Raw genomic sequence first — 56,555 nt, 5'->3', positions numbered from 1 at the left:
CATCATGGCGATAATGAGCGCGCTCGACTCGGGCTTTTGGATCGTCTCCCACGTCTTGAACCGCAGGTCGTCGGGCGTAATGCCGCCGAAGCCCTTGACGCCCTTCGTCGCGTTGCGCTTCAAGTTTTCGAGCAGCGTCCGCTTGCGGTCGATGTTGGACATCATGCCCTTCTTGCGCACGTCGGTGAAGCGGGTATGCTCGGTTTGCACGATCTGCTTCTCCTTGCGCCTCAGATCGGGCAGCTCCCAGTCCTCGAAGAGGACGTTTTCCAGCTCTTCCATGTCGACTTCGGCCTCGTACAAGTCTTCGCCCGCCTTATCGCCCGCGCCTTCGCCCTTGCCCGGCTGCTGCGCCGGCTGCGGGTCGCGGCCGAGCACGTCGCCGACCTGGCTGTCGCCGTCGCCCTGCCCGACGTGCTTGCTCTTGCTGAAATTGTAGCGGAATCGGAATTCGTCGAGGCTCTTGATCGGCACCCGCACCTGCTTGCGGCCGTCCGACAGCACGATGCTCTCGTCCGAGACGATATCCGAGAGGTTGCGCTTCAGCGCGTCCTTCACGCGCTGCTGATGCCGGGATTGGTCCTCGTAGCCTTTGCGGTGCAGCGACCAATCCTCCCGGGAAACGATAAACAACGGCTCCGTCATGTAAGGGTGCACCCCCGTCGATTGGGTCTTGTAATCATCTATATGCAGGGGGGACGGGGGGCATGTCGGCGGTTGCTTCGCGGCGATGCATGAAGTATGATACTACTTACAAATAGTAACTAAGGGGGGGCGTCGTATTGACGCATGCGCAACCGATTCATCCCGACGCCGACGTCGGTCTTGTGAAATTAAAAGTGAGCGAATTAGCGAGGTCGATCGATTTCTATCGCGAGGTCGTCGGGCTGACGCTGCTGTCGCGGTCGGAGACCGAGGCGGAGCTGGGGGCGGTAGAAGGCGGCGCGCCGCTGCTCGCGCTCGAGGAGCTGGCGAAGGCGGTCATGCCGCGCCGCCGGACGGCGGGCTTGTACCACTTCGCGATCCTTGTGCCGGATCGGCGTGCGCTCGGACTGGCGCTCAAGCGGCTGATCCGCGCCGGTATACGCATCGGGCAAGCGGATCACCTCGTCAGCGAGGCGCTCTATATCGACGATCCCGACGGCAACGGGATTGAAATTTACAGGGATCGCCCGCGAAGCGAATGGCCTCGCGACAGCGACGGCGGCATTCGTATGGCGACCGATCCGATCGATTGGGAAGGCTTGCTCGCGGAAGCGGGCGGCGACGAGTCCGACGCCCTGCCGGCCGGCACGAAGATGGGGCATGTCCATCTGCATGTGTCGAGCCTGGAGGAAGCGCATCGGTTTTATTGCGAGGGGCTCGGCTTCGAGCTCGTGCTGAACTTCGGCGGGTCGGCGTTGTTCGTGTCCGCTGGGGGCTATCATCACCACCTTGGGCTCAACACATGGGCCGGCGTCGGGGCGCCGCCGACGCCGGCGAACGCGCCGGGGTTGTCGTATTATACGCTTGCGTTTCCGGACGCGGCGGCCCGGGAAGACGCCGCGGCCGGGTTGCGCGCCGTCGGGGCATCGGTCCAGACGGAGCGGGACGCTTGGTTCGCGACCGATCCGTCCGGCAACCGCATTCGGCTCGTCGTCGCATAACAACAACCGAATAGCCGCTTCGAACAGGCCCTCGGCTCCGACCGTTACGATCGGTGGAGCGAGGGCCTTGACTTGTTACGGCGCGGACTTGCGCAGCGCTAAAATGTGCCGGGCAGCGCCGGGCCGAGAAGCATGCCGGCGATCAGCAGGATGCCGACGAAGGCGACGAGGACGGCATTGAAGACGAGTCCGAGGATCGAGAACAGCTTCAACCTATCCTTCTGGAAGAGGCCGACGAGGCCGAGCACGGCGCCGACGAGCGCCGTGACGATGAAGAAGAACATCAAGCCCGTCGCCGCCAGAATGCCGCCGACCCCTTCCGGCATCGCGCCGGACTCGATTGCGCTCGTCAAGGCCGGGTCCTCCGCCAGCCTTGCGGCCATCGAACCGGCAACCGCCGCGGAACCGATCAGACCGATGACGGAGACGATCGCTAAAATAAAGGAAGCGATTCCGATTTTCGAATGTTTCATGCTTCGCTTGTCCCCTTTTTCTAAATATTTTTTTTACGCGTGAAAATAAGTTCCCTTTTTTCATAGGATGCATTATCATTTTAACCAACGAGTCATTCGATTAGAAGGGAGAATTTACTTGTCCTATCGAGCTTGGGTGGCGGCGGGCGCCGTCAGCGCGTTCCTGAGCGTCGCCGTCGGCGCGTTCGGCGCGCACGGACTTCAGCTGGAAGCTCCGTACGCGGATACGTACGATACGGCCGTTCAATATCACATGCTGCACGCGATCGGGATGTTGGCCGTCGGCCTGGCGGGAGCGAGCTTGGAGCGACCGTCGCTGCTGAAGTGGGCCGGATGGGCGTTCGCGGCGGGCACGCTGTTGTTTTCCGGCAGTTTATATCTTTATAGCGTTACCGAACTATCATGGCTAGGGGCGATAACGCCGCTTGGAGGCCTCGCGTTCCTTGCGGGTTGGGCGTCGTTCGCCGCCGCCGCGCGGTCCGCGCCGAAACGCCGTTAGTTTATTTTTCAATATCGGAAGGAATCTCCCCCTTCGCGACAAATACATACTTGATTCGACCGAACTTCGCGAGATGCAATCAAGTCGATCCGGCACAGCCTTAACGCGAAAGGATTTCTACGATGCGCATACTTCGAGAATTACTATGGATTCCGTATTTCCTCGCCGTTGGGGCGGTACATCTCGCGGCGTTCCTCTTCTGGCTCGCGACGGGCGACCTCTCGTCCGGCGACGCCGCGTTCGCCTGGACGACGGCGATCTGCTTCGGCGCCGCGCTCGTCGGCGCGGCCTTCCGGCTTCGCAGCGCGCGGCGCGCCGAAACGGAGATCGAGCGGCGCCTCCAACAGAAGGAGGAGGTATTCTCCTCGCTGTTCGATTCGATTCCCGTCGCGATCTCGCTGCTCGATCGTACCGGCGCGTTCGTCCGCACGAATCCGGCGTCCGAGCAAATAACCGGGTACTCGATCGGCGACGTCGCGGGGAAGTCCTTTTCCGAATTCGTGCATGTCAATCATATGAACGAGACGATGCGGCGGTTTCGGCAGACGCTGGACGGCGAGGTGCAGACGTTCCATTCCGTGCTCGTCCTCAATAGCGGATACCCCGCCGACGTGCAGGTGACGGCGCTGCCGATTAAAGACGATAAGCAGCATATTACGGGCATCATCGCAATCTATGAAGATATTACGAAGAAGCGGCAAACCGAAGAGCGGATTAAGCACATGGCTTATTACGACGACTTGACGGGGCTGCCGAACCGGAGACTGTTCCGGGATCTGGTCGCGGAATATTTGCTTTCCGCAGGCGACCGGACGCGCATCTACGTCATGCTGCTGAACGTCGACCGCTTCAAGGTCGTCAACGGCTCGCTTGGGCAAGATATCGGGGATATGCTGCTGCTGCAATTGGCGGATCGGCTGCATCGCGCCGTCGCCGATCACGGCGCAGCCGCGCGCATGGAAGGGGACGAATTCGGCATCTTGTACCGGGACAGCGGCGGCTCCGTCCTGCCGGGCGAGCTGGCGCGGCGCATTACGAAGGAGCTGGACGAGCCGTTCCTCATCCAGGAATATACGCTGCACATCTCCACGAGCATGGGCATCGCCGCCGGCTACGGCGGCGGGGACGAATCGCTGCTGCTGAAGAACGCGGGCGTCGCCCTTTCGAAGGCGAAGGAGAAGGGAAAGAACAGCTTCGAGCTGTACACCCCCGAGATGGAGGAACAGTACCTGTCGAAGTTTACGTTGGAGAACGATCTTCGCAAGGCGATTCAGGAGGGCGAATTCCTCCTCTTGTATCAGCCGCAATATCATATCGTCACCGGGGACATCGTCGGCACGGAGGCGCTGATCCGTTGGAAGCATCCGGAGCGCGGCATCGTCTCCCCGGCCGAATTTATCCCGATCGCCGAGGAAACCGGATTAATCGTGCCGCTGAGCGAGTGGGTATTCCGAGAGGCGTGCCAGCAAAACCGCGCTTGGCAGCGCGAAGGGCTTCCGCCGATCCCGGTGTCGGTCAACCTGTCCGTTCGCCAATTTTTGCATCCGAATTTGATCGAGCGCGTCGCGAGCATCTTGAAGGAAAGCGAGCTGTCGGCGGAATACCTCGAGCTGGAAATTACCGAAAGCATGACGATGGACGTGGAATTCGCTACGGCGGCGCTGCTTCGCTTGAAGGAGCTGGGCCTGCGCATCTCGATCGACGACTTCGGCACCGGGTACAGCTCCCTGAATTATTTAAAGAGCTTCCCTGTCGACAAGCTGAAGATCGATCGGTCGTTCGTGCGGGACATTATGGTCGATCCGAACGATGCGGCCATCGTGCGTACGATCATCACGATGGCGCATCATCTGAATCAAACCGTCATCGCGGAAGGCGTCGAGACGGAGGAGCAGCTCTCGTACTTGCGGACGTACGGCTGCGACGAGATGCAAGGTTATCTATACAGCCCGCCGGTGCCGCCGGAGCGGCTGCGCGAGCTGCTTCGCGAACGGCAGTTAAAGTCCGGGTGACGGATTGCGCAACGAAAACCGAAACCGAGGGCTGCCCATCGTCATGCAGATGACGACCGGGCAGCCCTCGGTTTCGTATTCGCGCGTTACAACCAGAAGCCGCCGGGAACGCCGTAGCCGTAGCCATAACCGTAAGGGCCGTAAGCGCCGGCGTAGCCGTGCGGGACGCCTCCGTAGCCGTACCCATAGGTGTAAGGCGAAGCCGCGGCCGCGCCGAGCGCGGCGACGTCGTACAACAGCAGCGGCAACAGCGCCTTCGTGGCGACGGGCTTGCCTTTGGCGCCGGCCGCCGGCCGGATATATAAGCGGCCGCCTTGGATGCGGACGAGCTTGCCGGACGCCGTCTTGCCGTCCTTCAGCCGGACCGCGACGTCGCGCCCGAGCAGCGATTTCGCCTGCGAAGCGAGCTTGGTTCGGGTCATCAGTCATCTCCTCCTTTGCTTTCAGCGTATGCGCCCCGCCGTCCGCCGCATGGACAGGTGGCAGGCGGGATTCGCCCCTTTTCCCCCTTTCGCCTTGCGCCTTCACGCCGCGGCGTTCCGCGCATATGATGGGAGAAGGAGAGCAGGAAGGGAGACGAGGCGAATGATGCGCATGGTACCGATGCAAATCGGAGGTCATACGTTCGTGGGGGTCGAGGTGAAGCTGCCGAAGACGAACCTGATCGCAGTGACGACGGAGCGCGGCTACATCATGTGCGGGGCGTTGGACGTCGCGCTGCTGAACGAGCGGCTGAAGGACCGCGGCATCGTCGCCGGCCGCGCCGTCGGCGTACGAACGCTCGAGGAGCTCGTGGAGGCGCCGTTGGAGTCGGTCACGCTCGAGGCGGAGCGGCTCGGCGTGAAGGTCGGCATGAAAGGGGCGGACGCTCTGCTGAAGATGCTCTGACCGGCGCCGCGCAGGCCCGTCGCATCCGGGAACGAGAAGAGGGGCTGTCCTTGAATGGACAGCCCCTCTTCTCGCGATACGCTTACGCTTCGAACAGCCGGCGCAAGTTTTCGGCGTACGGCGCGCGAACGACGCCCTTCTCGGTGATGATCGCGGTGACGCATTCCGCCGGCGTCACGTCGAACGCGGGGTTGTACACCTTTACGCCTTGCGGCGCGGTGCGCTTGCCGAACCCGATCGTCACCTCGTCCTCGTGCCGCTCCTCGATCGGTATGTCGGCGCCCGTCGGCGTGTCGAGGTCGATCGTCGACATCGGACAGGCGACGTAGAACGGGATGCCGTGGGCTTTCGCCAGCACCGCGACGCCGTACGTGCCGATCTTGTTCGCCACGTCGCCGTTCGCCGCCACTCGATCCGTACCCACGATGACGGCCTGGATCCAGCCCTTGGACATGACCATCGCGGCCATGTTGTCGGTAATGAGCGTCACGTCGACGCCGGCCCGCATGAGCTCGAACGCCGTCAGCCGGGCGCCCTGCAGCACCGGGCGCGTCTCGTCGGCGAATACGCGCAAATTCCAGCCCTTCTCCTTGGCAAGGTACATCGGCGCCGTCGCCGTGCCGTACCGCGCCGTCGCGAGGCCGCCGGCGTTGCAATGCGTCAGCACGCCGTAGCCGTCTTCGAACAGCGTCAGCGCGTGCTCGCCGATCGCGCGGTTCGTCGCCTCGTCCTCGGACTGAATGGCGACCGCCTCCCGCAGGAGGCCTTCCTTGATCGTCGCTGCGTCCGAGCCGCCCGCCGCGAGCTCGGACGCCTTGCGGACGAGCCGGTCCAGCGCCCAAAACAAGTTCACGGCCGTCGGGCGGGACGTCGCCAAGTAATCGCGCTCGCGCTTCACGGCGTCGAGGAGCGCGGGCACGCCGCCGTCCGTCTCCCGCACCCCGAGGTACAAGCCGTACGCCGCCGCGATGCCGATCGCGGGCGCGCCGCGCACCTTCAGCTCCTTGATCGCGTCCCAGACGTCCTTCGAGTTCGTCAAATCCAAGTAGACGACTTCCTCCGGGAGGAGCCGTTGATCGAGCAGTTCCAGATGGTCCGCGTTCCAGCGGACCGATTGCAGCCAGTTTTCTTGATTCACGTCTCGTTAGCCTTCCTTCGCAGCGAATTCCCGTGCGGCGATCGCGCGCATCTCCTCGATGGACGCCGCGGTACGGTGTTGTTTAATAAGCGTCGTGCCGACGGCGAGCGCGACGCGGCGGGCGCGGTTGCGCAGCGCTTCGTCCGGGATGCCGTCGATGTCCGCCACGTGGGCGAGCCCGACGATGCGACGCACCATCTTGCAGCCGGCGTAGCCGAACGTATCCTGCAGCAGCTCGGCGAGGAACACGTTCAAATAACCGGATTCCCGAAGCAGCCGGTCGACCGCGTGCTCCGCCCACAGCGCGCGAAAACGCGTCTCGAATTCGGCCCATACTTGGACGACCGTATCGAGCAGGTACGCGCGGAAATCGGCGAGCGCGGCGGCATCGCTCATGCGCCCGCCCTGCGCCGCCGCGTTCAGCAGCAGGTTCGCCATCACCGCGCCGATATCGAAGCCCATCGGGCCGTAATAGGCGAATTCCGGATCGATCACCTTCGTCGACGTCTTGGTGACGAAGATCGAGCCGGTGTGCAGGTCGCCGTGAAGGAGCGCTTGTCCCTTCGTCAGGAAGCCGTAGCGCAGCCGCGCGACTTCGGCGTGCAGCTCGGCGTCCTCGCGCAGCGCCGCCGCTTCGGCCTCGATCGCCGGGTCGTAATTGTTGTTCGGCGACTTCGTGTACGGGTCGTCGAAAATCAAATCCTCGGTAATTTTACACAGCTCCGGGTTAATGAACCGGCCGGTCTGCAGCTTCTTGTCCTGCTGATTCATGCCGAAGTCCGACGTGAAAAACAGCGTCCGCGCCAGAAACTCGCCGATATGCCCGGGGAACAACGGGTACGTATTGCCCTCGATCAGCCCGCGGCGCATGATGACGTGATCGCTTAAATCCTCCATGATCGTCAGCGCGAGCTCCGGCTCGAAGGCGTATACCTTCGGCGCGAGGCCCGGCGCGAGCCGCCCCTGGATGATCAGCGCTTCGCTCTCGATGCGAGCGCGGTCGAGCGTCAGCGGCCACGACTCGCCGACGACCTTCGCATACGGCAGCGCCTGCTTCAAAATCAAACCTTTGCCGCGCCCCGCCTCCTGAATATGAAAGACGAGGTTGAGGTTGCCGTCGCCGATTTCGCGGCTCGTCAGTTCCGCGCCGGGAGCGAAGACGCCCGGAACGGCCCGCGCGCGCTCGATCGCTTCGGCTTCGGTTAACGGATGATATGCGCTCATAATGTCGATCCCTGCCTTTTCGATGAAAAAACATTTCCTCTTAGTATAAGACAAGCGGGCGCCGGAAGAAACTATAATTCGAAAAGGAGGGGCTCATTCATGACGAGCAATACGCTGGAATGGTCGAAGACCGGCCAAGGCGCGGCGATGACCCAAAACGTCGTCGCGGTGCTCAATAAACAAATCGCGAATTGGAACGTGCTGTTCGTGAAGCTGCACAACTATCACTGGTTCGTGAAAGGACCGGTGTTCTTTACGCTGCACGCGAAATTCGAGGAGCTGTATAACGAAGCCGCGCTGCATATCGACGAGCTGGCCGAACGGGTGCTGGCGATCGGCGGCCGTCCGCTCGCCGCCATGAAGGACTATTTGGAGCATGCCTCGATTCGAGAAGCGACGGGGAAGGAAAGCTCCGTCGACATGGTCCGGCAAATCGAGCAGGATTTCCGGGTCGTCATCGCCGAGCTCGTGCAGGGCATGGAGCTGGCGCAGACGGCGGGCGACGAGGCGACGTCGGACCTGCTGCTCGGCATCCATTCCTCGCTCGAGAAGCACGCGTGGATGCTGGCGTCGTTTAACGAATAGCGGGAAGTCATGTATAATGAAAACACCTGCTCCGCAAGGAAGCAGGTGTTGTTCATTTTCCGCAATGGACGCCGTTTAGCGGTGTTCGATCAGGTCGATGGCGCCGAGCACGAGATGGGCGAGCCCGAAGCCGAGGATGCCGTAGCCGACCGCCGGGTTTTTCTTCAGCAGCGCGGCGCCCGTCGTCGCTACCGCGGTGCCGAGAATCGCGGGAACCAATCCTTCGCGCATGATGCGTCACTCCTTTGGCGAAATAATGACTGCGATATTAGCATGGGGCAAGGGCGCCTTTTCGATACGGAACAGGGGTTGCATGGTTTTACCGGAGAGGGGAATGTATAGATGTCTATAGAAAATGTACCGGCGCTCAAGGAATGGGCGTCCGCGATCGAGGCGTTCCTCGCGGGCGAGACGATCCTCGCGCTGCGCAAGGGCGGGATTCGCGAAGAGACGCGCGATTTCGTATTGAAGAGCGAGGCGTTCGTCTTCTTCCCGACGTACGAGCACCAGAAGGAGCATCTGCTGAAGGAGCCGTATCGCCCTTTCGTGGCGGAGACGAAGGCGGTCTGGCTGCCGGAGGCGCGGACGGTTCCGATTCGGGCGTGGGCCGAGGTGGAAGAGGATATTTTGGTCGAGGACGAGGCGCGCCTCTCCGCGCTGTCCCCTTATCATATATGGAGCGATGCCTACGCGGAGGAGCGTCTGCATTGGAAGCGGACGAAGCCGCTGCATTGCCTGCTTTTGCGCGTGTACCGGTTCGAGGAGCCGCTCGCCGCGGCGAACGACCCCGCGCTCGCCGGCTGCAAATCGTGGCTCTCGATGCCGCTGGACGTGTCCGGCGCCGTTAAGCGGCCCGTGCTGACGGACGAGGCGTTCGCGCGGACGGCGGCCGACATCCGTCGGGCGCTGGGGGGATAAACCGGCGTCTTGCCACGAATTTCGACACGAACTTGCGAATTGGAATTATTCTATATTAAAATTAACAGTTGAGAATCATTGAGAATCAGTTTAGAATAATTCTAAATAAACACGATAAGATGATGGAGGGAAACAGTCGTTATGGCACAAGCACCGGTATTAAAGATAGAGGATCTTCGATCGTCGATCGAAGGGAAACAAATATTGAAAGGACTCAGTCTCGAGATCAAAGGCGGGGAAATTCACGCGATCATGGGTCCGAACGGAACGGGCAAGTCGACGCTCGCTTCGACGCTGATGGGCCATCCGAAATACGAAGTCGAAGGCGGGTCGGTGACGCTCGACGGCGAAGACGTTCTGGAGATGGGCGTCGACGAGCGCGCGCTGGCGGGGCTGTTCCTCGCGATGCAGTACCCGAGCGAAATTTCCGGCGTCACGAACGCCGACTTCCTCCGCAGCGCGATCAACGCGCGCCGCGGCGAAGGCAACGAAATTTCGTTGATTAAATTCATCCGCCAGATGGAAGCGAAGATGAAGGAGCTCGACATGGACCCGCAGTTCATGCACCGCTACCTGAACGAAGGCTTCTCGGGCGGCGAGAAGAAACGGAACGAAATTCTTCAGATGATGGTGCTCGAGCCGCGCGTCGTCATTCTCGACGAGATCGACTCCGGCCTCGACATCGACGCGCTCAAGATCGTCGCGGCGGGCGTCAACGCGATGCGTTCGCCGGAGCGGACGTTCCTGATCATTACGCACTACCAGCGTTTGCTGAACTACGTGAAGCCGGACTTCGTCCACGTCATGATGCAGGGTCGCATCGTCAAGTCCGGCGGGCCGGAGCTGGCGGAGCGCCTCGAGGCCGAAGGCTACGACTGGGTGAAGGAAGAGCTTGGAATCGAAGACGAGACGGTAGGCAACGAGACGAAGGAATTCGTCGTGCCGAAGAACACCACCGCTCCGAAATTTTCGTAAGGGGGGCGGCTACATTGACGACTGATACGCTTGTTCTCGATCAACAGACGTTCGCTTCGATCGCCGCGGCGAAGAACGAGCCGGCTTGGCTCGCCCAATCGCGCGCCGAGGCGTTCGCCTTGGCGGCGCAGCTGCCGCTTCCGAAGCTGGAGAAGACGCGCATCGACCGCTGGGCGCTGGGCGGTACGGGCGCGTACCGCGCGGCGAAGCTTGCCGCGAACGTCGACGACTTGCCCGGGGAGCTCGCCGGCCTCATCGGCGACAACCCGAGCCCGAACCTGCTCGTGCAGCACGATTCCGGCGTCGTCTTCGTCCGGATTTCCCCGGAGCTGGAACGCCAGGGCGTCATTTTGAAAAGCCTCGAGCAGGCGGCGTCCGATCATCCGGAGCTCGTGCAGAAGCACCTGATGCAGGCGATCAAAGCCGACGAGCATCGGCTGACGGCGCTGCACGCGGCGCTTTGGAACGGCGGGCTGTTCCTGTACGTGCCGAAGAACGTCGAAGTGAAGGAACCGATTCAAGCGATTTTTTATTCCGAATCGCCGGAGGCGACGTTCGCGCCGCACGTGCTGATTATCGCGGATACGCACAGCTCGGTGACGTACGTCGACAACTATTTGTCCGCCGCTTCCGAGACGGCGATGCTGCACAACGGCGCGCTCGAGGTGTTCGCGAAGCCGGGCGCCAGCGTTCGCGTGGCGACCGTCCACGATCTCGGCGCCCACGTGACGGACGTCAACTACCGCCGGGCGATTCTCGAGAACGACGCCAAGATCGAATGGATCGTCGGGGAGCTGAGCCACGGCAACGGCGTCGCCGACACGTATTCGATCTTGAAGGGCAACGGCTCGAACTCCGACATGAAGGTCATTTCCGTCGGCGTCGGCGCGCAAAAGCTGAACTACACGACGCGGGCCGTCCACTTCGGCAAGTCGTCGGCGAGCGATATGATTACGCGCGCCGTCATGCGGGACGAGGCGACCGCGATCATTAACGGCATTACGAAAATCGAGCACGGCGCGACGAAGTCCGACGGGCAGCAAACCGAGCGCGTGCTCATGCTGAGCCCGAAGGCGCGAGGCGACGCGAATCCGATTCTGTTGATCGACGAGGACGACGTGACCGCAGGCCATGCGGCTTCCGTCGGGCAAGTCAATCCGGAGCAGGTATACTACCTCATGTCCCGCGGCATTCCGAAGCGCGAGGCGGAGCGGCTCATTATTTACGGCTTCCTGTACCCGGTGATCGAGGAGATCCCGCTGGAGGCGCTGCGCGAGAAGTTGAGCGCGCTTGTCGAGAGGAAGCTCGGACGATGAGCGGCCTGCTGAGCGCATCGGAGCTGAAGTCGCAATTTCCGATCCTGCAGCAAGAAGTGAACGGCCACCCTCTCGTATACTTGGACAGCGCGGCGACGTCGCAGAAGCCGCGGCGGGTCATCGAGGCGGTGCAGCGATACTACGAGCGCGACAACGCGAACGTGCACCGCGGCGTGCATACGCTCGGCACGCGGGCGACGGACGCGTACGAGGGCGCCCGGGAGAAGGTCGCGCGATTCATTAACGCCCGATCCGCGTCCGAGATTATCTTTACGCGCGGCACGACGACGGCGATAAACACGGTCGCTTCCAGTTACGCGCGCGCGGTATGCAAGCCGGGCGACGAAATCGTCATCTCGCCGATCGAGCACCACGCGAATCTCATTCCGTGGCAGCAGGCGGCGAAGGCGACCGGCGCGACGCTCAAGCACCTTCCGGTGAACGACGACGGCTCCTTCGATCTCGAAGGCGCGGCGAAGACGATTACGCCGAACACGAAGATCGTCGCGTTCACGCATCTCTCCAACGTGCTCGGCGTCGTCAATCCGGCGAAGGAGCTTGTCGCGATGGCGCATGCGGTCGGCGCGAAGGCGCTGATTGACGGCGCGCAAAGCGCGCCGCATCTGAAGGTCGACGTGCAGGAGCTCGATTGCGACTTCTTCGCCTTTTCCGGTCATAAGATGTGCGGTCCGACGGGGATCGGGGCACTCTATGGCAAGAGGGAAATTCTCGAGAAGATGGAGCCGATCGAGTTCGGCGGCGAGATGATCGATTTCGTCGACCTGTTCGATGCGACGTGGAAAGAAATTCCGTGGCGGTTCGAGGCGGGCACGCCGATCATCGCCGGCGCGGTCGGGCTCGGCGCCGCGATCGACTTCTTGACCGAAATCGGCATGGCGAACATCGAGGCGCACGACCGGAAGCTGGCGGCGTACGCTTACGACCGGCTGTCCGCGATGGACGGCGTCACGGTATACGGACCGTCCTCCGGCCGCACGTCGCTTGCGACGTTCAACCTGGACGACGTGCATCCGCATGACGTGGCGACCGTGCTGGACGCCGAGGGCGTCGCGGTGCGAGCGGGCCATCATTGCGCGCAGCCGCTGATGCGGTGGCTGCAGGTGACGGCGACGGCGCGGGCGAGCTTTTACCTGTACAACGACGAAGCGGATATCGATCGTCTTGTCGCTTCCCTACAACGGGCAAAGGAGTACTTCGGCCATGCAATTGGATGATCTGTACCGCAGAGTCATTATGGATCATTATAAGACGCCTCGAAACCAAGGCGAGCTCGAGGCCGGCACCGTCGCGGTAGAGCTCAGCAACCCGACGTGCGGCGATCGCATTACGCTGCAACTCGCGATCGAGGACGGCGTCGTGAAGGCTGCGAAGTTCAAGGGCGAAGGCTGCTCGATCTCGATGGCGTCCGCGTCGATGATGACGGACGCGGTCAAGGGCCGCACGCTGGAGGAGGCGCTTAGCCTGGCGGAGCGGTTCTCGGGGCTGATGAAGGGCGAAGCGGTCGAATTCGAGGAGTACGAGGACATCGAGGCGCTAAGCGGCGTCAATAAGTTCCCGGCGCGCATTAAGTGTGCTACACTTGCATGGAACGCGTTGCGTAAAGGCGTAGAGTCGGAACAGAACCGTTAAGATAGAAAGTTTGCGCCGGCTTGGCCGGCGGAGGATCATTTTCCGGAAAGAGGAGGGTTTCATGATGGCGAAGCAAATGCCCGAAATCGGCGAGTATAAATATGGATTTCGCGACGAGCACAAGGCGATTTTTCAAAGCGGCAAGGGCCTGAACGCGGACATCGTCCGCAGCATCTCCGAGATGAAGGGCGAGCCCGAGTGGATGCTCGAGTTCCGCCTGAGGTCGCTCGAGCAGTTCCACAAGATGGAGATGCCGAAGTGGGGCGGCAACATGGACGATCTGGATTTCGAGGACATCCAGTATTACGTCAAGCCGTCCGAGAAGCAAGGCAAGACGTGGGAAGAGGTTCCTACGGAGATTAAGGAGACGTTCGACAAGCTCGGGATCCCGGAGGCGGAGCAGAAGTTTCTCGCCGGCGTGTCCGCGCAGTACGAATCCGAGGTCGTCTACCACAGCATGCAGAAGGAGCTCGAGGACCAAGGCGTCATCTTCACGGATACGGATACGGCGCTCCGCGAGCATCCGGAAATTTTCCGGAAGTATTTCGGTACGATCGTCCCTCCGGCCGATAATAAGTTCGCGGCGCTGAACAGCGCGGTATGGTCGGGCGGCAGCTTTATCTACGTCCCTCCGGGCGTGAAGTGCGAAATTCCGCTGCAGGCGTATTTCCGGATCAACTCCGAAAATATGGGCCAGTTCGAGCGGACGCTCATCATCGTCGACGAGGACGCGTTCGTCCACTACGTCGAGGGCTGCACGGCGCCGATCTACAGCACGAACTCGCTGCACAGCGCGGTCGTCGAGATCATCTGCCTGAAAAACTCTCGCGCGCGGTACACGACGATCCAAAACTGGGCGCCGAACATCTACAACTTGGTGACGAAGCGCGCGGTGGCGGAAGAGAACGCGACGATGGAATGGGTCGACGGCAACATCGGCTCGAAGCTGACGATGAAGTACCCGGCCGTCATCCTGAAGGGCCGCGGCGCGAAGGGCAGCGTGCTGTCGATCGCGGTCGCCGGCAAGGGCCAGCACCAGGACGCGGGCGCGAAGATGATTCACCTCGCGCCGGACACGACGTCGACGATCGTTTCGAAGTCGATCTCGAAGCACGGCGGCAAGGTGACGTACCGCGGTCTCGCTTCCTTCGGGCGCAATTCCGAGGGCGCGAAGGCGAACATCAAGTGCGACACGCTCATTATGGATAACGAGTCGACGTCGGACACGATTCCCTATAACGAGATCATGAACGACAACATCACACTCGAGCACGAAGCGACGGTGTCGAAGGTGTCCGAGGATCAGCTGTTCTACTTGATGAGCCGCGGGTTGTCCGAGGCCGAAGCGACGCAGATGATCGTTATGGGCTTCATCGAGCCGTTCACGAAGGAGCTGCCGATGGAGTACGCGGTCGAGATGAACCGCTTGATCAAGTTCGAGATGGAAGGGTCGATCGGGTAATCGATTGATCGGTGGGAACGCCGGAAGTCCGCGCGGCAAGCGCGGACGCCGGCGTTTTTTTATTTGCGGGTCCGCGCGGGGAGCGCTCGGCGGGGCGGTGCGGACGCACGCGTAGCAGGACGAGGGGGGTCTCGCCTACAGCAGCGTCGGGTCGAGGACGAAGATCGAAGCGATCGTCATCGCCCAGATCGCCGCGATGAGGAAGGAGACGCCGGACAGCGCCAACGCGGGCGCGTAGGCGCCGTGCGCGCGCGCGGAGCCGGTCAAGCCGAGGACGAGCGCGACGAGGCCGAGCACGAGCCCGACCGGCGCGAAGAGGATGGTCAGATTGCAGATGCATGCGGCTAGGCCGAGCCCCCATGCGGTCGAGGGCGAGCCGGAACGCGATTGCATGGTTACGTGCCTCCTTTTCTCCCGAATCGTGCGGGCGAACGAATGGTTTCGTCCATTGTATCATAATCCAACGTTTCCCATAACACGCCTTCCCGGTCGTTGCATATTTTGCCCGGGCGAATCTCACCCTAATCCCGAAGCGTTCGCTTACAATACTGCTGAATTTAAGGGAGATGGGTGCGATGAAGGCACGCCTATGGAAGACAACGGCGACCGTGTTGACGGTTGCGTTGACGGTCACCGCCTGCGGCGCCGGCGCGGGAGGCGGCAACGTCGGCACGCGGTCCGCCGAGCAGCCTAGGACGGGCGATCAATCGCTGGTGGAGCGCGCCCGGCAATGGGGAACGGTCGGCGACGTCGGGCATAATCATATTCCCGACGCGATGCACCGGGCCGCGGGAGACGGGGAATCCGGAACGGCGGGCGCCGTTGCGGCGAGAGGAGAGGACGGCCGGCTGCTGATCGGCGCGGACGGAAGCTTGCCGTTCCCGTGGGATGCGGTGCGTCCGCTGGACGAGCGGCCTGCCGCCGGCGGCGGGACGGGCCGGGGCATGGGCATGCTGCAGCAGCGTTCGGCGCAGCAGGAGCCCATTAAGGTGCCTTACGTCATGGAAGGCGGAGAGCGCTACGTTCCGGTGGATACGCTCGTCGATGTGCTGCAATACGAGCATTACGTGACCGAATCGGAGGCCGTCCGGGAGATTGGGGATAAGGATGTGATCTTCCGTCTTGTCGCGGGCTCCGTAGAAGCCGAGAAGGAAGGGAACCCGTTCAAGCTCGCCAGCGCGCCGAAGCTGATCGGCGGCAAGCTGATGCTCACGGCGACCGCCGCGGCCGACCTGTTCGCCGAGGAGATGGTGTTCGACGCGGGGGAAGACGGGCTGCTGCTGTATCCGACGGATACCGATGTGCAAGGCCGGGATACGGACGGCGGCGCCGACGAGCGCGTCGACCCGTCGCTCGACTTCGGAGACGATCCGAACGATCCGTTCAAGGGAGACGACGCCGAGGGCGCGTTCGGCAGCGCGGAGGAGGCCGATGCGGCGATCGAGGCGCTCGAAGCGATGGCGGCCGATCCGGAGGCGGTGCCCGCGTTGAAAAATATCAATATCAACGCGATGATTCGCACGGCGAAGAAATATATCGGCGTGAAATACAGGTTCGGCGCAGGGCCGTATCCGCGGACGAACCGCTTCGACTGTTCGTCGTATACAAGATACGTGTTTGACAAATACGGCATCGATCTGCCGCGTACGGCGCGGGCGCAGGCGAGGGTCGGGAAGACGGTGTCGCGCAAGAGCCTGAGGAAGGGCGATCTACTGTTTTTCTATGTGCCGGGCCGTTTCAAATCGAACAAGACGATCGGTCATGTCGGTATTTATATCGGCAACCGGATGATGATTCACGCGAACACGGAACCGAAGAACGGCGTGCAGCTGCGCAGCATCGACACGTCGTACTGGAAGAAGACGTTCATCAAAGCGAAGCGTATCGCCTACTAACGACAAGAAGACGCGCCTGCTCGACCGGAAAGACTCCGGACAAGCAGGCGCGTCTTATGTGCGTGCGGTATTACGAACGCGGCTGCAAGGGAGCGTTGAGCAACTGCTCGAATGCCCCGGATTCGACCGGTCGGCTCAAGTAATACCCTTGGGCCTCGTCGCAATCGGATTGTTCCAGAATGCGGAGATGCTCCGCCGTCTCGACGCCTTCGGCGACGACCCGCTTGCCCATCAAGTGAGCGATGTCGATCACCGAACGAACGATAGAGGTGTTGATCGCGTCTCCATGCATATGTTGCACGAACGACTTGTCGATCTTTAGATAGTCGAAGGGCAGTCGACGGATGTAATTCAAAGAGGAATAGCCTGTCCCGAAATCATCGAGCGAAATCGTGACCCCGAGCGCCCTCACCTGGGTCAGCTTCGCGACGGCTGCCTGGAAATCGAGCAGCGGCACGCTTTCCGTGATCTCTAAATTTAAATACCGCGGCTCCAGACCGGTTTCTTTCAGAACCGCCTTGATTTGCTCGATGAACGAATGCTGCAGAAACTGACGAACGGACAAGTTGACCGAAATCGCGATGCGATGTCCCGCGTTATGCCAGCTCTTCGCCTCGCTTAACGCCGAACGCAGCACCCACTCCCCGATCGGCAAGATGAGTCCCGTCTCCTCGGCGAACGGGATGAAGGCGTCGGGCGAAATGAGGCCGCGCTCCTTATGCATCCAGCGGATCAGCGCTTCCGCGCCGACGATACGCCCGTTCGAGATGTCGTATTTCGGCTGATAGTACAAGAGGAGCTCCCCATTAGCTAACGCCTTGCGCAGATCATTGCCGAGCGTCAGCTTCAAAATGTTGCTCTTCTCGGTTTCCGTGCTGAAGAACGTGAAGGCGTTCCCTCCGACGTCTTTCGCTTCGTACAAAGCGGCATCCGCTTGCTGAACCAGCGTATCTACGTTGTCGCTGTCGCTCGGATACAAGCTTATGCCGATGCTAGGGGTGACGTAGAGCTCATGTCCGTCGATGTGGTAAGGCTCGGAAAGCAGGGCGAGGATCGAAAGCGCCGCTCGTTCGGCCTCGCGGCGGTCCGCCCCCGGGAAGTAAGCGGTGAACTCGTCTCCTCCCTGTCTGGAGACGAAGGCGTGCTCCATCCTCTTCAGCCGCGCGCTCACCTCGGTGAGCAGCTGATCGCCGGTGCGATGCCCGAGCGTATCGTTGATCAGCTTGAACCGATCCAAGTCGATGAACAGCATCGCGCCGATCCCTTCATGGAGCCGAGCTGCCACCAGCTTGTAGAACTGCAGACGATTCGGCAGCCCGGTAAGCGCGTCATGGTACGCCATATATTCGACCAACTGCTCCGATTTTTTGCGCTTGCTGACGTCCCGAGCGATAATCAGCGAGGCGGGGCTAGCGTCGTATTGGAGGCGGGTTCCCACGATTTCCGCATGGAACGTCGTTCCGTCCAGCCGCTTCAGCTGCAGCTCGACGGGCTCGCGCAATTCGCCTCCGTCTCGCAGCAGGCGTTCTCCTTCCGGCACGACCGCTCCGTCGTCCGGGCCGATCAAATCCGAAACGGCGACGTCGGCGAAGCTGCGCGCGTCGGTCGCGCGGAAGCATCGGGCCGCAGCGCAATTCCAGAACAACAACCGACCTTCCCGATGCACGAGAATCGGGTCCGGAGACAGCTCGATGAGCTGCCGGTGGCGTTCTTCGCTGTCGATCAGCGCTTGCTGCGTTCGTTTCCAATCCGTGATATCCTTCGCGATGCCGAAGACGCCGGTAATGTCGCCGTTAATATATATCGGCAAATTTTTGATGGTGTATGTGTTATATTGATTCGAGTCGTGGCGCATGGCCCGAATCTCGTATTGCTGGACCTCCCCTTGGAGCGCTGCGGCGAAGTGCTCCATCGTCGCCGGCAAGTCGTCGGGATGGATGAAGGGGACGAACGACATGTCGTGCAAATCCTCCGCTTCGAAGCCCAGGATGCTGGGAACCGCTGTGTTGAAGCTTTTGAAATTGCCCTCGCGGTCGAGCGTATAGACGCCGTCCGGGTTGTGGTCGAACAGCGATTTATAGAGCTGTTGGCTCTCTCGAAGCTCGCGCTCCGCTTCCCGCAGCGGCGTGACGTCTTTCGCGATCGCATAGACGCCGACGATCTCGCCGTTCACGACGATCGGCAAGTTGGTGACCTGCATGATGAAATACTCCCGCGTCACGTCATGCAGGATGCGCACTTCGTACGTGACGGCTTCCCCGGTCAACGCGCGGCGAGCGTGAGCGACGGTGTGCGGCACGTCCTCCGGATGGCAGAACGGGAAGATCGATCGGCCCGCTAAGCGATCGGGGGGATATCCGGAAATTTCGGAGGTTCTCTCGTTGAACGTCACGATGGTGCCTTCGCGGTCGAACGAAAACACCGCATCCGGATGCCGTTCGAACAGCGATTTGTATCGCTTTTCGCTTTCCTCCAGCTCCCGCTGGGCTTTCGCGATTTCGGTAATATCCTTCGCGACGCCGTACAGCCCGACGATGGAGTCGTTGACGAACATCGGCATCGTCGTAATTTTCATGTTTAAATAACCGGAGGACGCTAGTTCGCTCGCGATCCGAAGCTCCATATCGCTTCGCTCGCCGGCCAATACGGCGTGAAATCGTTCGAACGCAAGCGGCATATCTTCGGGATGGATGAGCGGTGCGAATTCCATGCCTTCCAATTCGGCGGCGGCGTATCCCGTCACTTCCACCGTTCTCGGATTGACGCTCACGAAACGGCCGGCGCGGTCGATGGCGAATACGGCGTCCGGGTTTTGATCGAATAGCGACTTGAATTGCTGTTCGCTTTCCTCGAGGAGACGTTCCCGAACCTTCTGCTCGGTAATGTCGCGGTAGATGCCGGCCAGCGCAACGAGTTCTCCGCTCCCGTCCCGAATGAGCGAGAACGAGACGGACACGTCGACGTACGAGCCGTTCTTCCGGAGACGCCGGGTTACGTGATTCGCGACGTTCTCGCCGGCTCTCAGCCTGCGCAGGATGTCATCGGATTCCGCCAGCATGGCGGGCTCGAGGAACGGGTAGTTTTCATAGGTCCTGCCTACGAGCTCGTCGCTCGTCCAGCCGAACAGCTCTTCGAACGCGCGGTTCACCTGCAGGATACTCGTATCGACCGCCGCGACGGCGACCGCATCGTTCAGGTGATTCAGCAGCGACTCATAGAAGAGATTTTGTCGCTCTATCTCCGCTTCGCGCCGTTTGCGCTCGGAAATATCCTTTGCAATCACGATCAAACTCGTACATTCATCGCCCTCTACGATCGGGAAATACGAAATTTGCCCGATGAACAATCCCTTCGGGGTTTCCACTTCTCTGTCGTAGACGACGGGCTTCCGTTCGCGGATCGCGGACCGGTAACTTTCGTTAAGCGCGGACGCGAGCTCGGGCGGAAACATCTCGTCGATCGTCTTTCCCAAATTCTCTTCGCTTAAGAAACCGACGTCGAAGGAAGCGCGGTTCGCCGCCGCGAAGCGGAACGTGCGGTCACCTTCGAGCTCGATAATCGCAATCGGATCGGCGATGCCGTGGAACACGGTTTGAAACATGTTTCCGGCAAGCGGCATGGTCTTTCACCTCGGTATAGTTCTCGCTGCTCGGCAGGTTTGCCGTTCGTTACGATTGTAACCGCGTCCAGGCCATGATCGGTACAGGGGATTGTTGGATGCGCGGCCGCGCTTACGCGAGCGGATTCCACGGCCCGGTTTGCGCGCCCTTCCATTCGGTGCCGTCTTCCCACACTTCCTTCTTCCAGATCGGCACCACGACTTTGAGCCGCTCGATCGCGTGTCGGCTCGCTTCGTAGCAGACTTCTCGATGCGGCGCGGATACCGCGATGACGACACTCGCCTCGCCGACGGCGACGGGGCCGATCCGATGCGTGATCGCGCAGATCGCGCCGGGCCAACGGGCGGCGATCTCCTCGCCGATCGAGGCCATCGCCTTCAGCGCCATGGGCGCATAAGCCTCGTATTCCAAGAGGACCGTGCGTTTGCCGTGCGTCCACTCCCGCGTCGTGCCGATGAAGGCGAGCGTCGCGCCTTGCTCCGGAGCGATCGCTTTCGCGCTGACCCGAGCGACGTCGATCGGCCCCTCCGTAATTTCGAACATTGCCTCGTCCATGGACCATTCTCCTTCTCCCGTAACGTGTTCCCAATATTATAGCGTACCGCCGTCCCCCATGTTAATGCGCGAAGAATTATGCTAGACTGATTGAAAATGAAACGGCGGTTTCCGCCGCGCCGCAGGCGGGAAGGAGGAGGACGATGTCGAAGCTGATCGACCGGTTCGGCCGGACGCACGATTACTTGCGCATCTCGGTGACGGACCAATGCAATTTGCGCTGCGTGTACTGCATGCCGGAGGAAGGGCTCGAGTTTCTGCCGCACGATAGCATGCTGACCGCGGAGGAGATCGCGAAGATCGTTCGCGTCGGCGCGCGCCTCGGCATACGGAAAATCCGCATTACAGGCGGCGAGCCGCTCGTGCGAAGAGACATCGTCGACATCGTCGAGGGCGTCGCCTCGATTCCGGGCATCGAGGACGTGTCGCTCACGACGAACGGCTTGCTGCTCGCGGGCAAGGCGGAGGCGCTGCGCCGCGCGGGGCTGCGCCGGGTGAACATCTCGCTAGATACGCTCGACGCCTCGAAATTCCGGCTCATCGCGCGCCGGGGCGAATTGCGGAAGGTGCGGGAGGGCATCGAAGCGGCGGCGGCGGCGGGCTTCTCGCCGATTAAGCTGAATTGCGTACTGCTGAAGGGAATGAACGACGGGGAGATCGACTCGTTCCTTCGCCTGTCGTACGAGCAGCCGCTGCATGTGCGGTTTATCGAATATATGCCGATCGGTCACGACGACGAGGGCTGGCGGAGCATGTATCTGCCGCTCGATCGCGTGCGGGAGGCGGCGGCCGCGCTGCCTTGGGAGACGGAGCAAGTCCCGGACGTGAAGGGGAACGGCCCGTCGGAGGATTGGCGGTTCGTCGGCGGACGGGGCTCGTACGGGCTCATTCATCCGATCAGCGACCAGTTTTGCGCGAAATGCAATCGGCTGCGGCTGACGGCCGACGGGCAGCTGAAGCCGTGCCTCTATTGGGTCGACGAGCTGAATTTGCGGCATGCGGTCGACGACGAGGAGGAGCTCGAGCGGCTGTTTTACCGGGCGCTCGACATCAAGCCGGAAAACCACGAGATGGCCGCGAGACTGTCGCGCGAGGCGCTAAGCCACGAGCCGACGGCGCGGCGCATGTCGCAAATCGGAGGATAACGCGGGAGGGAGCGCATGAGCGAAATCGTCGATTTCGTGATTTTGCATACGAACGACCTGCACAGCGTCTTCGAATCGATGCCTCGCATCCGTTCGATCTTCGCCGCTTATGAACGGGAGCAGCCGCCGGAGCGGCTGCTCCGTTTCGATATCGGCGACCATATGGACCGGATGCGCATCGAGACGGAAGGCACGATGGGCGCCGCGAACGTCGACGTCATGAACGCGACCGGATACGACGCGGCGGTGCCCGGAAACAACGAGGGGCTGACGCTGCCGGCGGAGGCGCTCGAGGAGCTCTACGGCCGACAGGCGGCGTTCCCCGTGCTCGTCGCGAACTTACGGCGTACGGAGGCGGACTCGGACTCGGGCGAGGGCGGCGAAGGCGCCTCCTGGCTTCGTCCGCGGCTGGTGCTTGAGCGAGGCGGCGTGCGCTTCGGCCTGTTCGGCTTGACGGCGGCGTTCGACCCGTTCTACCGCGAGCTCGGCTGGCGCGCGACCGACCCGTTCGAAGCGGCCGCGGCGCAGGTCGCCCGCTTGCGGGAGGAAGGCGCCGACGTCATTATCGCCTTAAGCCACTTGGGCTTGTCGCAGGATCGGCGGCTGGCGGAGACGGTGCCGGGCATCGACCTCGTCCTCGGCGGGCATACCCACCACTTGCTGGAGCGGCTCGAGCGCGCGGGGGGCGCTTACATCGGGGCCGCCGGAAAATTCGGCTCGCATGTCGGCGTCGTGCGGCTGGCCGTCGACACGGCCGCCCGCCGCATCGTCCGCTGCGAAGGGGGCGCCGTCGACGCGTCGTCGGCCGAGCCGGATCCGGCGCTCGCGGCGCTCATCGAACGCCGCGCCTCGGCGGCTCGGGCTTCGATGGCGCGCGTCGTGGCGCGCCTCCCTCGCGCGCTGCCCGCGGATCCCGACCGGGAATCGACGCTCGGCAATTTGCTTGCGATGGCGCTCCGCCGGCATTGCGATGCCGACATCGGCATCGTGAACGCCGGGCAGCTGCTCGCCGGCTTGCCGGCCGGTCCGGTGACGGCGGCCGAACTGCTTGCCGTCTGCCCGTCCCCCATTAATCCGTGCTCGATGCTCCTGCGCGGCGCTTCGCTGCGCGAGGCGATCGAGGAGGCGATGGCTTCGGCGTCGCGCGAGCGCGAAATCCGAGGCTTCGGCTTCCGCGGCAAGGTGCTGGGAACGTTGCTCTTGGACGGAGCGACGGTGGAGACGCTGCCGAGCGGCCCCGAGCGCGGGGACCGGCGCGTCGGAAGCATCTATGTCGGCGCGGAGCCGCTGGACGACGAGCGTTGGTATCGGGTCGGCACCATCGACATGTTCACGTTCCGCATCGGCTACCCGTCGCTCGCCGACGGGACGGAGATTACGTTCCGCCTTCCGGAATTTTTGCGGGATTTGCTCGCGGAATCGCTCGCTTCGCCGGCGCTCGGCGGCTGGATCGAAGCCGCCGAGCGGCCGCGTTACGTCGAAGCGCGCGAATAGGCGGGCGTTTCGTCATTGCCAAGGGCAGGGGAATCGTTTATTGTATAGACAGTTTACAGTACGAACGATTCGCGGCGTTGACCATGCGCATGGCGAACGAAATCGGGAGACAAGCGAGGGAATCCGTATGCTGCTGCTGCCGCTTCAATTATGCAGGCCGGGAATGCGTCTCGGGAAGCCGATTTTTAGCGACGACGGGCTCGTGCTGCTCGGCGAGCGCGTGGAGCTCACCGAGCCGTTCCTGCGCCGCTTGGAGCGGTTCGGCATTCAATATTTGTACATCGAGGACAAGCGGACGGACGATCTCGAGTTCCGGGACGTCGTCTCGGCGGAAACGCGCGCCCGCGCCGTCGGGGAGGTGCGCACGCAGTTTCGGCGCATGATGGACGACGCGATGAAGAAGCGCGCGGTGAACGGCTTGATGCTCGGCCGCGCCTTCAAGTCGGTCGTCGATTCGATCCTGGACGACATTACGGCCGCTCGGGATTCGATGCTGATGCTCGTCAATATTCATGCGTCCGATCATTATTTATTCCAGCATTCCGTGAACGTGTGCATCTATTCCGTCATCCTGGGGCAAGCGTACGGGTATTCGCGGGACGAGCTGTTTACGCTCGGCCTCGGCGCGCTCCTTCACGATATCGGGAAGACGCAGCTCCCGCAGGAAGTGCTGCTGAAGCCGGGCCGTCTGACGGCGGAGGAATTCGAGGTAATCAAGTCCCACTCGATGATCGGGTTCAAGATGCTGAAGGACGAGCCGAACGTGCCGCTGCTCTCGGCGCATATCGCGCTGCAGCATCACGAGCGCATCGACGGCACCGGGTACCCGCGGGCGATCCGGGGCGGCGAGATTCACGAATACGCCCGCTGGGTCGGCTTGGTGGATTCCTACGACGCCATGACGACGAACCGGGTGTACCGGAACGCGATGCTGCCGCACGAAGCGATGGAGCGGCTGTACGGCGGCGCAGGCACCCTGTACGATCAGGACAAGATCGCGTTGTTCCGGGACAAGGTCGCCATCTATCCGCTCGGCATGCTCGTCGCCCTCGATTCCGGAGCGGTCGGCGTCGTCGTCGACGTGAACGCGCTGACGCCCCAGCGCCCGATCGTCCGCGTGCTGTACGACGAGAACGGCCAAGTCGTCGAGCCGTACGAGGTGGACTTGTCGAAATCGTTAACGACCTATATTAAAGAAGCGAACGTTTCGTTTGCCGGCTTTCACTCCTGAAAGCGCGCCGGGGACGTTCGGATACCGGCGGCGGCTCCTGCGAAGGGGCCGTTTTGCGTTGCCCGGCCGGACCGGCCCCGCCGCGCGTCCGGTTTCAAAACTCCGTTCTTTCAGGTACAATAAGCGTTGAGGTGTCTTATGAACGTACAACTGGTGGATCCGTGGGATCCGATCCGCTCGCTCGAGCGGTATGGCAAGCATGTGTTGACGAGCGTGGAATTTACCGTTACGAATCTATGCAATATGCGCTGCGAGCATTGCGCCGTCGGCGACGCGCTCGTCCAGAAGGAAGGACCGCGCATCCCGCTGGAGACGGTGCTGAAGCGGCTGGACGAGGTCGAACGGCTCGAGACGATCAGCGTGACCGGCGGCGAGCCGTCCTACGACGCGGGGGCTTTGAGAGATTACATCGTGCCGCTGCTGCAATATGCGAGACGCCGGGGCGTCCGCACGCAAATTAACACAAATTTAACGCTGGATTACGAACGTTATGCAACGATCGCGCCTTATATCGACGTCTTCCACATATCCTATAACTATATGGGACACGAGGATTTCCATCGGATCGGCTTCGCGAACGCGGAGCGCCGGGTCGGCCTCGAGACGGCGAAGAAGATGCACGACCGGATGGTCGACAACGCGCGGCGGCTCGCGGACGCCGGCGCCTTCGTCTCGGCGGAATCGATGATCAATTACCGCACGCACGAGCGGATCGCCGACATTCATCGCCGCATCGTGGAGATGGGCTGCCGGCGCCACGAGGTGCATCCGATGTACCCGAGCGCCTTCGCGTCGAGCCTGCCGGTGCTGCCGATCGGCGACTTGCGCGCCGCCGTCGAGCGGCTGCTCGACGCGAGAGACCGCTCGGTCTGGATGCTGTTCGGCACGCTGCCGTTCTTCGCCTGCAGCGAGGAGGAGGCGGACCGCGCGCTGATCCGCCGTCTGGCCGACGAGCCGAACGTCACGGTGCGAGGCGACCCGGACGGACGCAATCGGCTGAACGTCAATACGTTCACCGGCGACGTGACGGTGACGGACTTCTCCGACGTGCCGCCGGTCGGCAACGTGGCGAACGACCGGCTCGACGAGCTGTTCGAACGATGGACGTCTCATCCGCTGCAGCGCCAGGTTAGCTGCTACTGCCCGGCGGCGGGCTGCTGCGGACCGAATTTGCTCGTGGCCGATATGTATTACAAGAACGTCGACTTTCGGAAGCGCCGGGCGATTTTATGACGATCGGGGTGTTGAAGTGCTAAGGAACATACTCATTATCGTACTGGGATTGGCGTTCCTGTACGCATTGTTTACGGTCGGCGCGCCGTTCCTGCTCGCGCTCCTGTTCGCGATATTCTTGGAGCCGCTGAATGCCATCTTAATTCGTTATTTGAAAATGAACCGGATCGCCGCCGCGACGATTACGAGCACGGCGCTCGTGGCGGCCATGCTCGGCGCCATCTATCTCCTGATCGCGAAGATCGTCTCGGAGCTGATCGCGCTCGTGCGCAACCTCGACTTCAACGAGCTGAACATGTTCGTCCTGCAGGCGCTCGATCGGTTGGACGCGCTGACGGTAGACATGCCGCCGGACGTCGCGGCGAACATCCGGGTGTACGCGATGAGCCAAATTCAATCGCTCCAAGGCCTCGCCACCCAGCTGTCCGGTTACACGTTCGACGTGCTGCGGACGCTGCCGGGGCTGTTGATCTTTTTCCTCGTGTTCTTCGTCGCCCTGTATTTATTCAGCTTCAGCCTCGCGACGATCCAGCAATCGTTCCTGTCCTTCTTCGAGGAGAAGTCGCGGGATAAGATCGCGGAGGTGCTGCTTAACCTGCGGAGCGCCGTATTCGGCTTTATTCGGGCGCAGTTTATGCTCAGCGGCTTGACGTTCCTGATCGCCTTCGCCGGCCTCTTGATCCTCGACGTGCGGTACGCGCTCGCGATCTCGTTCTTGATCGTGCTCGTCGACATCTTGCCGGTGCTCGGGACGGGCTCCGTGCTCGTGCCTTGGGCGGCGTATTCCTTCTTTATCGGCGATCCGAGGCTCGCGATCGGCTTGGTCGTCCTGTTCGTCCTGATCACCGTCTTCCGGCGCATCGTCGAGCCGAAAATTCTCGGCGAGCAGATCGGCATCGGCGCGCTGCCGACGCTCATCTCGCTGTACGTCGGGTACGAGCTGATCGGCGCGATCGGCCTCATTCTCGGCCCGATCGTCGTCATTATTTACCAGGCGATGGTGAAGGTCGGCCTGTTGAAAATTAAAATTCGATTGGAGTAACGCGACGTGACTTTGGATATGACCGAAGGGCGATTGGGCCCGCGACCGGATGCGATCATTTTCGATATGGACGGCACCTTGTTTCGAACCGAGACGAACATCGTAGCCGCTTACGAGCGGGCTTACGCGCGGCTGGCGGCGGAGGGGCTCGCGCAGGGCGAGATGCCCGCGCCGACGGTGCTGCTCGGGTCGCTCGGCATGCTGCTGACGGATATTTGGATGCGCGTGCTGCCCGACGCGTCCGAGGCGGCGCGGGAGCGGATGGACGTCCTGCTGCTCGAGGCGCAGCTGGCGCTGCTGGCGGAGGGCGTCGGTGAGCTGTACCCGGAGGTGCGGGAGACGCTGGAGCGGCTTCGGTCCGCGGGCTGCCGGCTGTTCGTCGCGAGCAACGGGCTGGAACGGTACGTGAAGGGCGTTGCCGAGCATACGGGCATCGCAGGGCTCTTCGAAGGGCTGTATTCGGCGGGCGAGTACCGCACTGCGTCGAAGGTGGACCTGGTCCGTCTGCTGCTCGACCGGCACGGCGTCGCGTCGGCTTGGATGGTCGGCGACCGCTCCTCGGACGTCGAGGCGGGCGTGCGCAACGGCCTCCCGGTCGTCGGCTGCGACTATGCGGCGTTCGGCGTGGCGACGGACAAGGAGCTGCAAGGCGCGACGGTGCGCATCCGGCGGTTCGGCGAGCTGGCGGCGTTGGCCGGGGCGTAGGCGGCGTTGGACGAGGCGTAGGCGGCGATGGCCGGGGCGTAGCGAGGGGGCGGCAGGGGCGAAGCGGATGCACCGGGCCCGGCGCTTGCGCTTCGCGCCTGCACGCAACATGCATGCAACCAATAATGCAGTTATTTTTTCTTGGCGGCGGGATGAAAGCGCTTCTCAAAGGCAGAAATACAGTTATTCAGCCGAAAGAAGGGCTCTGCGCCTTGAAATAGATGTAACATTTGCAAGAAAGCGATTGCATTCGGCGGCAGGGGAAAAAATAGCTGTATTTTTTGTCGTAAGACTCGCCCGGGGCGTTTTTTGGCGGGGGCGCGGGGCATATCGGAGCGCCGGTTTCGTAGTTGTGTTGTTCCTTGGACGCTTCCATCCAAACAACACAACTACGACGGAACCGGCGGAGCGTATGACCCATGCCTTCGCGCACGCCGCAGGGCGTTTTTTCATTTCTCCTTCTCGTACAGCCAGCGGGCGTATTCGACGGGCCGCGCGATCGCGCGCCGGTACGTCTCGGCTTCGCCGATGCGGCGGAACACCTCGCGCGCCGGCTTCGGGTTAATTTCGAGCAGCCAGACGCGCCCGGCCCGGTCGACCGCAAGGTCGAGCGCCAGTTCGCACATGTCGCGGAAATGGCTCTCGAGCCGCTCGACGACGCGATGCCCGAGCGCGATCATGTCGGCCTTCACGGTTTCCGCTTGTGAGCCTTTCGGGAACGTATGCTTCAGCAGCCGGTCGACCGAAACGGCCTTGCCGCCGCCGTGCAGATTGGAGGTGACGCTCCGCGCCGCGCCGACGCGGCCCGCGCAGCCGGTCGCGTCCCAACGGCCGTCTCCGGTTTTCTGCATGAGCAGCCGGTAGTCGTGCACGCGGCCGTTCGGCAGCGTCAGCTCGATGCCCTGCTGCAGGAGGCAGTTTTCATTGAGGCCGAGGCGCTCCAGCAGCCGTCCGGCGCTTTCGAGGCCGACGCGCCGCTTCGGGATGATGCGCCGCCGCTTATCGCGGCCGCGGACGATATACCGGCCGCTGCCGTCGCGCTCGATCCGTACGACGCCGCGGCCGCCGGTGCCGTTGATCGGCTTCACGAACGCGATGCCGTGCTTGCGCACGAAGTCCGCGAGCTCCTTCACGCCGCGGTACATGACGGTTTCGGGCAGGTGCGGACGGATTTCCTTATCCTTGGATAGCAGCGTGTGAATCGCCGACTTGTTCGCGAGCGGGCGGTTCACGTACAGCAGGTCGCCGTACCTTGCCCGGAATTCCCGCAGCTTGCGGAAGCGGGGCGTGTTTTGATAGCGGCAGCGGTCGAAGACGACGTCCGGGAACGGCATCCACCGCCGCCGCCACCCGCCGCGCGACTCGTCGTATACATGCGCGTAGATGCGGCGTTTGTCGTCCGCCACGTCCTCGGGCGTAAAGACGTACGCTTCGATGCCTTGGCGGGCGGCTTCCCGCAGCAGGCTGCGGAAGAACGACAGCTCTTCGAGCTTGCCGCCGTTCAGGTAGAGCGCCATCACGCCGAGCGTGAAGGCGCGGGGAGCGGACTTCATGCTAACGATCCCTCCGTTTCGCGGCGCCTCTCTCGCCTCGCGACCGGCTTCGCTTCGCCCGAACGCGGGCGGTTGGCTCGGGGCGGTCCGCGGCGACGAGATATTTCCAAAACCGGACGAGGCGCCGCAGCGACGTTTGGCGTATGTGCGGCTCGTCGAACTTCATCGGCTTCGAGTTCGCCTCGAAAAACCAAAGCTTCCCCGTCGTATCGACGCCGAGGTCCATCGACATCTCGCCGAGCGTATGCCCGGAGCCCTTCTCGATTTGCGAGGCGAGCACGAGCGCGGTTTCCCTCGCTTGCTTCAAGATGGCGCGCCCGGCGGTCGCGCCGAAGACGGTGGCGAGCAGCTTCGTGGGGTCGCCGATCGACCCGCCGCGCGGCACGTGCGTCGTGATGCTGGACGCCCCGGCGACGCGGGCCCCGATGCCCGAGACGCGCCATTCGCCCTTCGCGTTCTTCTGTACGAGCGCGCGCAGGTCGAACGGCCGGCCGCCGGCGCTTGCGAGCGAGATGCCCTGCTGCGCGATATACTCTTTGCCGTCCATATAACGTTTCACCGTATCGTACATCGCCGTGATCGAATCGAACGTCATCGATTCGACGCCGCCGGCGCTTTGGCACGTCAGCTTATAGCCGCTCCCGCCGTTCCCCGCGGCGTGTTTCTTCGGCGCGAGCTGCTGCACCTTCATAATGCCCTTGCCGGCCTTGCCCTTCACCGGCTTCAAGTAGACGTTGCGGTGCTTTCGCACGAGCCGGGCGAAGTCGCCCAGCCCGCCGAGCCGCACCGTCTCCGGAATATGCTTTCGCGTCAAGCGCGATTCGCTCAGCCATTCGAACAGGCTCCACTTGCTGAAGAACGACGGATTGAAAAATCGGATGTTCGGGTGCGAGAGACAGTCGTTAATAACGTTCTGCACCTCGGGCAGCTGCTCGAACTTCCGGTACGGAATCCGATTGTAGACGACGTCCGGGAACGGGCGATCGCCGAGCACCCATTTCTTCTTGGACGGCGAATAGACGTACCCTTTCAGCGTGCGGGCCCGCACGTCGAGATCGTCCTGCGCGACGATGTAGGCGTTCACGCCCTCCTCCTTCGCCGTGCGCAGCAGGTCGATGAAGTTATCCCGATTTCCCCTGAAAATGCGCGTATCGTCCCGATACGTCAATATCGCGGCGACCGGCGCGCTTGCGCCGAAGCCGGAGCCGACGCCCGTATCCGCCGACGCCGCGGCGTTCGGGACCGTTGACGCGCGCCTTGAAGCGGCCGCCATCACGAATTCCCCCTCTTGCGGAATTTCGCGAGGTACAGGCAATGCTGGAATACCAGCGAGAGCGTCTCGCGCCCCTCGTCTTTGAGAGCGGGATGCTTATAGATCGAGCGGCCCGGCTTGGAATTCGCCTCGAACATCCAAATGTTTTCGCTCTGATCGACGCCGAGATCGAAGCCCAGTTCCCCGACATGATGGCGCGAATTGTCTTGGATCGCGTCCGCCAGCTTGATCGAGACGTCCTTCATGCGCTGCAGCACGTCGCTCGCGCGGTCGCCGAAGACGCGGCCGAGCGCCTGCTGCGGGGTCATGAGCGTGCCGCCGTTCTTGATGTGCGTCGTCACGCTGCCGCGGCCCGCCATCTTCGCGCCGACGCCGGCGACGACCCAGTCGTTCGCGTTGTTGCGGACGAGGTGGAAGCGGAAGTCGATTGGGCAGCCGTCGATTTCCACGAGCCGAATGCCCTGCTGCGCGACGTAGTTGCGCATCCGGCCGCTTCCCGCCCCGAGCATGCGCATAAGGCTCGGAAACTTCTGAAACCGAAGCAGCACGTTCTTGCCGTTCCGGCGGAAGCGGGCGAAGTACCCCTTCCCGGGGGAGTAGGTGATGCGGTAGATGCCCTTGCCGAGGCTGCCGCCGGTCGGCTTCAGGTATAGGAATTTATGGCGCTGCAGCATCTCCTTGAGCCGCTCCGGCGTCGGATTGATCGTGGACTCCGGCACGTGCTTATACGCGTCCGCTTCGTCCTCGAGCATCCGATAGACGTCCCACTTGCTGTAGAAGCTCCAGTTAAACACCGGAATGTTGCGGCGCAGAAAGCGCTGCTTCAGCTGCTCCATGCCGTAGGAGACGTCCGCGGATCGGCTCGCGAGCCGGTTGTACACGACGTCCGGCAGGGGCACCGTCTTGCGCGTCCAGCCGCCGTTCTCGTTCGCGAAGTAACCGAATACGGTGTTCTGGTCCCAATTGACGTCCCGCGGCGTGAAAGCGAAGGAGTATGCCTTCCCGCCCCCGGCGCGCAGCAGCTCGCGGATCATGCCCGTGCGGGTGCCGAAAGGGCGGTCGATCCCCCCCTTGCCGCTCGTCAAAATGCCGATGAGAGGGCCGAGGCGGACGGTGGTCCCCCCGTCGGTCGTCGCGAGATAAATATTGCCCGTCTTCGGCGCGCGAATCGCCTCGCGCACGTACAGGGGCAAATATAAATGTTTTCCTTTGCGTCTCAGCGGTTTGACCTCCGCGGTCACCGTCCGGCCTCCGAGCCTTACGTCCACCGTGCTGCGGCCGCGCAGCCGAAGCTGCTTCGCGAGGGCGGAGGTGACGTATACCGCTCTATCCGATTTTCTCGTGAAATGGATCTTGCTTAACGTCAAACTCATGTGTTCTGTCCTCCTAGTTGCCGATCCAAGACGTACCTTGCGTAGCGAATCGGGCTGGTGACGGCCGCGACGCCCGCGCGGTCGTCCTTCAGCCGCGTGAATGACGTTCTTCCGGGTTTCGAGTTCACTTCCAACACCCACACGCGGCCGCCGCGGTCCACGCCGAAGTCGACGCCGAGCTCGAGCAGCGGCCCGTGCCCGCGCTCGAGCGCGGGCGGGATCGTTAAGGCGGCGCGGCGGATGCGGCGCAGGATGCGGTCCGTCTCCGCTCGGCCGAATTGGCGAAGCAGGTAGTCTTCCGCGGCGTAAGCCGAGCCGCCGCCGTGCAGGTTCGACGTGAGGCCGCCCTTGGGGCCGACGCGCGCGGCGGCGCCGGTGAGCGTCCAACGGCCGGAGCCGTCTTTCTGCACGAGCGCCCGCACGTCGAACGGCGCGCCGTCGTCCGCGGTAAGCGATAAATAAGGCTGTATCAGGTACTGCCGGCCGCGGACCAGCGTCCCGTCGACCCAGGCGAGCAGCGCTCGAAGCGAGGCGAACCGGCGGGATGCCGCGCGGTTCGCGCCGGTGCGGCCGAGCGCTTCGTAGCGGTGCGCCGGCGTCGGTCCGCCTTCGGCGTCGGCCCCGGCGGGGGCGTCACCGGGGGCGTCGGCGGGGGCGTCGACAGGAACCTCGACGGGAACGCCGACGGGAACGCCGGAGCCGTCCGCGCCGCGATCGAGCCGGCGAATGCGGAAGACGCCCTTGCCGTGCGTCCCGCCCTGCGGCTTGAGCACCGCGTCGCCGTGCGACTTCAGCCAGCGAGCGAGCGAGGCGGGTCCGTCGTACGGCTCCGTCGGCGGCAGGACGTCACGCAGTGCGGGCTCCTTCGCGAGCAGCCGGTACACCTCGAGCTTGCCGCCGAGGCCGAGGCCGAGCAGCGCGACGCCGGGCAGCGCGGCGAGCCGGGCGACGCCGGCGCGGTGGCGCGCCGCCTGCGCCCTCGTGCGGTGGAAGGCGCGGTCGTAAACGAGCGCCGGCAGCGGAAACACGCCGCGCGTCCACGCGCCGGCCGCTTCGTCGAAGACGTAGCCGACGGTCGTTCGGCGTATCCAGTCGACCCACTCGAGCGCGAAGACGAAGACGTCGAGGCCGAGCCGCCGACCGGTCCGGGCGAGACGGGAGAAGAAGGCGGCCGAGCCGAACGGCGCCGGCCCCTCCTTCGGGGTCGCGAGGATGCCGAGATGCGCGGGACGCCGGCGTCGCGAGCCGGCCAGCGGCGCAAGCATAGGTTTCACGTCGGGTTCCTCCTTCGCGTGACGCGGTTTACAGCTTCGACAAGTACCGCGCGTATTGTACGAGACGCTTGACGGACGGACGAATTTTCCCCTCCGTCAGCTGCGTATTGTCGTTCTTGGAGGGCTTCGAATTGACCTCCAGCAGCCACACCCGGCCGCCGCGGTCCACGGCGAGGTCGACGCCGAGCTCGCCGAAATGCGCGTCGATCGTCTTGTCGACGCCTTTGGCGATGTCGACCGCTGCCTTGCGGAGCGCCGTCATCGCGGAGCCGCGCCGCCCGTTCGGCAGGTTGGAGCGCAGGATCGCGTCCTTCATCGTCGCGATCGTGCCGCCCTTCGCCAGGTTCGAGACGAAATGATTCGGACCCGCGATGCGGCCGACGACGGACGTCACGTCCCATTCGCCGGTCGATCCCTTCTGCGTCAGCGCGCGGAAGTCGATCGGGCGGCCGTCGACGGCGGCGAGCTGCAGCCCTTGTTGAATTTGGTATTTTTGCTTCTTCAGGCGCGGCGATACGGCCGCGTACACCTTGGCGAGCGACGGATAGGCGAGCCGCCGCGTGCCGTTCGTCTCGCTGTAGTGGCAGGCGTAGCCGCCGGTTTCGGTCCTCGCGATGCGGATAATCCCTTTGCCGAGCGAGCCGCGGACCGGCTTGAAGAATAATATTCTGTGCTTGGCGGCCATCGCTTTGAGCACGTCGTAGCCGGTGAACGCATGCGATTCCGGCAAGTACCGCTGCAGCGAAGGCTCTTGCTTGAGCGCGGCGAATACTTCGGTTTTATCCAAATATTTCTCGTTAAACACTTTCGTGCCGTACCGGGATTTCGCTTCGCGGAACAGCGTTTGCACGCTCTCCATATTTTCGTACTTCCGGGACGTGAGCCGGTTATGGAGCACGTCGGGCATCGGAAAGACGCCCTGCTTCCACCCCTTGTCGTACGTCCACCCGGAAATCGTGCCGTGGCTGCTGCCGATGTCCGCCGGGGTGAAGAAGTATACGAAGGCGCCTTCCTTCTTCGCGGCGGCCACGAGCTCCCGGCAGAAGGCGGTCGTATCGCCGAACGGACGGTTCGTGTCCTGCGGCGACGCTCGGGACATGAGCACGCCGATGACCGGGCCGACCGACATCGTCTGCGAGCCGGAACGGTACGACGCCCGCAGCATCGCGGCGCCGCCGAGCCCCATGCCGTGCGCGAGGCTTCCGCCGATGCGGACGAGACGCGTTTTCTTAACCGGAACGACCGTAACGTAGCTGCGAAACGCCCCGAATCGCATGTTAATCGTCTGATGAGGCGCGATGCCCCATTTCCGCAGCAGCGACGCGCTGACCCACACGGTGTGCTCGCGGTCCGGCGGGGCGGCGGAACGTATGGTGACAACCTTGACCTTGGTTTTAGACATATTGGTCTCCTTCCGACTGCGAGGAGTGAGGCGACATAGACTAACAACATCATATGAGGGCGTCTGTACGATGGTGAATCGCGGAGAAATTTGGGCGCCGGCCCGAAAACCAAAGAATCGTCCGGGGAATCGAAAGATACGTCGTGGACGGAATCGGGGCGGTCCGGTACGATGGAAGATAAAAATCTACTTGTACGGGAGTGAGTGGGGAGCATGACTTACGAGCCGGCCGATATCATGGGTGCTTTATACGGTCCCGGTTTTTTAGGACTCAAGGGAGCTTTCAGCCGCGAATGGACAGAGGCGCTGCGGGAGGACGTCGAAGCGTTGTACCGCGCCGCGCTGGAGCGCCCCGGAGGGACGGTGGGACGCGGTCCGAAGCGGCACTACGTGGAAATTCACCCCGAGGACATTCGGGGCTTTGTGGAGCTGGCGTCGCATCCTTGGGTGCAGGCCGTCTGCGAGACGGTGCTCGGCCCGGACTATCGCTTCGTGGAGATCGGGTTCGACGTGCCGAACCCCGGCGCCGTCGATCAGCCGTGGCACCGGGATTTCCCAAGCCCGGAGGAGACGTACCGAGGCCGGAAATTGAACTCGCTCGCTTTCAATGTGACGACGGTGGACGTGGAGCCGGATATGGGGCCGTTCGAAATCGCCCCGGGGACGCAGTGGGACGACGGTCGGGCGTTCGAGTTCGAAATGTTCCCGCCGCAGGAGCAATACGCACGCTACGAAGCTAGGGCGGAACGAAAGATGCCGAAGATGGGCGACATCTCGGTTCGTTCCGCGCTGACGATTCATCGGGGGACCGCGAATCTCTCCGATAAGTCGAGGCCGGTGTTGGTGCTCGGGGCGGACGCGCCGGGCGCGAACAATCACGAGCGGCACGACCTGCAGGTCACCCGCCGCTATTACGAGTCGCTGCCGGAATCGCTGCGGTCCCGCCTGTTGTGCCGCATCGTGGACGAACTGGAGCCCATCGTACAGAAGCACGACATCGAAGGCTTGAAGATGGGGGAAGCGTAATCGGTCTATTCCCGGAGCTCGTCTCATATACATCCGATATGGGAACGAACGGGAGGGACGCGGATGAACAAAACGACGAAACACATCCTTTACATGGCCGTCGCGCTGGGGATGCTCATTTACGCCGTGCCGAGACTGTCGATCGGCCAGGGCTGGACGCTGCCGACCGTGTTCGGCGCGGCATGGCTGCTGTTCGCGCTGGCGATCGTCGCGTCGCATCTGTACGCGATTTTGCGCGTAGACGAGGAGATGGACGCGCAGCTGGATCGGGTGAAGAAGCATCGCCGCCGGCAGCTGGCGCAGCTGATCGAGCGCCGCCTCGTACGCCGCGGAGGGCAGTAGTCGGTTAGGCGAAGGCGAAATAAATACACGGAGAAAACGCCCCGCGGGGCGTTTTTTTCTTTTCCCCCTCGTTCCACCGCTCGGCGCTCGGTATTCGGCGAAACCGCCGCTGTAACGAAAGTTTTTTGCTGCAGGCATGCACGGGGCGAGTTAGCGGAGAACTCCGGTAAGTGGCCGGGAAAGCGGCGGAAAGCGGGCGAGTTAGCGGAAAACTCCGGTAAGTCGGCGGGAAAGCGGCGGAAAACGGGCGAGTTAGCGGAGAACTCCGGTAAGTCGGCGGGAAAGCGGCGAATTGCAAGCGACGGAGGAGGCTCCGCTTCGCCCGCGTCGCACCGTCCCCGCAACGCCGCCGCAATGAAACAGATGCGCCCGCCCCGAACTCGCGATATAATACAGAGTAATACAGAATCGCGGAAGCAGAGGTGCAACAGCCGGCATGGACATGACGCCGCAGGACACGCCTACGAAGCATGAACAAATTTTGCGCTACATTCAGGCGCTCGCGGTGGGCAGCCGCATTTCGGTGCGGAAGATCGCGAAGAACGTCGGCGTCAGCGAGGGAACGGCGTACCGCGCGATCAAGGAGGCGGAGGCGTCCGGCCTCGTCGCGACGAAGGAACGCATCGGGACGGTGCGCATCGAGCCGAAGGCGAGGGGCAACATCGACAAGCTGACGTTCCGCGAGGTCGTCAACATCGTCGACGGCACGGTGCTCGGCGGCGCGGAGGGGCTCGACAAGACGCTGGGCAAATTCGTCATCGGCGCGATGCAGCTCGAGGCGATGGTCAAATATATCGAAGCCGGCAGCCTCCTGATCGTCGGCAACCGGGAGAAGGCGCACGCCACGGCGCTCGAGCAAGGCGCGGGCGTGCTCATTACGGGCGGCTTCGGCGCCAGCCCCGCGGTGCGCCGGCAGGCGGACCAGCTGGCGCTGCCGATCATCTCCAGCACGTACGATACGTTCACGGTCGCCTCGCTCATCAACCGGGCGATTTACGACCGGCTCATTAAGAAGAAAATTCTCCTCGTGGAGGACATCATGACGCCGAGCGGCGAAACCGCGATGCTGCGCGGGCAGCTGACCGTCGCGGACTGGACCGCCACCGTCGAGCGGACCGGGCACAGCCGCTTCCCCGTCGTCGACGAATACAATCGCTTGATCGGCATGGTGACGTCGAAGGACGTCGTAGGGGCGTCCCCGCAGGAGCGCATCGACAAGGTCATGACGAAAAACCCGATCACGGTCGGCGCGCGCACGTCGGTCGCTTCGGCCGCGCACATGATGGTTTGGGAAGGAATCGAACAGCTGCCCGTCACCGACAACGGCCGGAAGCTGCTTGGCATCATCTCGAGGCAGGACGTACTGAAGGGGATGCAATTCATTCAGAAGCAGCCGCAAATCGGAGAGACGATCGAGGATCTCATCCTCGCGTCGTTCGAGGACGAGCGGGAGGCGGACGGCCGGCTGGCGTTCCGGGGCACGATCACGCCGCAGATGACGTCGTCGTTCGGCACCGTGTCCGAGGGCGTGCTCACGACGCTGATGTCGCAGGCGGCGTTCCGCGCAATCAAGCTCGTGAAGAAGGGCAACCTCGTCCTCGACAGCATGTCGACGTTCTTTCTGAAGCCGCTGCAAATCGACAACGAGGTCGTCATCCGGCCGCAGCTGATCGAGCTCTCCCGCAAGTTCGGCAAGGTCGACGTCGAGGTGCATCTCGGCGCTTCGCTCGTGGCGAAAGCGATCCTCACCGCGCAGCTGATCGACCAGGTGTAAAGCTTCTTCCTACATGCGGGAGAAATAGCCGTAATTGCGCAGCCCCGCGAACAGGTTGAAGATGCCGATGAGCAGAAACAGCGAGCCGACGATAATGCGCACCGTATCCGGCTCGAACAGGACGAATTGAACGGCCGCCGCCAAGACGAGCAGCGCGCCCATGCACAAATTCGTCCGCGCGGCGTGGAGGCCGCGGGCCTTCGGCTCCGTCGCGCGCCGCGCGAGGAGGCTGAACGCGACCGAGCCGACGCAAGCGAGCGCGATCGCCGCATAGAACACGTAAAGCATTCGACAAACACCTAACCTTCATTGGAAAATGGCGCCGCGACACCACTCTACCCCTTTTCGCCATACAAATCAATCCGGTACGAACACCTCTGCGCGTACGTAGACGACAAACTCGGAGCCGACGACGGACAAGACGGCGATCCGGACCCGGTAATCCGTGTCGTTCACGTCGTAGTACACCTTCTCGTGAATCAGGTCGCGATACAGCTCGTACATCTCCGCCTGCACCGGCTTGCCGACGAGCTTGAGCAAATCGGCGGCGATGCGGTCCCGAAGCTCGTCGAGCGTCGCCTTGCCGAAATCCTTCTGTTCGGGATCCCATCGCACGGTCGTCCGGTCGATGACGTTGCGGCGGTTTTTCACCTTCTCGAAATTGGCGACCTGCTCGCGGAGCGAGCGGTTTTCCGCTTCCAGGTCGTGGAGGTCGTACTGCAGCGTCTGCACCGTGCGGCTCGCCGCCGCCGTCATGACCGCGCAGCCGATGACGACGCCGCACAGGACGAGCGCGATGCCCTGCAGGATCGCCGGACGGTTGCCTAAATTCGGTACGCGCATCGCGGCGTCACCTCGGCCCGACCATCCAGCGGATCAGCTCGGTGCCGGAGTGGGCGCCGAGGAATGCGCACAGGATCAGCAAAATTTGCTTCATCGCCGGCGAGAAGTAGCCCTCCGTCACCGAGTGCTCGATGAATCGGATCGGATCGATCGTGCCGCCGATGGCGACGACGACGGCCCAAATCTTTACGTTTTCCGACAGCTGCTTCATGACCTCCGACGGCCCGGGCGGCTGCATCGTAACGACGGACGCGATCCCCGCGAGCATCGAGGCGCCGAACACGACGCCGAACGCCACGAAGAAGTCTTGAATCGCCTTCGATAAAAAATCGGACACGGCCATGCGGCAAGTCCCCCTTCGAACCTTCTCGCTTATATGTATGGGACAAGAAGCGCCCGATATGATACAATCTTTCGTAGGTGATGCGAACATGAGTTCCTTCGTGCATTTGCACGTGCATAGCGAATACAGCCTGTTGGACGGCGCGGCCCGGGTTTCGGACTTGGCCCGGCGCGCCGCCGACTTCGGCATGCCCGCGATCGCGCTGACGGACCATGGCGTGATGTACGGGGCGGTGCCGTTTTATAAGGCGTGCCGGGAGGCGGGCGTGAAGCCGATCCTCGGGTGCGAGTTTTACGTGGCCGCGGTGTCGATGCGGGACAAGAGCGCCCGGGAGGATAACCCGACGTACCATCTCACGGTGCTGGCGAAAAACCTCGAAGGCTATCGGAATTTGCTTCGATTGAGCTCGGCGGCGCATCTGGAAGGCTTCCATTACCGGCCTCGCATCGATTTTTCGCTGCTGCAGCGGCATGCCGAAGGGCTGGTCGTGTTAAGCGGCTGCCTGAAGGGCGAGGTGGCGCAGAAGCTGCTCGCGGGCCGGCCGGAGGAGGCGCGGGAGACGGCGGAGCGGTATAAGTCTGTCTTCGGAGGCGACTATTACATCGAGCTTCAGGATCACGGCCTGCTGGAGCAGCGGAAATTGCTGTCGCAGCTTGTCGATATTTCCCGGGAAAAGGACATCCCCCTCGTCGCCACGAACGACGTGCATTACGTCGACCGGGAGGACGCGGCCGTGCAGGATGTGCTCATGTGTATCGGCATGGGCAAGACGGTGGACGATCCGCAGCGGTTTAAATATACGACGGACCAGCTGTATTTCAAGCGCGAGGAGGAGATGTCCTCGTTGTTCGCTTACGCGCCGGAAGCGGTCGCGAACGCGGCTCGCATCGCGGACGAATGCAACGTGGAGCTGGAGCTCGGACGCACGGCGCTGCCCGCGTTCTCGCCGCTGCCGGACGGCATGGACGGCCCCGCGTATTTGAAGGCGCTGTGCGTCGAGGGGCTGCGTCGCCGGTACGCGGACCGGCTCGAGGACGAGGCGTTCAAAGACACGCTGAAGCGGCGGCTTCGGTTCGAGCTGGACACCATTCAGCGCATGGGGTATGCGGATTATTTCCTGATCACTTGGGATTTCATCCGGTACGCGCACGAGCGGGGCATCATGACCGGCCCGGGCCGGGGCTCCTCCGCGGGCAGTCTCGTCGCGTACGCGCTCGGCATTACGGACGTCGATCCGATTCGCTACGGCCTCTTGTTCGAGCGGTTTCTGAACCCGGCGCGCGTCTCGATGCCCGACATCGACATCGACTTCAACGACGAGCGTCGGGACGAGGTGATCGAGTACGTCGTGCGCAAGTACGGCCGCGAGCGGGTGGCGCAGATCATTACGTTCGGCACGATGGCGGCGCGGGCGGCGGTCCGGGACGTCGGGCGGGCGATGAACGTGCCGTTCGGCGACGTCGATCGGGTGGCGAAGCTCATTCCGAACCAGCTCGGCATGACGATCGTGGAGGCGCTGCGCCTCGTGCCGGAACTGAAGGAATGGAGCGAGCGGGACGCCCGCGTCGGCGCGCTGGTCCGCATGGCGCTGAAGGTCGAGGGCTTCCCTCGGCACGCGTCCACGCACGCGGCCGGCGTCGTCATTTCCCGGGAGCCGCTCACGGACGTCGTCGCGCTGCAGGAAGGGACGTCGCATTCGGCGCTGACGCAATATTCGATGGAGCATCTCGAGGCGCTCGGGCTGCTCAAGATGGATTTTCTCGGCCTTCGCACGCTGTCGATCATCGAGCGGACGCTCGGCTGGCTGAGGGAGTCGCGCGGCGTGGCGATCGACTGGCGCGACGTGCCGGACGACGATCCGCCGACGTACGAGGTGCTCGGCCGAGGCGAGACGACGGGGATGTTCCAGCTCGAGTCGGCCGGGATGCGGCGCGTGCTGCGCGAGCTGAAGCCGACGCATTTCGAGGACATCATCTCCGTCCTGGCGCTGTACCGGCCGGGGCCGATGGAGTTCATTCCGAAGTATATCGCGGGCAAGCACGGCAAGGCGCGGGTGGAATACCCCCATCCGTCGCTCGAGCCGATTCTAAGGGATACGTACGGCATTATCGTCTACCAGGAGCAGATCATGCAGATCGCTTCGACGATGGCGGGCTTTACGCTCGGCGAAGCGGATTTGCTGCGCCGCGCCGTGTCGAAGAAGAAGCGCGAGGTGCTCGACGAGCAGCGCGCGGCGTTCGTCGCGGGCGCGGTGCGGCAAGGCTACGCCGAGGCGGACGCGAACGCGGTGTACGACATGATCGTGCGCTTCGCCGATTACGGCTTTCCGCGGGCGCATGCGACGGCGTATGCGGTGCTCGCGTTCCAGACGGCGTATCTGAAGGCGCGCTATCCGGTCGAGTTTATGGCTTCGATGCTGACCGCCAATATGGGCAACCACCGGAAGGTGGCGGAGTACGTCGACGAATGCCGGCGCATGGGCATCCCGGTGCTGGCGCCGGACGTGAACGAGAGCGGCGTGCTGTTTACGCCGGCCGCGGGCGGGGCGCCTCTCGGCGCGGACGCGGCGGGCCGAGGAAGCGGCGCGATCCGGTTCGGCCTCGCGGCGGTGAAGAACGTCGGCACGCAGGCGATCGAGTCGATTCTTGCCGCGCGGGCGTCGGGCGGGCCGTTCCGCGACTTCGTCGACCTGTGCCGCCGCGTCGACCTGCGGGTGTGCAACAAGCGCGTGCTGGAGTCTTTAATCGCGGCGGGGGCATGCGACGGACTGCCCGGCCACCGGGCGCAGCTGCTCGCCGTGCTCGACGAGGCGGTCGAGGCCGCGTCGAAGTGGAAGAAAGAACGGGAGGACTTGCAAATTCAGCTCTTCGGCTTGTCCGAAAGCACGAACTGGACGATCGAGATGCCGGACATTCGGCCGATGCCGCGCATGGAGATGCTGGAGCAGGAACGAGAGTTGTTGGGCTTGTACGTGACCGGCCATCCGCTCGATCAATACGCCGAGTGGTACGAGACGTACGACATCGTACCGATTCACCGGCTGCATGAGCTGGACGAGGGGACGGAGGTCGTCGTCTTCGGCATGGTGCTGTCGGTAAAGCCGATCGTCACGCGCAAGGGACAGCAGATGGCGTTCCTCGAGATGGAAGACCGCGTGCACAAGGTCGAGGTCGTCGTGTTCCCCGAGACGTGGAAGACGAGCGCGGCGCTCGCCGGCAAGGGCGTCGTCTGCGCCCTGCAGGCGAAGGTGCAGCACGGCGACGAAGACGTGAAGCTCATCGCGTCGCGGCTGTACCCGATGGACGACGAAGCGCTGCTTGCGCGGCTGCGCTCCGGCGGGGCGATCCGGCGCGTCGGGCCGGGCGCGGGCGCAGGCGCGTTCGGCGGCCGGCCGGGCGGCGCGGCGGCGGCCGGCGTCGCTCCCCGCGGTCCGGCTGTCCGGAACGGCGGCGCGTCGGGCGCGTCGGGCGCGGGGGGCGTCGGCGCGGCGAAGCCCGCGCCGCTCCCGACGCGGACGGTCGACGAAGGGAAGCTGTATTTAAAGATCTCGCCGGATAAGGAGAAGCCGGCAACCCTGACGCGGCTGCAGTCGCTCTTGAAGAAGCATCCCGGACGTTCGAGCGTGGCGCTGTTTTACGAGCGCGGCTCCCGCGTGCTCGAGCTGAGCGTCGAATACCGGGTCGAAGTGACGACCGTGCTGACGAAGCAGCTGGAGCGGCTGCTCGGCGAAGGCGCCGTGCGGCGAAAGTAAGGCGCCGTTCCTTTTTGTTCATGTTTCCTCTTTCCCCGCATACATTGGTAATCAAACCGGATTCGAGCTTGTCCGCGCCGAGGGACGGCGCCCGGCGGCTCGAACGGTCGATACGCGCATGCGGGCGAAGGAGGTTTTTTATGCCGCCGGAATGGATTTTGAACGCGCTGGCTTCGAGGGGGATCGCTCTGGAGCGGATCGCGGACATCGTGCTTCAGCTGCAGAAGCCATATAATGGTTCGCTCACGCTCCAAGATTGCCTCGACAGCGTGAACGCGGTATTGGAAAAGCGGGAAGTCCAGTACGTGCTCATCACGGGCATCGCGCTCGACGAGTTGGCGGAGCGGGGACAGCTGCCGGAGCCGCTGCAAAGCTTGATGGAGAACGACGAGTCGCTGTACGGCGTGGACGAGACGCTCGCGATGGGCATCACGAACGTATATGGCATGATCGGCCTCACGAGCTTCGGCTATCTCGATAAGGTGAAGCCCGGCATTATCGGCGAGCTGAACGACCGGGCGAAGGGGGTGCACGTCTTCCTGGACGACCTCGTATCGGGGCTCGCCGCCGCCGCCTCCGCGCGCATCGCGCACCAAGACCCGAACGCGCGCGAATACGGAGCCGGATAACGCCGATCGCGAGGCGGGCGGCGGCCATTAGGTCGGCTCCGGACGGCGCGTCGGCCGGAGCCCTCGTCCCGTCCCGGCCGGGCTCGTCCCGCTTCCTTGCCCAAATTTCGCCGATTATGCTATGATGTTCTCATTGCTTATGCTATCATTTACCTTCGAGCGGGAACGGACGCCCGATTTTGGTACAGGCTTTATTACGCGTCAGGAGGTTGCCACCATGTGGACGGTCATATACATCGCGCCCACGGCAAAGATCGCGGAACGGATCCGGCAGAAGCTGACGGACGAAGGCTTCCTCGTCAATATCCGACCGATTAACTTGACGAAGCAGCAATTCGAAATATTGGTTCCGGAAGGCGAAGTGAACGACGTACAAGAAGTGTTGACGACGATTCTTCATATGTGAAGGAGTCGCTCTTCGCCGCGTTCGTCTTGCCGGCGACCGGCAAACCCTGAATTCGCTCTGTGAGGTGTGCTTGTGATAAGAGATTGGTTTTCGCACAAACGGAAATACGCCACGATCCCCTCTCCGAATGCCAAGCATGACATCCCGGAAGGATTAATGAATAAATGTCCGAAATGCGGCCACATTCAATTCAGCAAAGAGGTCGAAAAAAACCTCAAGGTATGCACCCCTTGCGGGCATCACCAGAAGCTGAACGCCTTCGAGCGCGTCGAGCTGACGATGGATGAGGGCCGTCTTTTTGAGTACGACGCCGACATGGTTTCGGAAGATCCGTTGACGTTCCCCGGCTACGCGAAGAAGCTCCAGCAGCAGCAGGAGAAGACCGGCATGTCCGACGCGGTCGTTACGGGGGAAGGCACGATCGGCGGCTTCCCGGTCGTGCTGTGCGTCATGAGCTTCGACTTCTTCAGCGGCAGCATGGGCTCGGTCGTCGGCGAGAAAATTACGAGAGCGATCGAGCGGGCGACGCAGAAAAACTATCCGCTCATTATCTTTTCGACGTCGGGCGGCGCTAGAATGCAAGAGAGCATCTTGAGCCTCATGCAGATGGCGAAGACGTCCGCGGCGCTCGAGCGGCATCACGAGCAGGGCGGCTTATTCATTTCCGTCTTCACCGACCCGACGCTCGGCGGCGTCTCGGCGAGCTTCGCGATGCTCGGCGACATTATTCTTGCGGAGCCGGGCGCGATCGTCGGCTTCGCCGGACGCATCGTCATCGAGCAGACGATCCGTCAGAAGCTGCCGGAAAACTTCCAGACGGCGGAATTTAACTTGGCCCACGGCCAAGTCGATAAGGTCGTCCACCGGAAGGACATGCGACAGACGCTCATCCAGCTGCTAGATATGCACGCGGTGAAGGGGGGGACGTCCGATGCCGGGCGAGATGTCGTTTGAAAAACCCCTGGTCGAACTAAGACAGAAGATCGACGAGCTGAAGGCGTTCAGCGCGGAGCGGGGCATCGACTTCACGGACGAGATCGCTAGATTGGAAGAGCGGTACGCGAAGTTAGAGCAAGAGCTATACGAGGAAATTACGCCGTCGCAGCGCATGCAGCTGGCGCGCCATGCCCAGCGGCCGACGACGCTCGACTACGTGCAGCATATGTTTACGGACTTCATCGAATTTCACGGCGACCGGCTGTTCGGGGACGATCTCGCGATCGTCGGCGGCATCGGCAAGCTGAACGGCGTGCCGGTCACGGTCGTCGGGCATCAGAAGGGCAAGGACACGAAGGACAATATCGCCCGCAACTTCGGCATGCCGCATCCCGAAGGCTTCCGCAAGGCGTTGCGCCTTATGCAGCAGGCGGATAAATTCGCTCGGCCGATCGTCGCCTTCATCGACACGCCGGGGGCTTACCCGGGCGGCGCCGCCGAGGAGCGCGGCCAGTCGGAGGCGATCGCGCGCAACCTGAAGGAGATGGCGCGATTCGGCGTTCCGATCGTCTGCGTCGTCATCGGCGAAGGCGGCAGCGGCGGCGCGCTCGCGCTCGGCGTCGGCAACCGCGTGCTCATGCTTGAGAACGCGATCTACTCGGTCATTTCGCCGAACGGAGCGGCATCGATCCTATGGAAGGACGCCTCCAAGGCGGACCAAGCCGCGGAAGCGATGCGCATTACGGCGAAGGACATGCTGGAGCTCGAGGTCGTGGAAGAGGTCGTGCCGGAACCGAAAGGCGGCGCGCATCGCGACGTCGCCGCGCAGGCGGAGCTCGTCAAGGACGCCGTCTGGCGGCACCTGGAGGAGCTGCGCAAGCTGACGCCGGAACAACTTCGCGAAGACCGGTATCATAAATTCCGGAAAATAGGAAAGTTTACGTATATCCCGCGTTGACCTCGACACTGGTCGCCGGCGTGAGCGAATTCACATCCGGCGTCCTTTTGCGCGTTTACAATCGAATTGAGATCGATCCGCCGCAAGGCAGGGAAGGACAAGCCCGCCCTGCGGCGTTGTAGATATAAGCAGTACTGTGTTGGCAAATAGGGAGGAGCTTAAACCATGCGCAAGACGAAAATCGTATGTACGATCGGCCCCGCGTCGGAATCGCCGGAAAACCTGAAGAAGCTGGTGCTCGCCGGCATGAACGTCGCCCGCCTCAACTTCTCGCACGGAGACTTCGAGGAGCACGGCGGCCGTATCAAAACCATCAAGAAAATTCGCGAGGAGCTCGGCAAGACCGTCTCCATCCTGCTCGATACGAAGGGGCCGGAAATCCGCCTCGGCAAGCTGAAGGAAGAGCCGATCGAGCTCGTGCAAGACGAGACGATTACGCTCACGACCGAAGAAATTCTCGGCGACAAGCATCGGGTGCCGGTCAGCTACGCGCAGCTGCCGCAAGACGTGCATGTCGGCTCCACCATTTTGATCGACGACGGCTTGATCGGCCTGCGCGTCGAGGACATCCAAGGCACCGAGATCGTCTGCCGCATCGTCAACGGCGGCACGATCAAGAGCAAGAAGGGCGTCAACGTGCCGGGCGTGCGCATCAACTTGCCGGGCATTACGGAGAAGGACGCGGCGGACATTCGCTTCGGCATCGAGCAGGGCATCGATTTCATCGCGGCTTCGTTCGTGCGCAAGGCGAGCGACGTGCTCGAAATCCGGGCGATCCTGGAGCAGCATAACGCGCAGCACATTCAAATCATCTCGAAAATCGAAAACCAAGAAGGCGTGGACAACCTCGCCGAAATTCTTGAAGTGTCCGACGGCCTGATGGTCGCGCGCGGCGATCTCGGCGTCGAAATTCCGGCCGAGGAAGTGCCGCTCGTGCAAAAGCGCATGATCGCGATGTGCAATCGCGCCGGCAAGCCGGTCATTACGGCGACGCAGATGCTCGATTCGATGCAGCGCATGCCGCGGCCGACGCGCGCGGAAGCGAGCGACGTGGCGAACGCGATCTTCGACGGCACCGACGCGACGATGCTGTCGGGCGAGACGGCGGCGGGCAAATACCCGGTCGAGTCGGTCCTCACGATGGCGCGCATCGCCGAGCGGGCCGAGTCCGCGCTCGAGTACCGCGAAATTTTCCTTCGCCAAGCGAACGCGCAGCAGACGAGCGTGACGGAAGCGATCTCTCAATCGGTCGCCAACTCCGCGCTCGATCTCGACGCGAAGGCGATCATTACGCCGACGGAGAGCGGCTACACGGCCCGCATGGTGTCGAAGTACCGCCCGAAGGCGCCGATCATCGCGGTGACGACGGACGAGTCGGTGATGCGCCGCCTGAATTTGGTGTTCGGCGTGTTCCCGATCAAGGGCGAGCCGGTCGCGAATACGGACGAGCTGTTCGGCATGTCCGTCGCGGCCGCGCAGAAGAGCGGCATCGTGAGCCACGGCGACATCGTCGTCATTACAGCCGGCGTGCCGGTCGGACGCTCGGGCACGACGAACCTCATCAAAATTCATCAGATCGGCGAGATGGTCGCCAAGGGCCAAGGCATCGGCACGCAGAGCGCCAGCGGCAAAGTTGTCGTCGCGCGTTCCGCGAAGGAAGCGCTCGAGAAGACGCAGCCGGGCGATATCCTCGTCACGTTGTCGACGGATAAAGACTATGTGCCTGCGTTCGAACGCGCGGCCGCGATCATTACGGAGACGGGCGGCATTACGTCGCACGCCGCCGTCGTGGCGCTCAGCCTCGGCAAGCCGGTGATCGTCGGCGTGGACAACGCGACCTCGCTCCTGAAGGAAGGCGCGGAGGTATCCGTGTACGCGGAGCTCGGCGTCATTTATTCCGGCAAGTCGAACGTATTATAATTATAGGCAACCTCGTTAGCACGCTGTCAGGGCGGCGCCGTCCGGCGCCGCCTTTTCATGTTTTCAAATCGAGGGTCGGAAGGGGGAACGCGCATGACATGGCATACAGTCTCGGTACGGGTGCGCTACCAGGAGACGGACGCGATGGGCGTCGTATACCACGCGAATTACGCGGCGTGGCTCGAAATCGCCCGTACCGATTGGACGCGGGCCCAAGGTTTCTCGTATCGCGCGATCGAGGAGCGGGGGCTGCTGTTGCCGGTCGTCGAGCTGGCGATCCAATATAAGCATCCCGCCCGGTACGACGACGAGGTCGAGGTGCGCTGCCGCGTCTCGGAGCTGAGTCCGGTGCGGGTGACGTTCGTCTACGAGGCGCACCTCGCGCAGGAGCCGTCGCGAACGGTCGTGACGGGACAGTCCAAGCATGTCTGGGTCGACCGCGAGTGGAAGCCCGTCCGGCTGAACAAGGCGGCGCCTGACATCTACGATGCGCTGCAATCCGCCGCGCGAGAGAAGGAGTGAAGACGCATGTTCCGATGGCTCGTGGCGCTGATGGTCGTCGTTCCGGCGGCCGAAATTTGGCTGCTGCTCGAAACCGGTCAATGGATCGGCTTCTGGCAGACGTTTCTGCTCATTTTGCTGACCGGCTTCGTCGGCGCTTTCCTTGCGAGGCGGGAGGGTCGGCGCGTCTTAGAGTATGCGAGGATCGAGCTGTCTCGCGGCACCGTTCCGACGTCGTCGATCCTCGACGGGATTTGCATTTTCGCCGGCGGCCTGCTGCTCTTGACCCCTGGATTTTTGACGGATGCGACGGGTTTTCTGCTCGTGTTTCCGGCGACGCGGACGTTCTTCAAAGGGCTGCTTTCCCGCATCCTGCAACGGGGGATCGAGACCGGGCGCATCCGGTTTTTCCGGTGACGGGGCGATGGATTTACAAAACCTTAACATGATCGAGACAGATAGAAACGCTACTATAGGATGTGACACGAATCGACTGCGAACGGCTCGGAGGGTGGTACGGCGTGACGAAGAAAGATCTGACGGTTCGGGACGTCAGCAACCGATACGTAAATCGGGACTTGAGTTGGCTGCAATTCAACCGAAGGGTGCTGGAGGAGGCGCAGGATGCGGATACGCCGCTGCTGGAGCGCGTAAAGTTCTTGTCGATCGTCTCCACGAACTTCGACGAATTCATGAGCGTCCGGGTCGCGGGGATGATCGATCAAATCAAAGCGGGCTATCAGAAGAAGGACTTCTCCGGCTATACGCCGTCGGGGCTCGTGAAGCGCATCATGAAGCGCACGGGCGAGCTCGTATACGATCAATATAAAACGTACCGGGAAGTCGTGCGCCTGCTCGCGAAGGAAGGCATCAGCTACATCACCGAATACGAGGATATGAACGCGACGCAGCAGAAGGCGATGGATCAGTATTATCACGATATCATTTTCCCGGTGCTCACGCCGATGGCGGTCGATCAGAGCCGGCCGTTCCCGCTCGTCCACAGCTTAGGCATGTACTTAGCGGTCGTGCTGCGGCGCGAGGGCGACGACGACGAGGAGCCGTACTTCGCGATCGTGCAAGTGCCTTCGATTTTGCAGCGCACCGTGCCGTTGCCGAAGCGGGCGAACAGCAAGAAATTGGAATTTATCTTGATGGAGACGATCATCAAGCGGCATATTCATTCGTTGTTTCCGGGGTACGTGCCGATCGCCGTCCACTCGTTCCGCCTGACGCGCAACGCGGACATGACGTTGAACGAGGAAGGCGCGGAGGATTTGCTCGAGGAGATCGAAAAGGAGCTCCGCAAACGCCGTTGGGGCGCCCCGGTCCGGCTCGAGGTCGAGAAGGGAATGCACCCCTACGCGCTCGAAATGCTCCAGGAAGAGTTCGAGCTCGACGACCGGGTGCTGCTCATCGACGGGCCGCTCGACTTGTCTTATTTGATGAGGTTCGCGTCGACGCTGCCGGGGTACGATTCGCTCCGGTACCCGCCGGTGCAGCCGATCTATCCGAAGGAATTCGTTCACGTGGAAGGCGAAGGAAACGGCGATTTGTTCGCTGCCTTTACGAAGCAGGACGTGCTGGTGCATCACCCGTACGAATCGTTCGACGCGGTGACCGACTTCGTCGCGCAGGCGGCGCACGACCCGAAGGTGCTTGCGATCAAGATGACGCTGTATCGCGTCAGCGGCAATTCGCTGCTCGTGCAGTCGCTCGCACGCGCGGCCGAATCCGGCAAGCAGGTGACCGTCGTCGTCGAGCTGAAGGCGCGGTTCGACGAGGAGCGCAACATCGCTTGGGCGCGGCGGCTCGAGAAGTCGGGCTGCCACGTCGTCTACGGACTCGTCGGGCTGAAGACGCATGCCAAAATTTTGCTCGTCGTGCGTCAAGAGGCGAGCGGGCTGCGGCGGTACGTGCATGTCGGCACCGGCAATTACAACGATATGACGGCGAAGCTGTATACCGACGTCGGATTGTTTACGTGCCACCCGGTCATCGGCGAGGACGCCTCCGCCTTGTTCAACGAGATGACCGGCTATGCGGCCCCGCGGGAGTGGAAGGCGATCAGCGTGGCGCCGAACGGGATGCGCGACAGCTTGTTCGCGCTGATCCGCCGGGAAGCGGAAAACGCGAAGGCGGGAAAGCCGGCGCGCATTATCGCGAAGATCAACTCGCTGTCGCACCAAGGGATCATCGACGAGCTGTACGAGGCGAGCCAGGCAGGCGTGAAGATCGATCTGATCGTACGCGGCGTCTGCAGCCTCCGCCCCGGCGTCCCGGGATTGTCGCAGAACGTGCGGGTGATTTCGATCGTGGACCGGTTTTTGGAGCATTCGCGCGTGTTTTATTTCGAAAACGGCGGCGGCGATCCGGAGGTCTACATCGCCAGCGCGGACTGGATGAGCCGCAATCTGACGCGGCGCATCGAGCTCATGTGCCCGGTGTTCGACCGGAGGCTCCGGCAAAGCTTGGTCAATCTGCTGCACCTGGCGCTGCAGGATAACGTGAAGGCGCGCGAGCTGCAATCGAACGGCACATATGTACGCGTCAAGACGGGCGACGCGCCGATTCGAAGCCAATTCGAAGCGCTCAAGATCGATCGGTGGAAAGTTCGATAGCGTCGAGGACGACGCTCGGGACGCGGTTGCCGCGCTCCGGGCCTCGTCCTTTTTTTATTGGTCGAACGAGCCGGTCGTTGGATGGGGGAAAAACTCAAAATTTGATCATTTCCTCGAAGTAAGCGCAAAATATGAGCTTTTTTGGGGTTGTCGGCATTCGGTCGGGGCAGGGGCGGCAGGTGAAAAGGCTGTGCAGTGGAAGAAACGATGGAGGAGTGAAGCATTTTATTGTACAATTAATGGAACAATGTTTCACTTAACGAAACAAGGGGGCGGATGGTTATGACATATTCGGTCGTCGGCATTGACCATGTCCAATTGGCGGCGCCGGCGGGGTGCGAGGCGGAAGCGCGGAGGTTTTTCGGCGAGGCGCTCGGCTGGGAGGAGCTGCCGAAGCCGGAGCCGTTGCGAAGCCGAGGCGGGGTGTGGTTTCGGTGCGGCCGGCATGAGGTACACATCGGAGTACAGTCCGATTTCGCCCCCGCGACGAAGGCGCACCCTGCCTTCGCCGTGCAAGGCTTGGCCGAGCTTCGCGCTCACCTCGCGGATTGCGGCATACCGACGTTCGATGACGACGCTCGGAAAGAGGAAGGGGTCGCCCGCTTCTTCGCGAACGACCCTTTCGGCAACCGGTTGGAATTTCTGGAGCGGAAGTAAGCGGAACGGCAGGCGGCAGAAAACGACCTCGGGCATCCAAGCAGCAACGCCGTGCCCCAAGCAACACCGTGCCACGAAGCCTCGCCGAGCTGGGAAGGCTATTGCGGCGCTTCGACGACGGACAGCGACAGCCCCCACAACTTGGCGAATTCCTTGGCGAGCGTATCCAGCTCCCGCCGCTCGATCGCCCAGGAGCGGCGCGCCTTGACCTCGATGCGCAGCGTCTTGTCGATCGACCTTGCGGATATGGTCGCGATCGGCTGCGTCTCGCTGCGGTCGAGGGCGACCGCGATTTGCAGCAGCGCCCCGAGCCGGACGATCAGGCTGAAGTCCGCGTCCGTCAGCAGGTCGCGATGCGCCGCGAAGAGCGGCTTCAGCCGCTTCTCGTTTTTGAACGAGGCGATCAGCGCGCATATTAAAATTTCCCGGTGGGAGAGCCCGTCCACGCGCGAATGCGCCATCAAGTAATACGTGTGCTTATGGAAGTTGTAATAGTTAATCGAGATGCCGATTCGGTAAAGCAGCGCCGCGACGTGCAGATAGAGGCCTACCCGCCCGCCGTAGCCGTGATCGCCGCTCAGGTCGGCGAACAGCTTCATCGCGAGCCGCTCGACTTGCAGCACGTGCTTGAGCGAGACGGACGGGTGAAGGCCGAGCAGGTTATGCACGCTGTGCTCCAGCACGTCGCCGAACTGCGGCGCGTCGGGACGGTACATCTCGTAGAAGAGGCCGTCGCGCAAACCCGAGCCGCTGATGACGTAATGGGACGCGCGGCACTGCCGAAACAGCGTATGGAGAATGAGCAGCCCGGGCACAATAATGTCCGCGCGATCCTTGGAAAGTCCTTCTATCCGCTTGCGCTGCTCGAGCTTCGCGCCGCGCAGGCGCGTCAGCCAGCCGTCGACCGCTTGCTCGGTCATCTGATAGCGGTGCGTAACCGGCAGCGAGTATTTTCGCTCGCGTTGATCGATTTTACATAACGAACGAATGGTGCCGCCGAGCCCGACGAGCGGAAGTCCCGGAGCCGAAGCGATCCACGGCTCTTCCCGCGCCGCCTTCTCGACCATGTCGACGATCGCCCGCGCTCCCGCTTCGTCGAGATCGCCCCCGCGGCCGAACCGCTTCATCGTATTGACGGCGCCGAACGGAAACGACACGCTCCGCACGACGGCGCGGTCCCGGAACAATAGCAGCTCCGTGCTGCCGCCGCCGATGTCGATGACGAAGCCGTCCCTCACGTCCATCGTATTCGTCATGCCGAGGAAGCCGAGCCGAGCCTCCTCTTCGCCGGAAAGCACCTCGATCGGGAGGCTCGTCCGTTCGGAAAGCAGGCGGGCGATGCCCTGAGGGTCCGGCGAATTGCGCACGGCCGCGGTGGCGACGGCGCGCAGGCGGGAGACGCCGTGATGCTCGCAGAGCAGCTGGAAGCGCCGAAGCGTATCGGCGATATATTCCAAATCCGCTTCCGCGAAGCGGCCGTCCTTATCGAGGCGGGCGCTGAGGCGAGCGGATTCCTTCGTTTCGTCGATAACGCGGTACGAGCCGGAAGCCGTACATTCGTACACGACCAGGCGGATCGAGTTGGAACCGATGTCGATGATGCCGATGCGTTCCATAGATGAACGTCCCCCCTCGGGATTTACGTGTGCGGCGGAGCAAACACTAGCATTATTGTACCCGAGTTTGTCCGGCAAGGAAATATACGCGAAAAATGCTTTATGATCGTGATAATGAAGTTTTATGCGGCGATTTGTTTCTTTATTGCGGCGAATTCGGTATCATGGAAATAAGTAGCTGTGATAGAAATCATGATTGTTTCGAAAAAGGAGCGTGTAACCATGACGGTCACCAAAGGGCTCGAAGGCATCGTCGCGACGACATCTTCGGTCAGTTCCATCATAGACGGCGTTCTGACGTATCGAGGCTACGACATCGACGACTTGGCGGAGAACGCCACGTACGAAGAAGTCGTATATTTGCTCTGGTACGGCAAACTTCCGAACCGAGAAGAGTTGAACGGTTTGCTGAAGGACCTTAGCGACAACGCGACCGTTCCGGCGCAAGTGCTCGAGCTTCTGCGCAGCATGCCGAAGGGCGCGAACTCGATGGCGGCGCTTCGCTCGGCCGTATCGGCGCTGGCGTTGTTCGACGAGGAAGCGCACGATCTCGACCTCGAAACGAACAAGCGCATCGCGGTGCGGCTGCAGGCGCAGCTGCCGACGATCGTCGCGGCGTTCGACCGCATCCGCAAAGGGCTCGAGCCGATCGCGCCGAAGGCGGGAGCGACGGTCGCCGAAAACTTCTTGTATATGCTTACGGGCAAGCAACCGGACGACGTCGCGATCCGGGCGCTCGATAAAGCGCTCGTGCTTCACGCCGACCATGAGCTTAACGCTTCCACGTTCGCGGCGCGCGTCACGGTCGCTACGCTCTCCGACATGTACTCCGGCGTCACGTCGGCGATCGGCGCCTTGAGAGGACCGCTGCACGGCGGCGCGAACGAAGCCGTCATGGCGATGCTCGAAGACATCGGTTCGATGGACAACGTCGAGCGGTACGTTCAGGACAAGCTGGACAAGAAAGAGAAAATCATGGGCTTCGGCCACCGCGTCTATAAGAACGGCGACCCGCGCGCGAAGCATCTGCAGAACATGTCCCACGAGCTCGGCAAGCTGACGGGCGATATGAAGTGGTACGAAATGTCCATCCGGATCGAGGAGTTGGTGACGGGCCAGAAGGGGCTGAAGCCGAACGTCGACTTCTACTCCGCGTCCGTGTACACCGCGCTCGAAATTCCGCGCGACCTGTTTACGCCGATCTTTGCGATTTCCCGCGTATCCGGCTGGACCGCGCACATTCTCGAGCAGTACGAGAACAACCGTCTCATCCGTCCGCGCGCCGAATACGTCGGTCCGACGGAGCAGAAGGTCGTTCCGATCGACCAGCGCAAGTAAACATCGCGTTTTCCGATTACCACGCAGGCCTTGCGCGGGCGGGGACGTTCGGCGGCGACCGCCGAAGATCCCGCTCCGTTTGCGCGGCGTGGAGACATTTTCCATATCAGGAGGAGAAAAATCAACATGGTACAATTCGAACAATACGCCCTTCCGACCGAAGGCGAGCGCATCACGATCGACGCGAACGGCAAGCTGAACGTTCCGAACAACCCGATCATCCCGTTCATCGAGGGCGACGGTACGGGCCCGGACATCTGGAACGCGTCCAAGCGCATCCTCGACGCAGCCGTCGAGAAAGCATATAAAGGCGAGAAGAAGATCGCATGGTACGAGGTGTTCGCCGGCGAGAAGGCGTTTAATACATATAACTCCTGGCTGCCGGCCGACACGCTGACGGCGATCCGCGAATACATCGTCGCGATCAAGGGGCCGCTGACGACGCCGGTCGGCGGCGGCATCCGCTCGCTCAACGTCGCGCTGCGCCAAGAGCTCGACTTGTACGTCTGCCTCCGTCCGGTGCGTTACTTCACGGGCGTGCCTTCGCCGGTGAAGCGTCCGGAGCTCGTCGATATGGTCATCTTCCGCGAAAACACGGAGGACATCTACGCAGGCATCGAGTACCAAGCGGAGTCGGCCGACGTACAGAAAGTCATCTCGTTCTTGCAGAACGAGATGGGCGTGAAGAAAATCCGTTTCCCGGAGACGTCCGGCATCGGCATCAAGCCGGTTTCCCGCGAAGGCTCGACGCGTCTCGTCCGCGCGGCGATCGAATACGCGATCAAGCATAAGCGCAAGAGCGTCACGCTCGTGCACAAGGGCAACATCATGAAGTACACGGAAGGCGCGTTCAAGAACTGGGGCTACGAGCTCGCGGAAGCCGAGTTCGGCGACAAGACGTTCACGTGGGCGCAGTACGACCGCATTAAGGAAGAGCAAGGCGCGGACGCGGCGAACGCGGCGCAGAAGGCTGCGGAAGCGGCAGGCAAAGTCATCGTGAAGGACGCGATCGCGGACATCGCGCTGCAGCAGGTGCTGACGCGCCCGACCGACTTCGACGTCATCGCGACGCTCAACCTGAACGGCGACTACCTGTCCGACGCGCTTGCGGCGCAAGTCGGCGGCATCGGCATCGCGCCGGGCGCGAACATCAACTATGTGTCGGGCCACGCGATCTTCGAAGCGACGCACGGCACGGCGCCGAAGTACGCCGGCCTCGACGTCGTCAACCCGGGCTCCGTGACGCTCTCCGGCGTTATGATGCTCGAGCACCTCGGCTGGCTGGAAGCGGCAGAGCTCATCTATAAGGGCATGGAGAAGACGATCGCCGACAAGACGGTTACGTACGATTTCGCCCGCCTCATGGAAGGCGCGACGGAAGTGAAGACGTCCGAGTTCGCGAACCTGCTCATCAAGAATATGTAAGCACGCGCAATCGGGCGAAGCCGGACAGCCATGTTCCGGATTCGCCCGATTTTTTTTGCCGGCGGTCTGCATAGAAACGTCCGAATTCCGTACATCTTAGGTAAGATAGGAGGAATTTACAATGGTCATTCGCCGCAAGAAAATTACGGTCGTCGGCGCAGGCTTCACGGGCGCGACGACGGCGCTGCTGCTCGCGCAGAAGGAGCTCGGGGACGTGGTGCTCGTCGATATTCCGCAGCTGGAAAACCCGACGAAGGGGAAGGCGCTCGATATGCTGGAAGCGTCGCCGGTGCAGGGCTTCGACAGCCGCATCGTCGGGACGTCGAGCTACGAGGACGCCGCCGGCTCCGACATCGTCATCATTACGGCCGGCATCGCGAGGAAGCCCGGCATGAGCCGGGACGATCTCGTGAGCACGAACGCCGGCATCGTCCGATCCGTCTGCGAGCAAGTGAAGACGACATGCCCGGACGCGTACGTCATCATTTTGTCGAACCCGGTCGACGCGATGACGTACGTCGCGAACGCGACGCTCGGCTTCCCGAAAAACCGGATCATCGGTCAGTCCGGCGTACTGGACTCCGCACGGTACCGAACGTTCATCGCGCAGGAGCTGAACGTGTCCGTCGAGGACGTCGTGGGCGTCGTGCTCGGCGGACACGGCGACGACATGGTGCCGCTCGTCCGTTATACCTCGGTCGGCGGCGTGCCGATCGAGAAGCTGATCCCGAAGGAGCGCATCGAGGCGATCGTACAGCGCACGCGCACCGGCGGCGGCGAAATCGTCGGCTTGCTCGGCAACGGCAGCGCCTACTACGCGCCGGCGGCGTCGCTCGTGCAGATGACGGAAGCGATTCTAAAGGACAAGAAGCGCATTCTTCCGACGAT

The 56,555-nt window shown here is 62.5% G+C and carries 51 protein-coding genes and 1 pseudogene (1 of these 52 running past the window's edge); 34 read left to right on the top strand and 18 right to left on the bottom strand.

Annotation, left to right across the window (positions count from 1 at the left end; all coding sequences use genetic code 11):
* Positions 1–645, bottom strand: the 5' portion of a protein-coding gene (gene yhbH / locus VEZ38_RS18485) for a sporulation protein YhbH (RefSeq protein ID WP_324896119.1). Its footprint begins 510 nt before the window's first position; only the first 645 of its 1,155 coding nucleotides appear in the window; its start codon is at positions 643–645; the stop codon falls past the left edge of the window.
* A gap of 137 nt (positions 646–782) precedes the next feature.
* Between yhbH and VEZ38_RS18480 the strand changes: the two genes are divergently transcribed.
* A complete protein-coding gene (locus tag VEZ38_RS18480; RefSeq protein ID WP_324896117.1) occupies positions 783–1,646 on the top strand; it encodes a VOC family protein in 864 nt (287 codons plus the stop codon).
* Between the two features lie 98 nt (positions 1,647–1,744).
* Here the strand turns inward: VEZ38_RS18480 and VEZ38_RS18475 are convergent, their stop codons facing one another.
* Complete coding sequence (locus VEZ38_RS18475; protein WP_324896115.1) at positions 1,745–2,119, bottom strand: hypothetical protein; 375 nt, start codon at positions 2,117–2,119, stop codon at positions 1,745–1,747.
* A 118-nt stretch (positions 2,120–2,237) separates the two neighbouring features.
* Here VEZ38_RS18475 and VEZ38_RS18470 point away from each other — a divergent pair, with 118 nt between their 5' ends.
* Both VEZ38_RS18470 and VEZ38_RS18465 read left to right on the top strand, forming a co-directional pair.
* Positions 2,238–2,618, top strand: coding sequence for a DUF423 domain-containing protein (locus VEZ38_RS18470; RefSeq protein WP_324896113.1), 381 nt, complete (start codon positions 2,238–2,240; stop codon positions 2,616–2,618).
* A 122-nt stretch (positions 2,619–2,740) separates the two neighbouring features.
* Positions 2,741–4,630, top strand: a complete 1,890-nt coding sequence (locus VEZ38_RS18465; RefSeq protein WP_324896111.1) for a putative bifunctional diguanylate cyclase/phosphodiesterase — start codon at positions 2,741–2,743, stop codon at positions 4,628–4,630.
* 86 nt (positions 4,631–4,716) lie between these two features.
* On the opposite strand, the gene VEZ38_RS18460 is transcribed toward VEZ38_RS18465, so the two are convergent.
* Positions 4,717–5,052, bottom strand: coding sequence for a hypothetical protein (locus tag VEZ38_RS18460; protein ID WP_324896109.1), 336 nt, complete (start codon positions 5,050–5,052; stop codon positions 4,717–4,719).
* Positions 5,053–5,215: 163 nt separating this feature from the next.
* Here VEZ38_RS18460 and VEZ38_RS18455 point away from each other — a divergent pair, with 163 nt between their 5' ends.
* A complete protein-coding gene (locus VEZ38_RS18455; RefSeq protein ID WP_324896107.1) occupies positions 5,216–5,518 on the top strand; it encodes a YunC family protein in 303 nt (100 codons plus the stop codon).
* A gap of 82 nt (positions 5,519–5,600) precedes the next feature.
* Here VEZ38_RS18455 and mtnA read toward each other — a convergent pair whose 3' ends face one another.
* Both mtnA and mtnK read right to left on the bottom strand, forming a co-directional pair.
* Entirely contained in the window at positions 5,601–6,656 is a 1,056-nt protein-coding gene (mtnA, locus tag VEZ38_RS18450) for an S-methyl-5-thioribose-1-phosphate isomerase (protein ID WP_324896105.1), read from the bottom strand.
* A gap of 6 nt (positions 6,657–6,662) precedes the next feature.
* Entirely contained in the window at positions 6,663–7,880 is a 1,218-nt protein-coding gene (gene mtnK / locus VEZ38_RS18445; protein ID WP_324896103.1) for an S-methyl-5-thioribose kinase, read from the bottom strand.
* A gap of 147 nt (positions 7,881–8,027) precedes the next feature.
* Here mtnK and VEZ38_RS18440 point away from each other — a divergent pair, with 147 nt between their 5' ends.
* Positions 8,028–8,465, top strand: a complete 438-nt coding sequence (locus VEZ38_RS18440) for a Dps family protein (RefSeq protein WP_324896131.1) — start codon at positions 8,028–8,030, stop codon at positions 8,463–8,465.
* Positions 8,466–8,540: 75 nt separating this feature from the next.
* Here the strand turns inward: VEZ38_RS18440 and VEZ38_RS18435 are convergent, their stop codons facing one another.
* The gene (locus tag VEZ38_RS18435) at positions 8,541–8,696 is read right to left on the bottom strand and encodes an asparagine synthase (protein WP_324896101.1); all 156 of its coding nucleotides are present in this window, start codon (positions 8,694–8,696) and stop codon (positions 8,541–8,543) included.
* A 111-nt stretch (positions 8,697–8,807) separates the two neighbouring features.
* Between VEZ38_RS18435 and VEZ38_RS18430 the strand changes: the two genes are divergently transcribed.
* From VEZ38_RS18430 to sufB, 6 genes are all read left to right on the top strand, one after another.
* Complete coding sequence (locus tag VEZ38_RS18430; RefSeq protein WP_324896099.1) at positions 8,808–9,383, top strand: DUF1802 family protein; 576 nt, start codon at positions 8,808–8,810, stop codon at positions 9,381–9,383.
* A 141-nt stretch (positions 9,384–9,524) separates the two neighbouring features.
* On the top strand, positions 9,525–10,358 hold the full coding sequence (gene sufC, locus VEZ38_RS18425; protein WP_324896097.1) for a Fe-S cluster assembly ATPase SufC: 834 nt from the start codon (positions 9,525–9,527) through the stop codon (positions 10,356–10,358).
* 14 nt (positions 10,359–10,372) lie between these two features.
* Entirely contained in the window at positions 10,373–11,674 is a 1,302-nt protein-coding gene (gene sufD / locus VEZ38_RS18420; RefSeq protein WP_324896095.1) for a Fe-S cluster assembly protein SufD, read from the top strand.
* Positions 11,671–12,909 (top strand): cysteine desulfurase, encoded by a 1,239-nt coding sequence (locus VEZ38_RS18415; RefSeq protein ID WP_414694739.1) that lies wholly within the window; start codon positions 11,671–11,673, stop codon positions 12,907–12,909. The genes sufD and VEZ38_RS18415 overlap by 4 nt, the downstream gene beginning before the upstream one ends.
* Positions 12,896–13,324 carry a Fe-S cluster assembly sulfur transfer protein SufU gene (sufU, locus tag VEZ38_RS18410; RefSeq protein WP_324896093.1) on the top strand — a complete coding sequence of 143 codons (429 nt, stop codon included), beginning with the start codon at positions 12,896–12,898 and terminating at the stop codon, positions 13,322–13,324. Before VEZ38_RS18415 ends, sufU begins: the two co-directional genes overlap by 14 nt.
* 64 nt (positions 13,325–13,388) lie before the next feature.
* Entirely contained in the window at positions 13,389–14,786 is a 1,398-nt protein-coding gene (gene sufB, locus VEZ38_RS18405) for a Fe-S cluster assembly protein SufB (RefSeq protein ID WP_324896091.1), read from the top strand.
* A 135-nt stretch (positions 14,787–14,921) separates the two neighbouring features.
* Here the strand turns inward: sufB and VEZ38_RS18400 are convergent, their stop codons facing one another.
* Entirely contained in the window at positions 14,922–15,179 is a 258-nt protein-coding gene (locus tag VEZ38_RS18400; RefSeq protein ID WP_324896089.1) for a hypothetical protein, read from the bottom strand.
* 182 nt (positions 15,180–15,361) lie between these two features.
* Between VEZ38_RS18400 and VEZ38_RS18395 the strand changes: the two genes are divergently transcribed.
* Entirely contained in the window at positions 15,362–16,681 is a 1,320-nt protein-coding gene (locus VEZ38_RS18395; RefSeq protein ID WP_324896087.1) for a C40 family peptidase, read from the top strand.
* A gap of 70 nt (positions 16,682–16,751) precedes the next feature.
* Here the strand turns inward: VEZ38_RS18395 and VEZ38_RS18390 are convergent, their stop codons facing one another.
* Both VEZ38_RS18390 and VEZ38_RS18385 read right to left on the bottom strand, forming a co-directional pair.
* Complete coding sequence (locus tag VEZ38_RS18390; protein ID WP_324896085.1) at positions 16,752–20,300, bottom strand: PAS domain S-box protein; 3,549 nt, start codon at positions 20,298–20,300, stop codon at positions 16,752–16,754.
* Positions 20,301–20,412: 112 nt separating this feature from the next.
* Positions 20,413–20,835 (bottom strand): annotated as a pseudogene (locus tag VEZ38_RS18385) (molybdenum cofactor biosynthesis protein MoaE); the annotation flags it as partial.
* Positions 20,836–20,999: 164 nt separating this feature from the next.
* Here VEZ38_RS18385 and moaA point away from each other — a divergent pair.
* The 6 genes from moaA (at position 21,000) to VEZ38_RS18355 (ending at position 27,706) form a co-directional block, all read left to right on the top strand.
* Positions 21,000–22,001, top strand: coding sequence for a GTP 3',8-cyclase MoaA (gene moaA / locus VEZ38_RS18380; protein ID WP_324896083.1), 1,002 nt, complete (start codon positions 21,000–21,002; stop codon positions 21,999–22,001).
* Positions 22,002–22,016: 15 nt separating this feature from the next.
* Complete coding sequence (locus VEZ38_RS18375) at positions 22,017–23,495, top strand: bifunctional UDP-sugar hydrolase/5'-nucleotidase (protein ID WP_324896081.1); 1,479 nt, start codon at positions 22,017–22,019, stop codon at positions 23,493–23,495.
* Between the two features lie 127 nt (positions 23,496–23,622).
* On the top strand, positions 23,623–24,726 hold the full coding sequence (locus VEZ38_RS18370) for an HD-GYP domain-containing protein (protein ID WP_324896079.1): 1,104 nt from the start codon (positions 23,623–23,625) through the stop codon (positions 24,724–24,726).
* Between the two features lie 138 nt (positions 24,727–24,864).
* Positions 24,865–25,959 (top strand): radical SAM/CxCxxxxC motif protein YfkAB, encoded by a 1,095-nt coding sequence (gene yfkAB, locus VEZ38_RS18365; protein ID WP_324896077.1) that lies wholly within the window; start codon positions 24,865–24,867, stop codon positions 25,957–25,959.
* Between the two features lie 16 nt (positions 25,960–25,975).
* Entirely contained in the window at positions 25,976–27,001 is a 1,026-nt protein-coding gene (gene ytvI / locus VEZ38_RS18360; protein ID WP_324896075.1) for a sporulation integral membrane protein YtvI, read from the top strand.
* 18 nt (positions 27,002–27,019) lie between these two features.
* Positions 27,020–27,706, top strand: a complete 687-nt coding sequence (locus VEZ38_RS18355; protein WP_324896127.1) for an HAD family hydrolase — start codon at positions 27,020–27,022, stop codon at positions 27,704–27,706.
* A 449-nt stretch (positions 27,707–28,155) separates the two neighbouring features.
* Here VEZ38_RS18355 and VEZ38_RS18350 read toward each other — a convergent pair whose 3' ends face one another.
* From VEZ38_RS18350 to VEZ38_RS18330, 5 genes are read right to left on the bottom strand one after another with little or no spacing between them, the layout of a single operon-like run.
* The gene (locus VEZ38_RS18350; RefSeq protein ID WP_324896073.1) at positions 28,156–29,259 is read right to left on the bottom strand and encodes a YheC/YheD family protein; all 1,104 of its coding nucleotides are present in this window, start codon (positions 29,257–29,259) and stop codon (positions 28,156–28,158) included.
* A gap of 1 nt (position 29,260) precedes the next feature.
* A complete protein-coding gene (locus tag VEZ38_RS18345; RefSeq protein WP_324896071.1) occupies positions 29,261–30,532 on the bottom strand; it encodes a YheC/YheD family protein in 1,272 nt (423 codons plus the stop codon).
* Positions 30,532–31,905, bottom strand: a complete 1,374-nt coding sequence (locus VEZ38_RS18340) for a YheC/YheD family protein (protein WP_324896069.1) — start codon at positions 31,903–31,905, stop codon at positions 30,532–30,534. Before VEZ38_RS18340 ends, VEZ38_RS18345 begins: the two co-directional genes overlap by 1 nt.
* Entirely contained in the window at positions 31,902–33,170 is a 1,269-nt protein-coding gene (locus VEZ38_RS18335) for a YheC/YheD family protein (protein WP_324896125.1), read from the bottom strand. Before VEZ38_RS18335 ends, VEZ38_RS18340 begins: the two co-directional genes overlap by 4 nt.
* A 37-nt stretch (positions 33,171–33,207) precedes the next feature.
* Positions 33,208–34,581 (bottom strand): YheC/YheD family protein, encoded by a 1,374-nt coding sequence (locus tag VEZ38_RS18330; RefSeq protein ID WP_324896067.1) that lies wholly within the window; start codon positions 34,579–34,581, stop codon positions 33,208–33,210.
* Between the two features lie 213 nt (positions 34,582–34,794).
* Between VEZ38_RS18330 and VEZ38_RS18325 the strand changes: the two genes are divergently transcribed.
* The 3 genes from VEZ38_RS18325 to VEZ38_RS18315 all read left to right on the top strand — a co-directional run bounded on the left by VEZ38_RS18325 (position 34,795) and on the right by VEZ38_RS18315 (position 37,723).
* Positions 34,795–35,607 carry a phytanoyl-CoA dioxygenase family protein gene (locus tag VEZ38_RS18325; RefSeq protein ID WP_324896065.1) on the top strand — a complete coding sequence of 271 codons (813 nt, stop codon included), beginning with the start codon at positions 34,795–34,797 and terminating at the stop codon, positions 35,605–35,607.
* Between the two features lie 63 nt (positions 35,608–35,670).
* Positions 35,671–35,949: a hypothetical protein gene (locus tag VEZ38_RS18320; protein WP_324896063.1), complete on the top strand. Its 279-nt coding sequence runs from the start codon at positions 35,671–35,673 to the stop codon at positions 35,947–35,949.
* Between the two features lie 436 nt (positions 35,950–36,385).
* Positions 36,386–37,723: a DRTGG domain-containing protein gene (locus VEZ38_RS18315; protein WP_324896061.1), complete on the top strand. Its 1,338-nt coding sequence runs from the start codon at positions 36,386–36,388 to the stop codon at positions 37,721–37,723.
* 9 nt (positions 37,724–37,732) lie between these two features.
* Here the strand turns inward: VEZ38_RS18315 and VEZ38_RS18310 are convergent, their stop codons facing one another.
* From VEZ38_RS18310 to VEZ38_RS18300, 3 genes are all read right to left on the bottom strand, one after another.
* On the bottom strand, positions 37,733–38,011 hold the full coding sequence (locus VEZ38_RS18310) for a YtpI family protein (RefSeq protein ID WP_324896059.1): 279 nt from the start codon (positions 38,009–38,011) through the stop codon (positions 37,733–37,735).
* 69 nt (positions 38,012–38,080) lie between these two features.
* Entirely contained in the window at positions 38,081–38,566 is a 486-nt protein-coding gene (locus VEZ38_RS18305) for a hypothetical protein (RefSeq protein WP_324896057.1), read from the bottom strand.
* Between the two features lie 7 nt (positions 38,567–38,573).
* Positions 38,574–38,903, bottom strand: a complete 330-nt coding sequence (locus VEZ38_RS18300) for a YtrH family sporulation protein (RefSeq protein ID WP_324896123.1) — start codon at positions 38,901–38,903, stop codon at positions 38,574–38,576.
* A gap of 94 nt (positions 38,904–38,997) precedes the next feature.
* Between VEZ38_RS18300 and VEZ38_RS18295 the strand changes: the two genes are divergently transcribed.
* The 10 genes from VEZ38_RS18295 (at position 38,998) to VEZ38_RS18250 (ending at position 51,288) form a co-directional block, all read left to right on the top strand.
* Positions 38,998–42,660: a DNA polymerase III subunit alpha gene (locus tag VEZ38_RS18295; protein WP_324896055.1), complete on the top strand. Its 3,663-nt coding sequence runs from the start codon at positions 38,998–39,000 to the stop codon at positions 42,658–42,660.
* 140 nt (positions 42,661–42,800) lie between these two features.
* Positions 42,801–43,289, top strand: a complete 489-nt coding sequence (locus VEZ38_RS18290) for a phosphatidylglycerophosphatase A (protein WP_324896053.1) — start codon at positions 42,801–42,803, stop codon at positions 43,287–43,289.
* Positions 43,290–43,506: 217 nt separating this feature from the next.
* Entirely contained in the window at positions 43,507–43,695 is a 189-nt protein-coding gene (locus VEZ38_RS18285) for a glutamate decarboxylase (RefSeq protein WP_324896051.1), read from the top strand.
* Positions 43,696–43,767: 72 nt separating this feature from the next.
* Positions 43,768–44,649: an acetyl-CoA carboxylase, carboxyltransferase subunit beta gene (gene accD / locus VEZ38_RS18280; protein ID WP_324896049.1), complete on the top strand. Its 882-nt coding sequence runs from the start codon at positions 43,768–43,770 to the stop codon at positions 44,647–44,649.
* Positions 44,627–45,589, top strand: a complete 963-nt coding sequence (locus VEZ38_RS18275) for an acetyl-CoA carboxylase carboxyltransferase subunit alpha (RefSeq protein ID WP_324896047.1) — start codon at positions 44,627–44,629, stop codon at positions 45,587–45,589. Before accD ends, VEZ38_RS18275 begins: the two co-directional genes overlap by 23 nt.
* Positions 45,590–45,754: 165 nt before the next feature.
* Positions 45,755–47,509, top strand: a complete 1,755-nt coding sequence (gene pyk, locus VEZ38_RS18270) for a pyruvate kinase (protein WP_324896045.1) — start codon at positions 45,755–45,757, stop codon at positions 47,507–47,509.
* Positions 47,510–47,602: 93 nt separating this feature from the next.
* Positions 47,603–48,031 (top strand): thioesterase family protein, encoded by a 429-nt coding sequence (locus VEZ38_RS18265; RefSeq protein ID WP_324896043.1) that lies wholly within the window; start codon positions 47,603–47,605, stop codon positions 48,029–48,031.
* A 6-nt stretch (positions 48,032–48,037) separates the two neighbouring features.
* Positions 48,038–48,427, top strand: a complete 390-nt coding sequence (locus VEZ38_RS18260) for an FxsA family protein (RefSeq protein ID WP_324896042.1) — start codon at positions 48,038–48,040, stop codon at positions 48,425–48,427.
* Positions 48,428–48,531: 104 nt separating this feature from the next.
* Positions 48,532–50,631, top strand: a complete 2,100-nt coding sequence (gene ppk1 / locus VEZ38_RS18255) for a polyphosphate kinase 1 (RefSeq protein WP_324896040.1) — start codon at positions 48,532–48,534, stop codon at positions 50,629–50,631.
* A gap of 282 nt (positions 50,632–50,913) precedes the next feature.
* Positions 50,914–51,288, top strand: a complete 375-nt coding sequence (locus VEZ38_RS18250) for a glyoxalase (RefSeq protein WP_324896038.1) — start codon at positions 50,914–50,916, stop codon at positions 51,286–51,288.
* Positions 51,289–51,386: 98 nt separating this feature from the next.
* Here VEZ38_RS18250 and VEZ38_RS18245 read toward each other — a convergent pair whose 3' ends face one another.
* Positions 51,387–52,904: a Ppx/GppA phosphatase family protein gene (locus VEZ38_RS18245; RefSeq protein WP_324896036.1), complete on the bottom strand. Its 1,518-nt coding sequence runs from the start codon at positions 52,902–52,904 to the stop codon at positions 51,387–51,389.
* 222 nt (positions 52,905–53,126) lie between these two features.
* On the opposite strand from VEZ38_RS18245, the gene citZ reads away from it, so the two are divergent.
* The 3 genes from citZ to mdh form a co-directional block, all read left to right on the top strand.
* Positions 53,127–54,242 carry a citrate synthase gene (citZ, locus tag VEZ38_RS18240; protein ID WP_324896034.1) on the top strand — a complete coding sequence of 372 codons (1,116 nt, stop codon included), beginning with the start codon at positions 53,127–53,129 and terminating at the stop codon, positions 54,240–54,242.
* Between the two features lie 126 nt (positions 54,243–54,368).
* Positions 54,369–55,667 (top strand): NADP-dependent isocitrate dehydrogenase, encoded by a 1,299-nt coding sequence (icd, locus tag VEZ38_RS18235; RefSeq protein ID WP_324896033.1) that lies wholly within the window; start codon positions 54,369–54,371, stop codon positions 55,665–55,667.
* Positions 55,668–55,788: 121 nt separating this feature from the next.
* The coding region (gene mdh, locus VEZ38_RS18230) for a malate dehydrogenase (RefSeq protein WP_324896031.1) at positions 55,789–56,555 on the top strand (767 nt) is incomplete at its 3' end.

This window comes from Paenibacillus sp. (assembly GCF_035645235.1).
Classification (GTDB): domain Bacteria; phylum Bacillota; class Bacilli; order Paenibacillales; family YIM-B00363; genus Paenibacillus_AE.
This window is presented reverse-complemented; position numbering and strand designations above follow the sequence as displayed.

What these genes read in the sequence shown, in the direction of transcription:
- VEZ38_RS18355 (WP_324896127.1), top strand. Translation starts at nt 27,020, where the DNA reads ATGACCGAAGGGCGATTGGGCCCGCGACCGGATGCGATCATTTTCGAT.
- moaA (WP_324896083.1), top strand. Translation starts at nt 21,000, where the DNA reads ATGTCGAAGCTGATCGACCGGTTCGGCCGGACGCACGATTACTTGCGC.
- VEZ38_RS18395 (WP_324896087.1), top strand. Translation starts at nt 15,362, where the DNA reads ATGAAGGCACGCCTATGGAAGACAACGGCGACCGTGTTGACGGTTGCG.
- VEZ38_RS18285 (WP_324896051.1), top strand. Translation starts at nt 43,507, where the DNA reads ATGTGGACGGTCATATACATCGCGCCCACGGCAAAGATCGCGGAACGG.
- VEZ38_RS18400 (WP_324896089.1), bottom strand. Translation starts at nt 15,179, where the DNA reads ATGCAATCGCGTTCCGGCTCGCCCTCGACCGCATGGGGGCTCGGCCTA.
- citZ (WP_324896034.1), top strand. Translation starts at nt 53,127, where the DNA reads ATGACGGTCACCAAAGGGCTCGAAGGCATCGTCGCGACGACATCTTCG.
- VEZ38_RS18460 (WP_324896109.1), bottom strand. Translation starts at nt 5,052, where the DNA reads ATGACCCGAACCAAGCTCGCTTCGCAGGCGAAATCGCTGCTCGGGCGC.
- sufU (WP_324896093.1), top strand. Translation starts at nt 12,896, where the DNA reads ATGCAATTGGATGATCTGTACCGCAGAGTCATTATGGATCATTATAAG.
- mtnK (WP_324896103.1), bottom strand. Translation starts at nt 7,880, where the DNA reads ATGAGCGCATATCATCCGTTAACCGAAGCCGAAGCGATCGAGCGCGCG.
- VEZ38_RS18330 (WP_324896067.1), bottom strand. Translation starts at nt 34,581, where the DNA reads ATGTCTAAAACCAAGGTCAAGGTTGTCACCATACGTTCCGCCGCCCCG.
- VEZ38_RS18345 (WP_324896071.1), bottom strand. Translation starts at nt 30,532, where the DNA reads ATGGCGGCCGCTTCAAGGCGCGCGTCAACGGTCCCGAACGCCGCGGCG.
- VEZ38_RS18325 (WP_324896065.1), top strand. Translation starts at nt 34,795, where the DNA reads ATGACTTACGAGCCGGCCGATATCATGGGTGCTTTATACGGTCCCGGT.
- VEZ38_RS18370 (WP_324896079.1), top strand. Translation starts at nt 23,623, where the DNA reads ATGCTGCTGCTGCCGCTTCAATTATGCAGGCCGGGAATGCGTCTCGGG.
- VEZ38_RS18260 (WP_324896042.1), top strand. Translation starts at nt 48,038, where the DNA reads ATGTTCCGATGGCTCGTGGCGCTGATGGTCGTCGTTCCGGCGGCCGAA.
- VEZ38_RS18475 (WP_324896115.1), bottom strand. Translation starts at nt 2,119, where the DNA reads ATGAAACATTCGAAAATCGGAATCGCTTCCTTTATTTTAGCGATCGTC.
- VEZ38_RS18350 (WP_324896073.1), bottom strand. Translation starts at nt 29,259, where the DNA reads ATGAAGTCCGCTCCCCGCGCCTTCACGCTCGGCGTGATGGCGCTCTAC.
- pyk (WP_324896045.1), top strand. Translation starts at nt 45,755, where the DNA reads ATGCGCAAGACGAAAATCGTATGTACGATCGGCCCCGCGTCGGAATCG.
- VEZ38_RS18375 (WP_324896081.1), top strand. Translation starts at nt 22,017, where the DNA reads ATGAGCGAAATCGTCGATTTCGTGATTTTGCATACGAACGACCTGCAC.
- VEZ38_RS18310 (WP_324896059.1), bottom strand. Translation starts at nt 38,011, where the DNA reads ATGCTTTACGTGTTCTATGCGGCGATCGCGCTCGCTTGCGTCGGCTCG.
- sufB (WP_324896091.1), top strand. Translation starts at nt 13,389, where the DNA reads ATGGCGAAGCAAATGCCCGAAATCGGCGAGTATAAATATGGATTTCGC.
- VEZ38_RS18295 (WP_324896055.1), top strand. Translation starts at nt 38,998, where the DNA reads ATGAGTTCCTTCGTGCATTTGCACGTGCATAGCGAATACAGCCTGTTG.
- VEZ38_RS18320 (WP_324896063.1), top strand. Translation starts at nt 35,671, where the DNA reads ATGAACAAAACGACGAAACACATCCTTTACATGGCCGTCGCGCTGGGG.
- VEZ38_RS18265 (WP_324896043.1), top strand. Translation starts at nt 47,603, where the DNA reads ATGACATGGCATACAGTCTCGGTACGGGTGCGCTACCAGGAGACGGAC.
- VEZ38_RS18430 (WP_324896099.1), top strand. Translation starts at nt 8,808, where the DNA reads ATGTCTATAGAAAATGTACCGGCGCTCAAGGAATGGGCGTCCGCGATC.
- VEZ38_RS18315 (WP_324896061.1), top strand. Translation starts at nt 36,386, where the DNA reads ATGGACATGACGCCGCAGGACACGCCTACGAAGCATGAACAAATTTTG.
- VEZ38_RS18435 (WP_324896101.1), bottom strand. Translation starts at nt 8,696, where the DNA reads ATGCGCGAAGGATTGGTTCCCGCGATTCTCGGCACCGCGGTAGCGACG.
- VEZ38_RS18440 (WP_324896131.1), top strand. Translation starts at nt 8,028, where the DNA reads ATGACCCAAAACGTCGTCGCGGTGCTCAATAAACAAATCGCGAATTGG.
- VEZ38_RS18250 (WP_324896038.1), top strand. Translation starts at nt 50,914, where the DNA reads ATGACATATTCGGTCGTCGGCATTGACCATGTCCAATTGGCGGCGCCG.
- icd (WP_324896033.1), top strand. Translation starts at nt 54,369, where the DNA reads ATGGTACAATTCGAACAATACGCCCTTCCGACCGAAGGCGAGCGCATC.
- VEZ38_RS18290 (WP_324896053.1), top strand. Translation starts at nt 42,801, where the DNA reads ATGCCGCCGGAATGGATTTTGAACGCGCTGGCTTCGAGGGGGATCGCT.
- VEZ38_RS18390 (WP_324896085.1), bottom strand. Translation starts at nt 20,300, where the DNA reads ATGCCGCTTGCCGGAAACATGTTTCAAACCGTGTTCCACGGCATCGCC.
- VEZ38_RS18335 (WP_324896125.1), bottom strand. Translation starts at nt 33,170, where the DNA reads ATGCTTGCGCCGCTGGCCGGCTCGCGACGCCGGCGTCCCGCGCATCTC.
- VEZ38_RS18455 (WP_324896107.1), top strand. Translation starts at nt 5,216, where the DNA reads ATGATGCGCATGGTACCGATGCAAATCGGAGGTCATACGTTCGTGGGG.
- sufC (WP_324896097.1), top strand. Translation starts at nt 9,525, where the DNA reads ATGGCACAAGCACCGGTATTAAAGATAGAGGATCTTCGATCGTCGATC.
- VEZ38_RS18245 (WP_324896036.1), bottom strand. Translation starts at nt 52,904, where the DNA reads ATGGAACGCATCGGCATCATCGACATCGGTTCCAACTCGATCCGCCTG.
- VEZ38_RS18340 (WP_324896069.1), bottom strand. Translation starts at nt 31,905, where the DNA reads ATGAGTTTGACGTTAAGCAAGATCCATTTCACGAGAAAATCGGATAGA.
- VEZ38_RS18275 (WP_324896047.1), top strand. Translation starts at nt 44,627, where the DNA reads ATGCCGGGCGAGATGTCGTTTGAAAAACCCCTGGTCGAACTAAGACAG.
- VEZ38_RS18415 (WP_414694739.1), top strand. Translation starts at nt 11,671, where the DNA reads ATGAGCGGCCTGCTGAGCGCATCGGAGCTGAAGTCGCAATTTCCGATC.
- VEZ38_RS18465 (WP_324896111.1), top strand. Translation starts at nt 2,741, where the DNA reads ATGCGCATACTTCGAGAATTACTATGGATTCCGTATTTCCTCGCCGTT.
- VEZ38_RS18305 (WP_324896057.1), bottom strand. Translation starts at nt 38,566, where the DNA reads ATGCGCGTACCGAATTTAGGCAACCGTCCGGCGATCCTGCAGGGCATC.
- yfkAB (WP_324896077.1), top strand. Translation starts at nt 24,865, where the DNA reads ATGAACGTACAACTGGTGGATCCGTGGGATCCGATCCGCTCGCTCGAG.